The sequence below is a fragment of the Rodentibacter caecimuris genome (assembly GCF_001019715.1).
In the GTDB taxonomy this organism is placed as follows: Bacteria; Pseudomonadota; Gammaproteobacteria; order Enterobacterales; family Pasteurellaceae; genus Rodentibacter; species Rodentibacter caecimuris.
This window is the reverse complement of record NZ_BBXJ01000001.1, coordinates 1,320,922-1,377,338: the sequence shown is the minus strand read 5'-3', so window position 1 is coordinate 1,377,338 and position 56,417 is coordinate 1,320,922. Positions and strand designations below refer to the sequence as shown.

56 protein-coding genes, 1 tRNA gene and 6 pseudogenes are annotated in these 56,417 nt (G+C 39.7%); 32 read left to right on the top strand and 31 right to left on the bottom strand.

What is annotated here, in order from left to right:
- Nucleotides 1-79 precede the first annotated feature (79 nt).
- From rsxA to malQ, 7 genes are all read right to left on the bottom strand, one after another.
- On the bottom strand, nt 80-658 hold the full coding sequence (gene rsxA, locus PNEUHYL_RS06825; RefSeq protein WP_059366451.1) for an electron transport complex subunit RsxA: 579 nt from the start codon (nt 656-658) through the stop codon (nt 80-82).
- 215 nt (nt 659-873) lie between these two features.
- Nucleotides 874-3,021: a YccS family putative transporter gene (yccS, locus tag PNEUHYL_RS06820; protein WP_059366450.1), complete on the bottom strand. Its 2,148-nt coding sequence runs from the start codon at nt 3,019-3,021 to the stop codon at nt 874-876.
- A 65-nt stretch (nt 3,022-3,086) separates the two neighbouring features.
- On the bottom strand, nt 3,087-3,755 hold the full coding sequence (locus PNEUHYL_RS06815) for a curli polymerization inhibitor CsgI-related protein (protein WP_059366448.1): 669 nt from the start codon (nt 3,753-3,755) through the stop codon (nt 3,087-3,089).
- A 275-nt stretch (nt 3,756-4,030) separates the two neighbouring features.
- Nucleotides 4,031-5,695, bottom strand: coding sequence for a PTS transporter subunit IIBC (locus PNEUHYL_RS06810; RefSeq protein ID WP_059366447.1), 1,665 nt, complete (start codon nt 5,693-5,695; stop codon nt 4,031-4,033).
- A gap of 10 nt (nt 5,696-5,705) precedes the next feature.
- Entirely contained in the window at nt 5,706-6,497 is a 792-nt protein-coding gene (locus PNEUHYL_RS06805) for an endonuclease/exonuclease/phosphatase family protein (protein ID WP_059366445.1), read from the bottom strand.
- Between the two features lie 12 nt (nt 6,498-6,509).
- Nucleotides 6,510-8,777 (bottom strand): glycogen/starch/alpha-glucan family phosphorylase, encoded by a 2,268-nt coding sequence (glgP, locus tag PNEUHYL_RS06800; protein WP_059366443.1) that lies wholly within the window; start codon nt 8,775-8,777, stop codon nt 6,510-6,512.
- The gene (gene malQ / locus PNEUHYL_RS06795) at nt 8,770-10,284 is read right to left on the bottom strand and encodes a 4-alpha-glucanotransferase (protein WP_059366442.1); all 1,515 of its coding nucleotides are present in this window, start codon (nt 10,282-10,284) and stop codon (nt 8,770-8,772) included. Before malQ ends, glgP begins: the two co-directional genes overlap by 8 nt.
- A 180-nt stretch (nt 10,285-10,464) precedes the next feature.
- Between malQ and PNEUHYL_RS06790 the strand changes: the two genes are divergently transcribed.
- The gene (locus PNEUHYL_RS06790) at nt 10,465-11,196 is read left to right on the top strand and encodes a GntR family transcriptional regulator (protein ID WP_059366440.1); all 732 of its coding nucleotides are present in this window, start codon (nt 10,465-10,467) and stop codon (nt 11,194-11,196) included.
- A gap of 195 nt (nt 11,197-11,391) precedes the next feature.
- Here PNEUHYL_RS06790 and ytfE read toward each other — a convergent pair whose 3' ends face one another.
- Nucleotides 11,392-12,057 carry an iron-sulfur cluster repair protein YtfE gene (gene ytfE, locus PNEUHYL_RS06785; RefSeq protein WP_059366437.1) on the bottom strand — a complete coding sequence of 222 codons (666 nt, stop codon included), beginning with the start codon at nt 12,055-12,057 and terminating at the stop codon, nt 11,392-11,394.
- A 150-nt stretch (nt 12,058-12,207) separates the two neighbouring features.
- Here ytfE and PNEUHYL_RS06780 point away from each other — a divergent pair, with 150 nt between their 5' ends.
- The 5 genes from PNEUHYL_RS06780 (at nt 12,208) to cspD (ending at nt 14,112) form a co-directional block, all read left to right on the top strand.
- A complete protein-coding gene (locus PNEUHYL_RS06780) occupies nt 12,208-12,477 on the top strand; it encodes an acylphosphatase (RefSeq protein ID WP_059366435.1) in 270 nt (89 codons plus the stop codon).
- A 92-nt stretch (nt 12,478-12,569) separates the two neighbouring features.
- A complete protein-coding gene (locus tag PNEUHYL_RS06775; RefSeq protein ID WP_059366434.1) occupies nt 12,570-12,884 on the top strand; it encodes a YqcC family protein in 315 nt (104 codons plus the stop codon).
- Nucleotides 12,884-13,594 (top strand): tRNA pseudouridine(65) synthase TruC, encoded by a 711-nt coding sequence (gene truC / locus PNEUHYL_RS06770; RefSeq protein WP_059368838.1) that lies wholly within the window; start codon nt 12,884-12,886, stop codon nt 13,592-13,594. The genes PNEUHYL_RS06775 and truC overlap by 1 nt, the downstream gene beginning before the upstream one ends.
- Nucleotides 13,595-13,598: 4 nt before the next feature.
- Nucleotides 13,599-13,757: a YoaH family protein gene (locus PNEUHYL_RS06765; protein ID WP_077582544.1), complete on the top strand. Its 159-nt coding sequence runs from the start codon at nt 13,599-13,601 to the stop codon at nt 13,755-13,757.
- A gap of 145 nt (nt 13,758-13,902) precedes the next feature.
- Nucleotides 13,903-14,112 (top strand): cold shock domain-containing protein CspD, encoded by a 210-nt coding sequence (gene cspD, locus PNEUHYL_RS06760; RefSeq protein WP_018355702.1) that lies wholly within the window; start codon nt 13,903-13,905, stop codon nt 14,110-14,112.
- Nucleotides 14,113-14,195: 83 nt separating this feature from the next.
- Here cspD and matP read toward each other — a convergent pair whose 3' ends face one another.
- Nucleotides 14,196-14,645 carry a macrodomain Ter protein MatP gene (gene matP, locus PNEUHYL_RS06755; protein WP_059366433.1) on the bottom strand — a complete coding sequence of 150 codons (450 nt, stop codon included), beginning with the start codon at nt 14,643-14,645 and terminating at the stop codon, nt 14,196-14,198.
- Nucleotides 14,646-14,773: 128 nt separating this feature from the next.
- On the opposite strand from matP, the gene PNEUHYL_RS06750 reads away from it, so the two are divergent.
- Together PNEUHYL_RS06750 and fabA are read left to right on the top strand one after the other, a co-directional pair.
- Complete coding sequence (locus PNEUHYL_RS06750; RefSeq protein WP_059366432.1) at nt 14,774-16,537, top strand: AAA family ATPase; 1,764 nt, start codon at nt 14,774-14,776, stop codon at nt 16,535-16,537.
- A gap of 182 nt (nt 16,538-16,719) precedes the next feature.
- Nucleotides 16,720-17,253 carry a bifunctional 3-hydroxydecanoyl-ACP dehydratase/trans-2-decenoyl-ACP isomerase gene (gene fabA, locus PNEUHYL_RS06745; protein WP_059366431.1) on the top strand — a complete coding sequence of 178 codons (534 nt, stop codon included), beginning with the start codon at nt 16,720-16,722 and terminating at the stop codon, nt 17,251-17,253.
- Nucleotides 17,254-17,364: 111 nt separating this feature from the next.
- Here the strand turns inward: fabA and ybaK are convergent, their stop codons facing one another.
- The gene (ybaK, locus tag PNEUHYL_RS06740) at nt 17,365-17,844 is read right to left on the bottom strand and encodes a Cys-tRNA(Pro) deacylase (protein ID WP_059366430.1); all 480 of its coding nucleotides are present in this window, start codon (nt 17,842-17,844) and stop codon (nt 17,365-17,367) included.
- A gap of 57 nt (nt 17,845-17,901) precedes the next feature.
- Here ybaK and PNEUHYL_RS06735 point away from each other — a divergent pair, with 57 nt between their 5' ends.
- The 3 genes from PNEUHYL_RS06735 to PNEUHYL_RS06725 are packed head-to-tail and all read left to right on the top strand — an operon-like array spanning nt 17,902 to nt 20,583.
- The gene (locus tag PNEUHYL_RS06735; protein ID WP_059366429.1) at nt 17,902-18,855 is read left to right on the top strand and encodes an oxidoreductase; all 954 of its coding nucleotides are present in this window, start codon (nt 17,902-17,904) and stop codon (nt 18,853-18,855) included.
- 15 nt (nt 18,856-18,870) lie between these two features.
- Nucleotides 18,871-20,166, top strand: a complete 1,296-nt coding sequence (locus tag PNEUHYL_RS06730) for an NCS2 family permease (RefSeq protein WP_059366428.1) — start codon at nt 18,871-18,873, stop codon at nt 20,164-20,166.
- Nucleotides 20,167-20,226: 60 nt separating this feature from the next.
- Complete coding sequence (locus PNEUHYL_RS06725) at nt 20,227-20,583, top strand: DsrE/DsrF/TusD sulfur relay family protein (RefSeq protein ID WP_059366427.1); 357 nt, start codon at nt 20,227-20,229, stop codon at nt 20,581-20,583.
- A 29-nt stretch (nt 20,584-20,612) separates the two neighbouring features.
- Here PNEUHYL_RS06725 and PNEUHYL_RS06720 read toward each other — a convergent pair whose 3' ends face one another.
- Nucleotides 20,613-20,816, bottom strand: coding sequence for a YnbE family lipoprotein (locus tag PNEUHYL_RS06720; protein ID WP_059366426.1), 204 nt, complete (start codon nt 20,814-20,816; stop codon nt 20,613-20,615).
- Nucleotides 20,800-23,535, bottom strand: coding sequence for a YdbH family protein (locus PNEUHYL_RS06715; RefSeq protein ID WP_059366425.1), 2,736 nt, complete (start codon nt 23,533-23,535; stop codon nt 20,800-20,802). Before PNEUHYL_RS06715 ends, PNEUHYL_RS06720 begins: the two co-directional genes overlap by 17 nt.
- Before the next feature lie 134 nt (nt 23,536-23,669).
- Here PNEUHYL_RS06715 and recB point away from each other — a divergent pair, with 134 nt between their 5' ends.
- From recB to PNEUHYL_RS06700, 3 genes are read left to right on the top strand one after another with little or no spacing between them, the layout of a single operon-like run.
- Nucleotides 23,670-27,296, top strand: a complete 3,627-nt coding sequence (gene recB, locus PNEUHYL_RS06710) for an exodeoxyribonuclease V subunit beta (protein ID WP_059366424.1) — start codon at nt 23,670-23,672, stop codon at nt 27,294-27,296.
- Nucleotides 27,296-29,254 carry an exodeoxyribonuclease V subunit alpha gene (gene recD / locus PNEUHYL_RS06705; protein ID WP_059366423.1) on the top strand — a complete coding sequence of 653 codons (1,959 nt, stop codon included), beginning with the start codon at nt 27,296-27,298 and terminating at the stop codon, nt 29,252-29,254. Before recB ends, recD begins: the two co-directional genes overlap by 1 nt.
- A 1-nt stretch (nt 29,255) precedes the next feature.
- Entirely contained in the window at nt 29,256-29,903 is a 648-nt protein-coding gene (locus tag PNEUHYL_RS06700) for a GrxB family glutaredoxin (RefSeq protein ID WP_059366422.1), read from the top strand.
- Between the two features lie 47 nt (nt 29,904-29,950).
- Here PNEUHYL_RS06700 and PNEUHYL_RS06695 read toward each other — a convergent pair whose 3' ends face one another.
- Nucleotides 29,951-30,433 carry a Dps family protein gene (locus PNEUHYL_RS06695; RefSeq protein ID WP_059366421.1) on the bottom strand — a complete coding sequence of 161 codons (483 nt, stop codon included), beginning with the start codon at nt 30,431-30,433 and terminating at the stop codon, nt 29,951-29,953.
- A gap of 292 nt (nt 30,434-30,725) precedes the next feature.
- Between PNEUHYL_RS06695 and cdd the strand changes: the two genes are divergently transcribed.
- Nucleotides 30,726-31,604 carry a cytidine deaminase gene (gene cdd / locus PNEUHYL_RS06690; protein WP_059366420.1) on the top strand — a complete coding sequence of 293 codons (879 nt, stop codon included), beginning with the start codon at nt 30,726-30,728 and terminating at the stop codon, nt 31,602-31,604.
- A 28-nt stretch (nt 31,605-31,632) separates the two neighbouring features.
- On the opposite strand, the gene PNEUHYL_RS06685 is transcribed toward cdd, so the two are convergent.
- From PNEUHYL_RS06685 to purE, 11 genes are all read right to left on the bottom strand, one after another.
- Nucleotides 31,633-32,454 carry an urease accessory protein UreD gene (locus PNEUHYL_RS06685; protein ID WP_059366419.1) on the bottom strand — a complete coding sequence of 274 codons (822 nt, stop codon included), beginning with the start codon at nt 32,452-32,454 and terminating at the stop codon, nt 31,633-31,635.
- A 48-nt stretch (nt 32,455-32,502) separates the two neighbouring features.
- Entirely contained in the window at nt 32,503-33,138 is a 636-nt protein-coding gene (ureG, locus tag PNEUHYL_RS06680; RefSeq protein WP_059366418.1) for an urease accessory protein UreG, read from the bottom strand.
- A gap of 79 nt (nt 33,139-33,217) precedes the next feature.
- Nucleotides 33,218-33,901, bottom strand: a complete 684-nt coding sequence (locus tag PNEUHYL_RS06675) for an urease accessory protein UreF (RefSeq protein WP_110890505.1) — start codon at nt 33,899-33,901, stop codon at nt 33,218-33,220.
- Between the two features lie 26 nt (nt 33,902-33,927).
- Nucleotides 33,928-34,491 carry an urease accessory protein UreE gene (ureE, locus tag PNEUHYL_RS06670; RefSeq protein WP_059366416.1) on the bottom strand — a complete coding sequence of 188 codons (564 nt, stop codon included), beginning with the start codon at nt 34,489-34,491 and terminating at the stop codon, nt 33,928-33,930.
- Between the two features lie 59 nt (nt 34,492-34,550).
- The gene (gene ureC / locus PNEUHYL_RS06665; RefSeq protein ID WP_059366415.1) at nt 34,551-36,269 is read right to left on the bottom strand and encodes an urease subunit alpha; all 1,719 of its coding nucleotides are present in this window, start codon (nt 36,267-36,269) and stop codon (nt 34,551-34,553) included.
- 10 nt (nt 36,270-36,279) lie between these two features.
- Entirely contained in the window at nt 36,280-36,585 is a 306-nt protein-coding gene (gene ureB / locus PNEUHYL_RS06660; protein ID WP_059366414.1) for an urease subunit beta, read from the bottom strand.
- Nucleotides 36,586-36,690: 105 nt separating this feature from the next.
- Nucleotides 36,691-36,993: an urease subunit gamma gene (gene ureA, locus PNEUHYL_RS06655; RefSeq protein WP_059366413.1), complete on the bottom strand. Its 303-nt coding sequence runs from the start codon at nt 36,991-36,993 to the stop codon at nt 36,691-36,693.
- A gap of 18 nt (nt 36,994-37,011) precedes the next feature.
- Entirely contained in the window at nt 37,012-37,911 is a 900-nt protein-coding gene (locus PNEUHYL_RS06650; protein WP_059366412.1) for an urea transporter, read from the bottom strand.
- A gap of 217 nt (nt 37,912-38,128) precedes the next feature.
- Complete coding sequence (locus PNEUHYL_RS06645; RefSeq protein ID WP_059366411.1) at nt 38,129-39,319, bottom strand: amino acid aminotransferase; 1,191 nt, start codon at nt 39,317-39,319, stop codon at nt 38,129-38,131.
- A gap of 139 nt (nt 39,320-39,458) precedes the next feature.
- Nucleotides 39,459-40,547: a 5-(carboxyamino)imidazole ribonucleotide synthase gene (purK, locus tag PNEUHYL_RS06640; protein ID WP_059366410.1), complete on the bottom strand. Its 1,089-nt coding sequence runs from the start codon at nt 40,545-40,547 to the stop codon at nt 39,459-39,461.
- Between the two features lie 69 nt (nt 40,548-40,616).
- Nucleotides 40,617-41,114, bottom strand: coding sequence for a 5-(carboxyamino)imidazole ribonucleotide mutase (purE, locus tag PNEUHYL_RS06635; protein ID WP_059366409.1), 498 nt, complete (start codon nt 41,112-41,114; stop codon nt 40,617-40,619).
- Nucleotides 41,115-41,273: 159 nt separating this feature from the next.
- On the opposite strand from purE, the gene pepN reads away from it, so the two are divergent.
- From pepN to cytX, 3 genes are all read left to right on the top strand, one after another.
- The gene (gene pepN / locus PNEUHYL_RS06630) at nt 41,274-43,883 is read left to right on the top strand and encodes an aminopeptidase N (RefSeq protein WP_059366408.1); all 2,610 of its coding nucleotides are present in this window, start codon (nt 41,274-41,276) and stop codon (nt 43,881-43,883) included.
- A 540-nt stretch (nt 43,884-44,423) separates the two neighbouring features.
- Entirely contained in the window at nt 44,424-45,341 is a 918-nt protein-coding gene (locus PNEUHYL_RS06625; RefSeq protein ID WP_174435482.1) for a LysO family transporter, read from the top strand.
- Between the two features lie 69 nt (nt 45,342-45,410).
- The gene (gene cytX / locus PNEUHYL_RS06620; RefSeq protein WP_059366407.1) at nt 45,411-46,595 is read left to right on the top strand and encodes a putative hydroxymethylpyrimidine transporter CytX; all 1,185 of its coding nucleotides are present in this window, start codon (nt 45,411-45,413) and stop codon (nt 46,593-46,595) included.
- Between the two features lie 163 nt (nt 46,596-46,758).
- Here the strand turns inward: cytX and PNEUHYL_RS06615 are convergent, their stop codons facing one another.
- The 5 genes and pseudogenes from PNEUHYL_RS06615 to PNEUHYL_RS06595 form a co-directional block, all read right to left on the bottom strand.
- Nucleotides 46,759-47,109: a site-specific integrase gene (locus tag PNEUHYL_RS06615; RefSeq protein ID WP_059366406.1), complete on the bottom strand. Its 351-nt coding sequence runs from the start codon at nt 47,107-47,109 to the stop codon at nt 46,759-46,761.
- 247 nt (nt 47,110-47,356) lie between these two features.
- Nucleotides 47,357-47,428, bottom strand: a tRNA-Cys gene (locus PNEUHYL_RS06610).
- Nucleotides 47,429-47,625: 197 nt separating this feature from the next.
- The gene (locus PNEUHYL_RS06605; protein WP_059366405.1) at nt 47,626-48,144 is read right to left on the bottom strand and encodes a hypothetical protein; all 519 of its coding nucleotides are present in this window, start codon (nt 48,142-48,144) and stop codon (nt 47,626-47,628) included.
- 372 nt (nt 48,145-48,516) lie between these two features.
- Nucleotides 48,517-48,816: a DUF4298 domain-containing protein gene (locus PNEUHYL_RS06600; protein ID WP_059366404.1), complete on the bottom strand. Its 300-nt coding sequence runs from the start codon at nt 48,814-48,816 to the stop codon at nt 48,517-48,519.
- A 67-nt stretch (nt 48,817-48,883) separates the two neighbouring features.
- Nucleotides 48,884-49,543: pseudogene (locus PNEUHYL_RS06595) on the bottom strand (LexA family transcriptional regulator).
- Nucleotides 49,544-49,672: 129 nt separating this feature from the next.
- On the opposite strand from PNEUHYL_RS06595, the gene PNEUHYL_RS06590 reads away from it, so the two are divergent.
- The 14 genes and pseudogenes from PNEUHYL_RS06590 to PNEUHYL_RS06525 all read left to right on the top strand — a co-directional run bounded on the left by PNEUHYL_RS06590 (nt 49,673) and on the right by PNEUHYL_RS06525 (nt 55,610).
- On the top strand, nt 49,673-49,879 hold the full coding sequence (locus PNEUHYL_RS06590; protein ID WP_059366403.1) for a helix-turn-helix transcriptional regulator: 207 nt from the start codon (nt 49,673-49,675) through the stop codon (nt 49,877-49,879).
- A gap of 48 nt (nt 49,880-49,927) precedes the next feature.
- A pseudogene (locus PNEUHYL_RS06585) lies at nt 49,928-50,371 on the top strand (YmfL family putative regulatory protein).
- Between the two features lie 50 nt (nt 50,372-50,421).
- Entirely contained in the window at nt 50,422-51,099 is a 678-nt protein-coding gene (locus PNEUHYL_RS06580; RefSeq protein ID WP_059368836.1) for a phage antirepressor KilAC domain-containing protein, read from the top strand.
- Nucleotides 51,096-51,533: a replication protein gene (locus PNEUHYL_RS06575; protein WP_239690334.1), complete on the top strand. Its 438-nt coding sequence runs from the start codon at nt 51,096-51,098 to the stop codon at nt 51,531-51,533. Before PNEUHYL_RS06580 ends, PNEUHYL_RS06575 begins: the two co-directional genes overlap by 4 nt.
- A gap of 22 nt (nt 51,534-51,555) precedes the next feature.
- A complete protein-coding gene (locus PNEUHYL_RS06570; protein ID WP_059366402.1) occupies nt 51,556-51,834 on the top strand; it encodes a hypothetical protein in 279 nt (92 codons plus the stop codon).
- An 89-nt stretch (nt 51,835-51,923) separates the two neighbouring features.
- Nucleotides 51,924-52,466: pseudogene (locus PNEUHYL_RS06565) on the top strand (replication protein P); the annotation flags it as partial.
- The gene (locus PNEUHYL_RS06560; protein WP_239690335.1) at nt 52,463-52,615 is read left to right on the top strand and encodes a hypothetical protein; all 153 of its coding nucleotides are present in this window, start codon (nt 52,463-52,465) and stop codon (nt 52,613-52,615) included. The pseudogene PNEUHYL_RS06565 and the gene PNEUHYL_RS06560, both read left to right, overlap by 4 nt.
- A gap of 57 nt (nt 52,616-52,672) precedes the next feature.
- Complete coding sequence (locus tag PNEUHYL_RS06555; protein ID WP_059366401.1) at nt 52,673-52,861, top strand: hypothetical protein; 189 nt, start codon at nt 52,673-52,675, stop codon at nt 52,859-52,861.
- A gap of 26 nt (nt 52,862-52,887) precedes the next feature.
- Nucleotides 52,888-53,543, top strand: a pseudogene (locus PNEUHYL_RS06550) (IS1595 family transposase).
- 106 nt (nt 53,544-53,649) lie between these two features.
- Nucleotides 53,650-54,146 (top strand): annotated as a pseudogene (locus PNEUHYL_RS06545) (DUF1367 family protein).
- Nucleotides 54,139-54,405 (top strand): annotated as a pseudogene (locus tag PNEUHYL_RS06540) (DUF1364 domain-containing protein); the annotation flags it as partial. The pseudogenes PNEUHYL_RS06545 and PNEUHYL_RS06540, both read left to right, overlap by 8 nt.
- The gene (locus tag PNEUHYL_RS06535) at nt 54,395-54,748 is read left to right on the top strand and encodes a RusA family crossover junction endodeoxyribonuclease (RefSeq protein ID WP_059366399.1); all 354 of its coding nucleotides are present in this window, start codon (nt 54,395-54,397) and stop codon (nt 54,746-54,748) included. The pseudogene PNEUHYL_RS06540 and the gene PNEUHYL_RS06535, both read left to right, overlap by 11 nt.
- A complete protein-coding gene (locus PNEUHYL_RS06530; protein WP_059366398.1) occupies nt 54,745-55,116 on the top strand; it encodes a hypothetical protein in 372 nt (123 codons plus the stop codon). Before PNEUHYL_RS06535 ends, PNEUHYL_RS06530 begins: the two co-directional genes overlap by 4 nt.
- Before the next feature lie 119 nt (nt 55,117-55,235).
- Entirely contained in the window at nt 55,236-55,610 is a 375-nt protein-coding gene (locus PNEUHYL_RS06525) for a DUF2846 domain-containing protein (protein WP_059366397.1), read from the top strand.
- 112 nt (nt 55,611-55,722) lie between these two features.
- On the opposite strand, the gene PNEUHYL_RS06520 is transcribed toward PNEUHYL_RS06525, so the two are convergent.
- Together PNEUHYL_RS06520 and PNEUHYL_RS06515 are read right to left on the bottom strand one after the other, a co-directional pair.
- Complete coding sequence (locus tag PNEUHYL_RS06520) at nt 55,723-56,016, bottom strand: addiction module antidote protein (protein WP_059366396.1); 294 nt, start codon at nt 56,014-56,016, stop codon at nt 55,723-55,725.
- Nucleotides 56,006-56,320 (bottom strand): type II toxin-antitoxin system RelE/ParE family toxin, encoded by a 315-nt coding sequence (locus tag PNEUHYL_RS06515; protein ID WP_059366395.1) that lies wholly within the window; start codon nt 56,318-56,320, stop codon nt 56,006-56,008. The genes PNEUHYL_RS06520 and PNEUHYL_RS06515 overlap by 11 nt, the downstream gene beginning before the upstream one ends.
- Between the last annotated feature and the right edge of the window lie 97 nt (nt 56,321-56,417).

Sequence of the window (56,417 nt, the reverse complement as noted above, 5' to 3'; positions counted from 1 at the left end):
AAAATTTTTGATAGAGCCCGATAAGTAAAATTAACACGGTAACAGCCATTAAAAAGTAGATCATAATTAACGATGAGTGTTACTTAACGAGCCCTGTGAATCCCATAAAGGCAAGTGACATTAAACCCGCCGTGATTAATGCAATGGATGCACCCTGAAATGTATTGGGTACATCTGCCGCCACTAAGCGTTCACGTAATGCGGCAAATAAAACTAATACTAAGGAAAAGCCTAGTGATGCGCCAAAGCCATAGAGGACTGATCCGGTTAAGTTATGGGCAAGATTGACATTGAGTAATGCCACACCTAGAACGGCACAGTTTGTTGTGATCAGCGGTAAAAAAATACCAAGCAGCCGATAAAGTGTCGGGCTGGTTTTATTAATAGCCATTTCGGTAAATTGAACCACAACGGCAATCACCAGAATAAACACAAGGGTTCGTAAAAAAGTTGCATTTAAAGGTAATAAAATATAGTGATCGACCAAATAAGCAGAGAGTGAGGCAACGGTTAAAACGAACATGGTTGCTAAGCCCATGCCGATTGCGGTTTCAATTTTTTTTGATACGCCCATAAAGGGACAAAGCCCAAGAAACTTCACTAGGACGAAGTTGTTAATCAATGCGGTACCAATAATTAATAAAATATAATGTGTCATCACTGCCTGCCTTTTAAATAGGGCGTTATTATCCCTATTTATGGGCGGAAGAACAATAGGAAATTTAGGGTAGAATCCTACCCAAAAATAAGTGTGGTTAATTTTAAAAAGGTATGATTTCAATGCCTTTAAATGATGACATAAGGTGACAATTCGCCTCGTTTTATTGTAATACTCGGTTTTTACCGCAAAGTGCGGTTAAAAAATCCGATTTTTTATTTATCTTCATGGTTTGAGTCATGATTGGATGTTTTATGAAAGTAGCTATAAATTTGCGGCAATAGTTGTGCGATTAGATTTAACTGCTGATATGGGAGTACAAATGCCGTATTTTCAGATACGTGAATCTCTTTCAAACTGGATTCAATATTTTCAAATAATTTAGCAAAAACCTCAGGCGTGAGTTTTTCGATGTTTTCAAGGGCGTAAATAATTTTTTTGGCTGCTGGATAAAAGCCCGATAGAAAACCGGTGGTTTGTTGTAATTCGCGCATTTTATAGCGGTATGAGCCAAGTGCAGAGATATAGCTTAATAAAGAATAATTGATTTTGAGTAAATCAAAGCCTTCTTGCAAATGTGCTTGATATTTCATCGGTTCACTGTTCATATTGGAAATGGTTGTACTCAGTGCGGCGTTGTATTCGTGTGCATTACGGCGGGCAATGCGATATTTAAGATCATCGCTTTTGCTAAATTGTAACTGACTGGTGATATGTAACAAATATTGTGCATCACTTTTGATAGCAAGTCGGCTGACTTTATCAAGTTGTAAGTATTTCCAATCCGGCCATAAATAAGAGACGCCAAACCAAGCAATAGCCGAGCCAAGTAAGGTATCAAGTACACGGGGAATCAGCGCGGTTTCCGTGCTGAAACCCATGATATCAAAGCCTAATAATACTTGTAGAGTAATGAAAAAAGTTGAAAAACTGTAATTATTACTGCGAAAGAAGAAAAATAGTGTACTGGTTAGCACAATTAGGCCGAGTTTTAATTCAAGGGTCGGATTTAAATAAGGTAGTAGTAGCCCCACAATTACACCTAAGATTGTGCCGATAATGCGTTGGCGTAGTCGTGCTTTAGTTGCGGAGTAATTGGGCTGGCAAACAAAAATTGCCGTGAGTAAGATCCAATAACCGAGATTGAATTGGAAAAAATCCACAATGACACAGCAAAGGAAAACGACAATAGATAAGCGCACGGCATGACGGAATAATTGCGATTCAAAGGTAAAGTGTCCGGCAATAGTGGAAAGAATATTCTTTAGCCCCGTTACTTGCACGGTATGAATTTGCGCAAGCGGCTCATTGATGTTGGACTCTTGTTCTAATTGATTCATTTGCCAATTAATATTTTGCAAATTATCCAATAACCCTTGAATATGAATAATCAGATCTTTGTCATCGGGGTATTTTTGACGATACAGCTCAAAAGATTGTAAGGTGCCGAGGAGGGCTTTTTCTACCCGTTGGTTATAATGATAAGGGCGGTTATGACGTAAACTTTGCTTAATTTCTTGACAGGATTGGGCTTGTAATTCCAATAATCGTTGAATACGGAAAATCAGATCCGTATTTTTAAGTTTTTCGGCAATTTGTTGATAATCAAAATGGGTGGAATTGGCTCGCTCATGGATTTCTTGTGCGGCAAAATAATAGCGAATCATTTTTTGTGTGCGGATATGTCGGTGTTGCCCTCGAATACGATAAAAAAGTGCGGTTCGGGCAAGGTTAAACGCATTTATGACGTTGGCATTTTTGAGGGCGAAATTGAGGTGTTTTTTCTCGATTTCATCAATTTCATCGGGATCGAAAAACATTGATTTGGCATCTAAATATTCCCCTAAGGAGCAAAAGGCTTTAGCAACACTTTCTTGTACGGGGCGATTTGGGAAAAAAAGATGAACGATTAGGGTTATCACACTATAAAGTAGCGTACCGAGCAAAATCAGTGTTGTTTTAATAAACCAACTTTCTGTGTCATTGGGATCATGAGTGAGCGTTGTATAGAGCGCGACAACAAGTGCACCGAAAGCAATGGTACTGTAACGTTGTCCAACAGCCCCTATCATAGTAAAAATGAAGGTAAGCGAAGTAATTAATGCAATGTATTGAATCGGTTTGCCGATATTGAGCTGCACTACAAAAGAAGAAATGGCAAAGGCAACTAATGTGTAAAAAATATTTTTTAAACGACCGGTTAAACGGTTATCCAAGTCCACTAATCCACCTGAAATAATTCCCAAAATTAATGGCATGGATTGACTGGAAATATCAAAGAACCAAACACCGAAAGCGGCGAGATTCACGCTAATAAATATTGGAATGGAAGCGATGACTTTTGCGTTTAACCAGTTATTCATTTTGAATCCTTATCAAAATAGAAAAGTGAGCTTGATAGCTCACTCTCCGTTATAAAGTGCGGTCATTATTTATGGGATTTTGCCCAATTTAAGAAACGGGTTTGGGTTTCTTTATCCGCTTGTTGGAACCAATATTGTAATTGTTGTTCCGCGACATTTTCACCTTGAACAACGACTTTACCCTTAGTTGCTTTATCGTTTGTAGCAGGCATCGCCCCCATCATTGGTTGCATACTTGCCGTAGCCAGTGCCGGAACCGCTGCGATTGCACCCGAAGCGTTATAGTTTGCTAGATCACTCACAATATTCGCCGATGGAAACAGACCTTCTTGTTTTAACGTATCTATTTTTGCCGGAATATTCTGACCTGAGGCTGTTTTCACGCTGATAACAGGCGCTCCGTTGAATTTTTCTGCTTCAGCTTTAGTGCGAATGCTAGGAGTGGAAATCACAATATCTTCGGTTGAACCTTGAAAGGTAACAATAATTGGGTTGGATTCAAATAGAGATTGGCTTGAACCGCTACCAACAATTTCGCCCACACGCACGACGACTTGATGGGTGTTGCTATCATTGATGTTGAATGAGTTATTTTTGTTTAGAAGGGATTTACTTGCTTTTTGACCATCAATAGCTAGAAAATCGATATTTGATGAACTGGAAACCACACCGGCAAAACTTGCCGTACTGGCTAATAGTGTTGCGATACTAAAGGCAAACGTGCGTAATTTCATGATTACTCCTTTTATTATGGTGAAAATAAGTTTCGCCGCCTATGCTATGCTAATTTCTATGAAATGGAAATAAAAAAGTGCGGTTAAAAATGAAAAAGTTTTTCGGTATTATGTCGCAGTTGCATAAAACCGACGTTTTAGCGGATTATAAGGGTAATGCTCCAAGGCGCATAAAGTACATCTTCACATTTTGTATAAAGCTAACTTATATCACATCGGAATGATAAAAAAGTGCGGTTAATTTTAACCGCACTTTTTGGTCGCTTGAATATGGCTTAAACTTTCGGAATTTCAGCACCGGAGGCAAGCAGATCTTGAATATCGGATTTCAGCACATCGGCTTTTGGCCCGTAGATGGCTTGAATACCGGTTCCTTTGATAATAATCCCCATCGCGCCGGCTTGTTTCCAACCCGCCTCATTGCCAACTAAATCGGCATTATGCACGGTAATACGTAAGCGTGTCATACAGGCATCAACATCGGCAATATTATTGCGTCCGCCAAGTAAGTTCACAATTTGCACGACTTGTGCGCTTGCGTTGGCGACTTTGGGTTCGTTGGACGTATTTTCATCGGCATTTTTCGCATCATAGTTACCATTGCGTCCCGCCGTTGCTAGGTTGAATTTTTTAATCATAAAATTCGCAATCAGGAACATAGCTAATGCAAAGAGAATAGAAACCCAAATAAAGTTGATGACATCCATGCCAATGCCGGCTTTAATTGCCATTGGTGTACGGGTTAAAAACTCAATATTACCGAATGAATGCATCCGTAAATTCACAATATCCGCCATGGCAAATGCCGCACCTTGAACCAAAGCATACACGATATAAAGCGGCACAGCGGCGAACATAAACATATATTCAATCGGTTCTGTTACACCGGTAAGGAAAACGGCAAGGGCAGAAGAGAGGAAAATCCCTTTATAAATTTTTTTCTTATCTGCATCGACATTGACATACATTGCTAGGGTAATTCCCATCAAGATACCGCTTGAACCAATCATTTGCCCGACTTTAAAACGAGCCGGTGTGACGCTTGAGAGTAGTTCGTTATATTGAGCCAAATTACCCGTATCTTTTAAATTGATTAAGTCGGAGATCCACGCCAGCCACAATGGATCTTGTCCAAAGACTTGCACACCTTTTTGCGCTCCTGTTAAGAACTCATAAGTGCCGCCTAATGATGTATAGTTCATTGGGATAGTGAGCATATGGTGCAAACCGAAAGGCAATAAAAGACGTTCTAATGTACCGTAGATAAAGGGGGCAAGGATTGGGGCGCTATTTTGTGAACTGGCTATCCATTGACCGAAATGATTGATTCCCGATTGTACTAAAGGCCAAAATAAAGCAAGGAGTAATGCAACTAATACGGAACGATAAATCACAACAAAAGGCACGAAGCGTTTGCCGTTAAAGAAGGTGAGCACTTCAGGTAGTTTGCGGAAGTTGTAGTAGCGATTGAATGTTGTTGCCCCTACAAAGCCGGCGATGATACCCACAAAGACTCCCATATTCAATGCCGGTTGTCCGAGTATATTGACGAAGTAGTTTGCGACGGGAATTTCACCGGCAAGTAGGGTGCCGACATGCGCGTTGGGATCTGTCAGCATTTCAATTTTTACACCGAAAATATGTCCGGTAACAAGGTTGATTAAGATAAAGGCTAATCCTGCTGCAAACGCTCCGCCTGCACGCTCATTTGCCCAACTGCCGCCAATGGCTAGGGCAAATAAGAGATGTAGATTACCGATGATCCCCCAACCAATTTGGGCAATGATATTACCAATGCGGGAGACCCATTCGGCATCACTCAACAAAGGCAATGAGTTACCAATACTCACCATTAATCCGGCAGCCGGCATAACGGCAATTACCACCATAAGGCATTTGCCGAATTTTTGCCAAAATTCAAAACTTAGCAATTTTTTCATTTGTTTTCTCCTAAAGAATGACATCCACTTCCAAGCCAAAATGATCGGAAATCACAGGTTTATTTTTACCATTAAAAATAACCTGACTAGATAAAACCCTTTTTGCTTGATTTAAAAAAATATAATCCAAACGTTTTTCTTCGCTATGGCTATGCCAACCATCAATGGCTTTTGCCACAGTGATCCCCGAATCTTTTTGTTCCGCTATTTCATAGCTATCAAGCAAACCTAATGCTTTGATTTGTTGATAGGCTTGAGGGTTGGTGATGGCATCGGTATTGAAGTCACCCATTAGGATTTTTAGATTATTACTCTGACTGCGCGTCATGATGGTGCGAATATTGTCGAGCTGATCTTCGTCTTTTGAATCCGGCAAATTGATGTGGCAGGAGTAGCAGTCTATGAGCTGCTCTTGATACTCCACGGTTAAACCCAGAATTTTGCGTGAGAGAATGGAATCAAGGCGTTGATGGCGGCTGCAATAAAAAGGATCAACGTCATAAACGGGTAGTCGGGTTAAGAATGCGACACCTTCATCATATTTATCATAGCCAATGTGTGAATTACTCCAAAACAGCGAATATTTTTGCTCGGCTTGTTGGTTAATTTGGCGTAATAGTATTACGCCATAATTATCCCGTTTTAAGGCTTGGCTAATCGGTGGCGCTGTCATCAGTTGATTGACTTCTTGTAACGCAATGATGTCATAGCCTTTTTCTACGATAGTTTGAGCAAGAATGGCTATTTTCTCCGCTTGGTTATCTTCTAACCAAGCGTGTACATTTAGGGTAAGTAGTTTCATTGCCCCCCCCCTTTAATCCTCACAGTGCCAGATATCGGCGTTGTATTGTGCAATAGTTCGATCTGACGAGAAGAAGCCCGCTTTTGCGATATTTTGAACGACTTTTTTATTCCAACTATCTTGATCTTCATAATCCGCCAAAATTTGCTCTTTAGCTTTTACGTAAGCGTTGAAGTCAATTAAGGTCATAAACCAGTCTTTATTCAATAATTCGTTATAGAGGCGTTTTAAACGCACCGGATTACCGAGTTTCACCAAGGTCGGATTGATAATAAAATCTACCGCGCGTTTAATATACTTATCATTGGTATAGTAATCTTTTGAAACATAGCCTGCGGTTTCATAAAGTTTAATGATACTTTGTGAATCTTTACCAAAGGTATAAATGTTTTCTGCTCCCGCAAGTTCTGCGATCTCAACATTCGCGCCGTCCATAGTACCCAGTGTTAATGCGCCGTTAAGCATAAATTTCATATTACCGGTGCCAGAGGCTTCTTTTGAGGCAAGGGAGATTTGCTCTGAAATATCCGTCGCCGGAATTAATTTTTCAGCCACACTCACATTATAGTTTTCTACTAAATAAACATTTAAATATTTGTTTACTTCCGGATCATGATTGATGAGTTCGGATAAACAAAGAATTAAGTGAATAATATCTTGTGCAATGATATAAGCAGGAGCTGCTTTACCGCCAAAAATAACGGTAATTTTGCGTTGGGGTAATTTCCCTGCTTTGATCTCAAGATATTTATGAATCACATAAAGTGCATTCATCTGTTGGCGTTTGTATTCATGGAAACGTTTAATTTGCGTATCAATAATTGAATTTTCGTCTAATTCAATGTTTTTATTTTCTTTAAGATAGGTTTTTAACGCTAACTTATTTTTAAATTTAATTTCGGCGAGTTTTTGATGAACTTGCTTATCATCGGTAAAAGTAAGTAATTTTTCTAACTGTGTTGCATCTTGTAGATAGCTATCCCCAATAAGCTGTTTTAGATAAGCTGCCAGCTCTTGGTTGGAAAATTCTAACCAACGACGGAAAGTGATACCGTTTGTTTTATTATTAAATTTTTCAGGATAGATCGTATAAAAGGCTTTGAGTTCCGCATTTTTCAAAATGTCAGTATGTAATGCCGCAACACCATTGACCGAGTTTGAAAAATGGATATCCATATTAGCCATATGTACACGATGCTGTTTATCAATAATTTGTACCGCCGGATCCTTATGTTCAGCACGCACCAATTTGTCTAATTTTTTGATAATGACGACTAAATGTGGAACGACTTCTTCTAAATAATCAAGAGGCCATTTTTCTAAGGCTTCAGCAAGGATCGTGTGGTTGGTATAACCCACCATACTACGGACGATTTTTACCGCGTCTAAAAATTCAAGACGATGTTTTTCGGTGAGTAGGCGAATGAGCTCCGGAATCACCATTGAAGGGTGGGTATCATTAATTTGCACATAAGCATAGTTCGCAAGATCCCGTATGTTACTTCCACGCTCAATTGCTTCATCAATTAATAATTGTGCCGCATTGGATACCATAAAATATTGTTGATAAATGCGTAGCAATTCTCCATTTTTATCAGAATCATCCGGATAAAGAAATAAGGTTAAATTTTCTTTAATGTTCGTTTTATCGAACTCAATCCCATCTTTGATTAAGTGATAATTCACTGATTTTATATCAAATAAATTGAGATAATTTTTAGTTGATTTTTTATAACCCAGAATATCAATACGATCTAATTTTGAGGTCAACGTAAAAGATTTAAACGGCACTTCATAGCTAACGTTGGTTGGGCGCAACCAAGAATTTTTTTCGATCCAATAATTTGGTTCGGTTTTTTGTTCATTTTGTTTAAAAACTTGTTTAAATAACCCGCAGTGATAATTTAACCCCACACCTTCTGCATTTAAACCAAGTGTTGCCATGGAGTCAATAAAACAAGAGGCTAAACGACCTAAGCCGCCATTTCCTAAAGAGGGTTCGGGTTCAATATCTTCAATATGGCTTAATGATTTTCCGGCACGAGCCAATTCATCTTTAACGTCTTGATACACCCCAAGGTTGATGAGGTTGTTAGATAATAATTTGCCAATCAAAAATTCAGCAGAAATATAATAAACTTTCCGCTTTCCTACATTTTTTGGTTTATCCGCCGAAAGCGTTTTTACATAGTTTAATAATTGTACATAAATAGCCTGATCGTTTAATTTTTCAAGAGGCTTCTTTTCATTGGCTTGCACAAAATCACTAAATTTAATCATTGTTTTTTTCCTTATTCGCTCTTTGATATAACGTGGTTATTTTCGTTAAGAAATCTTTTTTATCTTGAGTTAAATCGCTTTTTTGCATCCGCCATTGCCAGTTTCCGCCAATGGTAGAGGGAATATTCATTCTTGAGCAGGTTGGCAAATCTAAAATATCTTGCATAGTGGCAATCGCCGTATTACTTACTGTTGCAAATAATTGACGGACAACCGCCTGACAAATAGATTCATCTGCACTGCGATGAGTATAATCATTCACATATTGTTGTTGATCCGAGGTTAAACTGTCATACCAGCCGTTTAGCACGTCGTTATCGTGCGTACCTGTGTAGGCAATACAATGAGGTATGCAGTAATGCGGGCTGTCAAAACTTTCTCCCGTAATATCTTCAAAACCGAATTGTAAAATTTTCATACCGGGATAACCGCAATCGGCTAATAATTTTTTCGCTTTATCATCAATATTACCAAGATCTTCAGCGATAATCGGTAAGTCGCCCAATTGTTGTTTTACGGCTTCGAATAGTTCATAACCCGGCCCCGGTTGCCAGCTACCGTACTTCGCAATTTCTGCCTTACCGTCAACTTGCCAATAATCTGAAAAGCCTTTGAAATGGTCGATACGCAACACATCATAGATTTTAAAACTTTCTTCAATGCGATAAATCCACCAAGCATAGCCTTGTTTTTTATGTTCGTCCCAATCATAAAGCGGATTACCCCAGAGTTGTCCTGTTGCACTGAACTGATCTGCAGGAACCCCCGCCACAAAAAGTGGATGACGTTCAGCATCTAATTGAAAAAGTTCCGGTTTTGTCCATACTTCCACACTATCGGCAGAGACATAAATCGGCATATCACCGATAATTTTAATACCTTTTTGGTTGGCGTAATCTTTCAATGCTTGCCACTGTTGGAAGAAAAAATATTGTGTCACTTTAAAATATTGAATCTGTGGAGCAAGCATTGTGCGGTATTTTTTTAACGCCTCAGGTTTTCGAGCAATAACTTGTTTGTCATCCCATTCTTGCAACGCACGATTGCCAAAATACTCTTTAATTGCCATAAATTCCGCGTAATCCGATAACCAAGTGCGGTTGTTTTTTTCAAAGTTTTTAAATTCAGGCTGTAACTTATCATTTGCAACGAAGTTTTTTACCGCAGTTTCTAAAATAGGGCGTCTTGCACAAGCTATACGCTCATAATCAATTTGCGTCGGATCATCGCCAAAATTAACGGAATGGTAGTCTTTTTCTGTTAAAAGCCCCATTTGTGTTAATAAATCAAGGTCAATTAAATGAGGATTGCCGGCAATGGCGGAAAAAGATTGATAGGGGGAATCGCCGTAACTTGTTGTGGTTAATGGCAGGATTTGCCAGTAAGTCTGTTTGGTTTCAAGCAAAAAATCGACAAAATCATAGGCGGATTGCCCGAAACTGCCGATACCAAATGAATTAGGTAAGGAGGTGATGTGCATTAAAATGCCACTTGAACGAGTAAGCATAGTTTTTCCTTATGGAAGCTAGAGTGCTGCCAATTTTAGCTAAAATTTTGTGTTACGCAACATCTTTTACGTAAAAGTAAAATCATTAACGTAAAAGTGTGACATGGATCATGATTTATACGCATAAATTTAAGTGATTTATGCTATCCTATCCGCTAAACAGGAAACGTGGAATAAAGAATGAGCAAATATAAAAAAGTCTATGATGATATAAAAAGTAAAATTAACAAAGGGGATTTAACGAAAAACCAAGAACTACCCAGTGAAAATGAGTTAATGCAAAGCTATGGTTTTTCTAAAGATACTATTCGCAAAGCCCTTTCATTACTGGAAATTGACGGCTATATTCAAAAGCAACAGGGAAGGAATTCTATCGTTTTGGAACAGGATCCATTAAAACCTCAGATGCTTTCTGAAATTAAAACGCTGAGAGAATTGAATTACTCTTCAACCCATCAAGTGAAAACAACGTTAACGAGCTTGTATATTGTGCAAGGAGAAGAGAAACTAATGCGTATCTTTAACGTAAATGATCAAATTGATTTTTACCGTATAGGTCGCATACGTGAAATTGATGGGGAAAATGTGGAATATGAACTTTCTTATTTTGATCGCCGTATCGTGCCTTTTATTAACCGTGACATTGTGGAACAATCTATCTATCACTATTTAGAAAGCGAATTAGGTTTGAAAATTAGCCACTCGCAACGGAAAATTGCTTTTCGTTATGCTAATGAAGAAGAAAAAACGACCTTGGATCTTGGTGAATATGAGATGGTTGTTAATGTCACCAGTACGACTTATTTGGCGGATGGTCGCCCGTTTCAATATGGGAGTATTAGCTATCGTCCTGATAAAATTATTTTTGCCAGCACAGCGAAACGGAATACAAAACATTCATCATCAGAATAATATGATTGAGCAAATCGTTTTATTTGTATCTTACCGATTTTGGGGAAACGATACATTTAGCCGGTTATGGAATCAAATGACTTTTTGCCATAAGAAAATTCCTATTAAATTAAAATTTCAATAGGAATTTTATCGTTTTTAATCGGCTAAATCTTTGTACAACAGCCACATAATACCGATAGTTTTGATCGTATTTTATTTTTCATTTAGTACTCGCGGGAACAAAATATTATTCTCTAAATGAATGTGGTGCATTAAATCGTCAATAAAGGCATTAATGCCGTTATAAAGCGCATGCCAACTAAAGCAGGCGTCTTCCGGTGCTGTAAGGTGATTTGTGAGCAGTTTCAAAATCTCTAGGTCCTGCCCGGCTTCGTCATGTTCCATTTCCATTACAGGAATTGGCATGGCAGCCATGGCGTAGTTGCCAAGTTTAATCATTGGGAAAAGAATGTTTTCTTCTTTCATAATATGCTGGCTTAATTCTGCATGGATTTTTTCTAATTGTGCAGCCGTACCAAGCGGGCAATCTTCGCGATCACTATGTACACTTTCTACTTTTTTCGCCAATGTAATTAACTCGGGCAGTTGTTCGCGATGGTGATTATGAAAGCGTTCAATAATATGTTCGATTAATTCATTGTAAGAGGTATTTGACCAATCTTTTTCCGTATTTTCTTGCTGTTGTAACTTTGCTAAACGCATTTCTATCTCAGCGAGATTAAGATTTTTTTGTTGTACGGCAACGTCTAAAAGGGCAGAACCGCCACAACAGAAATCAAGATCATATTCACGGAAAATTTTTGTTGCACCCGGAATTGAAACGGCTAATTCACTAAGGGTTTGTTGAGCAAAAGACATAATAAGCACTCCATTTAAGCTAAATAAATCCGATAAAAATAGTATGGTATTTTTAAAGAATTGGAAAGCTTAGAATTTCATTTCTTGATAAAATGATGACCAAAATCAAGAAAGATACTTAATAAGAGTTAGATTGGGAGAAGTGATAATATGACAAAACAATTTTTTATTTATGGACGTGTACAAGGTGTCGGATTTCGTTATTTTACTTGGAAAGAAGCAAAAAAATTAGGAATTAAAGGTTTTGTACGAAATCGTGATGATGGTTCGGTGGAAGCCATTGCACAGGGGAGTGAAGAACAGTTGGAAAGTTTCGAACAATGGTTAAGGTTAGGGCCTGTGACGGCAAACGTTGAGCGAGTGATAGTGAATGCACATAAAGAAATCTCAGATGAAGATTTTTCAGTGATTCGCGATTAAAAATGACCGCACTTTTTTGCCTAACAACGTGATTTTACGTAGAATACACCACTTTTTAAGCGACAGATTCCATTATTCATTATAAGGACGATATGCGTAATCAAACCAAACTTCATCTTGAACAGCTACAACAAATCATGCAAAGCTTGAATTTGTGGCAATCCGTGCCACCGGCACAGGAAGCTTTTTTGAGCGAAGAGCCTTTTTCACTTGATACGATGGCGCCCGAAGAATGGCTACAATGGGTGTTTATTCCACGTATGTATGCGTTGTTGGAAAGTGTAGCACCACTACCGAGTCAAATTGCTATTTCACCTTACATTGAGGAAGCATTAAAAGAATTCGATGGGCTTGCGTTATTACTTGCCCCTTTATTGGAATTGGAAAAATTATTGCAGAATCAATGATCCTAGAGATTTTATATCAAGATGAATGGCTGGTTGCGGTAAATAAACCGGCCGGGATGTTGGTACACCGTAGCTGGTTAGATCCCCATGAAACGCAATTTGTTATGCAAACATTACGCGATCAAATCGGACGTCACGTATTTCCTATTCATCGTTTGGATCGTCCGACATCCGGTGTGTTGCTGTTTGCCTTAAATAGTGAAATTGCAAATTTGATGTGTCAGCAATTTGAGCAAAAAAAGGTGAAAAAATCCTATTTAGCGGTGTTGCGTGGTTATTTAGAGGGGGCGAATAGAATTGATTATCCGTTGAAAATTCAACTTGATAAAATCGCCGATAAGTTTGCAAAAGAAGACAAAGTTGCACAAGAGGCGGTAACGGATTATGAATGCCTAAAAACTATAGAAATGCCTTATCCGGCAGGGCGTTATAAGACTTCACGCTATTCCTTGGTTCGCTTAATTCCGCATACTGGAAGGAAGCATCAGTTACGTCGACACTGTAAGCATATTTTTCATCCTATCTTAGGCGATACTCAATATGGCGATTTACATCAAAATCGGGCGTTGACGGAAAATACGGGGTGTAAACGTTTGTTGTTACATTCGGAAACATTATATTTTATTCATCCTATTTCGCAGGTTAAAGTCACAATTCATGCACCATTGGATGAGCAATGGCAAAATTTAATAACAAAATTTGGTTGGTAGGTTTATGTTAGATATTCAATTAACACACGAAGAACAACAAAGCGCAGTTGAAAAAATTCAAGAATTAATGGCAAAAGGAATAAATAGTGGTGAAGCGATTCAAATTGTAGCGAGAGAATTGCGTGAATTACATGAAAAATCAGCGAAACATACTGAAAAATAAAAATATTTTGTGATCTCCATAACATTTTTTAATATTGCTTGTTGCATAAAAAATCAAAATATTTAAAGATAGCGGCCAATTCGGGTGATAAGGCACACGTCTTATTTGTTTTATGATTGTATAGGCGAAGCCTAAGAGGTCAATAATGGAAATTGGTATTGTTAAGTGGTTTAATAACGCAAAAGGATTTGGTTTTATTTCCGCAGAAGGCGTGGAAGCTGATATTTTTGCACATTATTCTGTGATTGAAATGGACGGATACCGTTCATTAAAAGCAGGGCAAAAAGTGCAATTTGAAGTGATTCACGGCGATAAAGGATCTCATGCCACAAAGATTATTCCAATTGTGGAATAAAAACAGGAGCGCGAATTAAACTGCGCTCTTAAACTTCTCTATTTAGTTTAATTCAAAAGACAAGGTTTACCGCCCTGTCTTTTTTATTGGTTTAATAAATTTTTAAGGCTGCTTTTCATTGCTGACATTTGGCTTTCATATAGGGCTTTACTTTCACGTTCATCAATCATATAAGTGATTGTTTCCGAAAGGGTCATATTCATTTTGCGTGAATATTTTGAAAGACGTAACCAAACCGCATATTCCAAATCAATGGATTTCTTTTTTGTAGATTGTTTTTCCGCATTGAAAAAACGTTTTCGTCTTGCCCGAATTGCCTGATCCAATTTAATCGGTAGTGCCGTAGAAAGATGTTGTTTGATCCAATTTTCAATCTTTTCAGGATAATTCTGGCTTTCTACTAATTCTGCCACAACCGATTCTTGTCGGCTTTTTTCTTCGTAGCGCGTGATATTTTCACCTTCACGATATTTTCTAATCAAGTAAATCCATTTCCAGTTGGCTTCTTGATTTTCTAATTTTTGATATTTCATAATATGTAATATTTAGTGACGTGGTAACTCACTTAATATACGTGTTTTAAATTAATTTTTCCAGCTGATTTTTACAATATACGCAAATGTGCGATAATGCGACCAATTTTACTAATGAGAAATTGCCAGTGAGTTCATCTTTCTTTCAAGAACAATCCCTTAATTGGGAATCTCTACAACCCCTGTTAGCCTATACCGAACACCCCTCTCAACCCCTTGATTTTTGGGCTTTACAACCAAATACCAAAAACGCCCTTTCTTTGTTTTTGCGTAATCCAAATCGCTCCCTTATGGTATTAAAAGCTGATGATCAGGTAGATTATGCCTCTTTGCTTATTCCATTAATACGACAAATGTTACCTAAAGAGCGGTCGATTTTTGGGGTAAATTATATAGTGGAGCAAGGGGATTCCTTCTCATTTCCTCGTATTGAAGTTGAGCCTGCTCAATCGTTGGAAGATAATTTTGCCGCTTCAGGTGAAGTGCTAAGTGCATTGCATTGTGATCCGTTCCGGCTCTTTGGTAGTGTCAGACTGCATTCTAGCTCGCAAGATATTCAACTTCATCCGGGCTTAATTCACCGTGCAAATGGAGGCGTACTGATTTTGAGTGCGTCAACATTATTGGCACAATTTGATTTATGGCAACGTTTAAAACATATTTTACAAACCAAGCGTTTCGATTGGTATTCTGCGCATCCTTTTAAAACACTACCTTGTGAAATTCCAAGTTATCCGCTTGAGACCAAAGTAATTGTGTTAGGCAATCGTACGGAACTCGCCACATTAGGGGAGTTGGAAGAAAATTTATACAATTTTGCGGATTATGCCGAAATTGAAAGTTATCTTTCGGTAACTGATGTTGATGAACAAAAAAATTGGGTCGGCTATGCTCATGGTGTCGCTGAGGAAAATCAGCTAGCTTTGGATTTTTCAGCATTAAATAAATTGTATCAATTCCTTGTAAGGGAAAGTGAGAATCGGTTTTTAATTAATGCTTCGCCTGCTATCTTGAAGAATGTATTACTTAATACAGCGACACTAGCACAAAAAAACTCACTAAGTGCGGTTGATTTTGAAGCATTTTTTCAACAGCAAAGGGTACAACACAGCTTTTTAAAAGAGCAAACCTATGCCGATATTCTCAATGAACAGGTTTATGTCGAAACAGAGGGGGAGATTGTCGGGCAGATTAATGGTTTATCTGTGATTGAATATCCCGGTACACCGGTGGTATTTGGCGAGCCGTCACGGATTAGTTGTGTCGTGCAATTTGGCGAAGGGGAAGTGGTCGATGTCGAACGTAAAAATGAACTTGCCGGAAATTTACACGGTAAAGGAATGATGATTGCACAGGCCTGTCTGTCGAATATTTTAGAATTGCCTTCTCAGCTACCGTTTTCCGCCTCTCTTGTTTTTGAACAATCCTATGGTGAAATTGATGGCGACAGCGCATCGTTGGCAATTTTTTGTGTGCTTGTCAGTGCCTTGGCTGAATTGCCTTTGCCGCAACATATTGCGATAACCGGTTCGATTGATCAGTTTGGACTGGTTCATGCGGTAGGTGGGGTAAACGACAAAATTGAGGGATTTTTCACGATTTGTCAACGCCGAGGACTCTGCGGAAAGCAAGGGGTTATTATTCCGGCTACAACCATTCAGCAACTGAGTCTTTCCGATGAAGTAGTAAGTGCGGTCAAAAATGGCGAGTTTTTTATTTTTCCGGTCGAAGATATTTATCAAACCTGTGAATTGATCTTCCAACGTGATTTATTGGAAGAGGAAAATAAAATTTACGAAGATCGTAAAACCCCGATTTCCCGCCTTATCCGGCAGCGAATTGATTTTCGTACGGAACCGCCGAAAAAAGGTTTATTTAATTTTTTTCGGTGATTATAAATTGAGAGCGAACAAATGTTCGCTCTTATTTTTTATATCATGTCTATGATTCCTTCATTACAAAACTGATCGGACAAGTTCAGCTAACAAGTGTTATCTGTTTACAGTCTTTCTTATTCCTTTTAGAATGCTTAGTATCAAGGTTTGTTGAAACAAAATAAATTGAAGGAAGAAAAATGCAAAACAGTTGTACACTAAATAAAAAAGAAAGTTATAGCTACGAAGATTTACTTGCATCCGGTCGTGGTGAATTATTTGGTGATGAAGGGCCGCAACTTCCCGCCCCAACGATGTTAATGATGGATCGTATTGTGAAAATGGAACAAGAGGGCGGTTCTTTTGGAAAAGGCTATATTGAGGCTGAATTAGATATTCATCCGGATTTACCTTTTTTTAGCTGCCATTTTATTGGCGATCCGGTAATGCCGGGGTGCTTAGGCTTAGATGCTATGTGGCAATTAGTCGGTTTTTTTCTAGGTTGGATCGGCGGTAAGGGAAAAGGGCGTGCGCTCGGTGTTGGAGAAGTCAAATTCACCGGTCAGATTTTACCCACAGCAAAAAAAGTGATTTATCGTATTAATATAAAGCGGGTGATTAACCGTAAATTAGTCATGGGAATGGCTGATGGGGAAGTCGAAGTCGATGGACGCATTATTTATACCGCTACGGATCTGAAAGTCGGGTTGTTTCAAGATACCTCTACTTTTTAATAGTCAGAAATCGATAAAAATATCGGTTATAGCAATTTAAAGCGATAGAATACGCTTAATTGATTTTGGGGGACAAGCTAATAGCTTGTCCTTTTTCATTATTCCCAATTCTTATTCTTCATCAATAATATCCACAAACTTAGCATTCAATAAATTGGCTAAATCTCTAGGGGCAAGTTCCACACTTAATCCTCGTTTTCCTCCGGAAACATAAATGGTCTCAAATTTAAGTGCGGTTGAATTTATAACTGTTTTTAAACGTTTCTTTTGTGCGATGGGGCTAATTCCCCCTAACAAATATCCACTGCTTTTTTGCGCAGCGTCTTTGTCTGCCATTTCGAGTTTTTTGACGTCAATTGCTTTGGCGGCTTTTTTTAAATTCAGCATATCGGATGTAGGTAACACAAAACAGGCTAGCTTTTTTTGATCGCCGTTCTCGGCTACAAGTAAGGTTTTGAAAGAACGATGGGGATCTATACCTAATTTTTCCGCCGCTTCTTCGCCGAAATGGGTATTATTGGGATCGTGCTCGTAAGTATGAAGAATAAAAGGAATTTTTTGTTTTTTAAGTAAATCGATTGCCGGTGTCATTTTATTTTTAGCCCTTTTTTTGTAGAATGGGGCGCTTATTTTATAGCGGAGAAAAAAATGGATGCAAGCCTAAATATTGCCATTGCGGCAGAATTTGAATTATGTGAGAAAATTGCTGAAGCTCTTGAAGAAAGTAAACTAACGATAGGTCGCATATCAATTGTAGAAATTTCCCCTTTTGATGAAGAACAAAGTGTGCGTTTTAATAATAAAAGCGTTGTACAGCGTTCTGTGCAAGAAATGGATTGGTCTGAGGTTGATTACCTCTTTTTTTCCGGTGATGTTGAACAATTAGCCGCTATTGCGATTGCTGCTGAAAGCGGTTGCGTAATCATAGATATGAAAGGCGTGTGTGCCGCACTTTCCAATGTACCTGTTGTCGTACCGACAATTAATGAGGGTGATTTAGTTGAATTAAGACAACGTAATATTGTGAGTTTGCCGGATCCTCAAGTTAGCCAACTTGCTTTAGCGATGTCTCCGGTATTGCAGACAACCAATATTACTCAAATTTTTGCGACTTCTTTGCTTCCTGCTTCTTATCAGAACGGTGAAACCGTCAGTAAATTAGCAGGACAAACAGCACGTTTGTTGAATGGTATCCCGTTAGATGACGATGAAAAGCGGTTAGCATTTGATGTCTATCCACAAAAAACAATGACGTTGTCAGAGCAATTTCAAAAGATTTTTCCTCAATGCCATTCTGTGCTATTTCATGCTGTGCAAGTACCGGTATTTTATGGCATGGCACAAAAAGTAACCGCACTTTGGGATTATGCGGCGGATTTCCAACCGCAAGATAATGAACTTTTACAATACCATGACACAAGTATTAGTCCGGTAATAAATGGGGAAATAGAAAGCGGGGAAACACAGGTAAAATTACATATTCATCCGTTAAGTGCGGTTGAAAACGGCATTGAATTTTGGACGGTAGCCGATGATCAACGTTTTAATCTTGCTTATCTTGCCGTCAAATTACTCGAAGCTATTTATCATCAAGGTTATTAATTTTAAGGAACAATTATGTTAGAACGAGTTTTTAAGTTGCGTGAAAAAGGTTCAACCACAAAAACTGAAATTATTGCGGGTATCACCACCTTTTTTACTATGGTTTATATTGTATTTGTTAACCCCTCAATACTGGGTGATGCAGGAATGGATAAACAAGTTGTCTTTGTTACCACTTGTTTAATTGCCGGTATTGGGACAATGGCAATGGGGTTATTTAGCAATTTGCCGATCGCACTTGCACCGGCAATGGGGTTGAATGCCTTTTTCGCTTATGTGGTTGTTGGGAAGTTGGGCTATTCTTGGGAAATCGGAATGGGAACCATTTTTTGGGGTTCTGTCGGTTTATTCGTCCTAACGCTTTTACAAATTCGTTATTGGTTAATGGCATCCATTCCGTTAAGTATTCGCGTAGGAATTGGAGCAGGGATTGGTTTTTTCATTGCATTAATTGGTTTTAAAAATATGGGGCTTGTGGTGGCTAATCCGGCTACCTTAGTGGCTCTTGGTGATTTGCATGATCCTAAAGTGTTACTCGGCGTACTTGGTTTTTTCATTATCGTTGTATTGGCTGCCCGTAATATTTTTTCCGGCGTATTGATTTCTATTGCGGTCGTCACGGGGCTTGCACTTTGGTTAGATGAATCGGTAATGTTTCACGGTGTGATTTCAATGCCGCCGGCATTAGATACCGTCGTAGGTAAAGTAGATATTACCGGTGCGTTAGATACTGCATTGCTAGGTATTATTTTCTCATTTTTATTGGTAAACCTATTTGATTCTTCTGGTACATTATTAGGGGTAACTGACAAAGCAGGCATTAGCGATGAAAAAGGACGTTTCCCAAAAATGAAACAAGCCCTATTAGTTGATAGTGTCAGTGCGGTAGGTGGTTCTTATATCGGCACTTCTGCAATTAGTACCTATATTGAAAGCGGTGCGGGTGTGTCGGTTGGGGGGCGCACGGGATTAACCGCTGTGACCGTCGGCGTATTATTCTTACTCACCATTTTCTTTTCACCGCTTGCTGGTGTTGTGCCTGCCTATGCAACCGCAGGGGCGTTGGTTTATGTCGGTATCTTGATGGCATCCAGCCTAATTCGTGTGCAATGGGATGATTTAACCGAAGCCGCTCCGGCATTTGTTACCGCAGCCATGATGCCTTTTACTTACTCTATTACGGAGGGTATTGCATTTGGTTTCATCAGCTACTGTATTATGAAAACCTGCACAGGTCGTATCAAGGAGATTAATGCACCGGTTTGGGTGGTTTCACTTTTATTTGTTGCGAAATTTGTTTGGGTGGGATAATTTTATGGGCGAGCGAAAGTTCGCCCTTTTTATATTTGAAGGAGAACTACGAGAGTGATTATGCAGAATATCCTTTTTATTATTCATTCTTCGCCTTATGGCGATGAACATTTTTTTAGTGCATTACGCCTTGCTTTACAGTTACAAGAACAGCATAAAAGTGCGGTCAATTTGAAACTGTTTTTAATGTCGGATGCGGTGAGTGGCGGGCTTGCAAAACAAAACCCGGCGGAAGGGTATCATTTACAGCAAATGTTGGAAATTTTAACCGCACAAGGGGCAGTCGTAAAACTTTGTAAAACCTGTACCAATGCGAGGGGGATCACCGATTTACCCTTGGCGGAGGGCATAGAAATCGGTACATTGGCAGAGCTTGCCGATTGGACGATGGAAGCGGATAAAGTATTAAATTTTTAAGAAATAAGATGGCTTACAGAGGTAAGCCATTATTTTTTATCGCTTTCCGCCATTACAGCTTTGGTTTTTTCATCCATTGTGACATTAATATTATGATCCACCACCACATTCATATTAATTGTGATGCCTTCTTTTGGGGTATCAAGCTGAATAGTCGGGGTGCAACCCGTCAGTAAGCTAAAAGCTACACAGATAAATAAAAAGTGCAGTCGATTTTTAACGTGTTTTTTCATGTTCTAAATCTTGATAAAGCCGATATTGTAAATTTTGTTCAAATTGCGCACCGTAGTCTATCATATTCCATAATTCGAACATATTTTCTTGGTGATGATAGTTTAATGTAATCGGTGCATGGTTTGGATTATTGAGGTTGAAACCTTTAATGCTGGCACGTAAATTCATTTGCCCGTTCGGGGTAAGATGAATATTTGCATAGGCGTTTTGAAGCTCCATTTCTTTTAATAAATTAACCAGAATACTTTCGGTCAAGCCGCCTTTTTTCAATCCGTTAGCTACCTCATCATTCAGTTTAATTCGCATTTTGTCGGCTTGTTGTAATGTGCCGTCACAAATTAAACAGGCTGAATGATTGAGCCAAAAAGGCAAGGTCGCATTCACACGTCCTTCCAAATGAATTTGATTATACTGTGCCATTGTCATGACCTGATTGAGATCAATATTACGGAAGGTTAACGTTGCAATTTGATGTTGCGGAAAATTGAGTTTGTCTATGGTTAATTCACCGTCAAATAAACCGATTTTTACATCACTCAATGTAAGTGGTTTGGCGTGAGAATTCGGATAAGTACCGAATAAATTAAATGTTGCGTCATTCAGCCATAATGCCCCTTTGCGCATATTGCGAACAGAAACTTTAATCGGATTATTTGCTGAATTTTGTAAAACATTATTCTGATAATTAACCGGAAAACGAATGTCCAGATCTTTAATTTCACCATCAGGAAAGGAAAGACCGACGTGATAAAGTCGTACGTCCCCTTTCATCGTAATTCCTTGATGATCGATATTGAAATTGCTCGCGCCTTTAATATGCCCATTATGAATTAACCAGCCCCATTGTTGCGGAAAAAGCGATTGGAATATATTTGCTGATTGTTTTTTCCAACTGATATTGCCTGTTAGCCTTTGATTTTCATAACGGGCGAACAGATCAATAGGGCCTAGCGTACCCGCCTTTAGATCGCCGGCAATATTGAAACGTTCGATACTTTCCCCATCAATACCGACGCCAAAAACAGGTTGAGTGAAACCGCCGCCGTAATCAAAGTGAATCCGGTCGCTTTTGACTTGTAATAAACCACGAATATGGGATTTCTCGTAATCCCAATACAAACGATCTTTTAGTTCTAGCGAGAGCGGCGCCATTGTTATGCCATTTGTCCGAATTTTATCGGAATAGGCGGTAAGCTGATTTAATTCAATATGATCGCCGTTCCAAAAGCCGATACCTTGTAGTTTTATCGGTGTGTTTAAGGTATTCCAATAAGCGCTACCGTTAATTATCCAATCCCAGCGGTTATTCGCATCCTGTTCGGCATCGTGTAATTTTTGTTGTGGATCGCGTAATTCAAAGATGGTTTTGATCCCTGCAATAAATTCGTCCGCTTCGCCGTCCAATTTTAAATCGATAGCGGAAAATTGCGGTGTGAAACCTTTTAAGCTTGCTTGTAATTGACCGTTTAAGCCGTATTTACCAATTTGTATTTGATCTAATGGCAAGCGAACATGAATATTGGTATCTTGTTGTTGATTATCCATTTTAAAAATAGAACCTTCGTTAAAACGCAGTAATGGATCAGCAAATGAACCGCCCAGATGATAAGTTAAATTTGTTTGTGCCACCGTATTGTTATAGCGTAAATCGCCTCGCGTTTTTAAATTAAAATGAATCTGATCTTGGTTTTCGCCACCGCCAATTTCGCCATTTTCGCCGGAAATCACAATCTCGCCTTTTCCATACTCACCAAAAGTTTGTACGATAATATTGGTATCAATACCAAAGGGAAGCCAACCTTTTGACGGCGTACGTAGAGACAAGCCTAAAAAGCCTTTGATCGGCTGATAACCGTCAAATGTCCAATAAAAAGTTCCCCACGAAATGTCTAGTCCGTTCTGTGTAAAAATAAACGGCACATCCAACAATGGTGATTTACGCGTGAGATCTTGTGCTTTAATCACGCCCTTTTCTCCCTGCCAAGCAAGGTTTGCTTCCCCGTGATTAACAGAAAAATTGGGATTTTGCCATGTAAAGGTGATTTCACCTTTTGGCTGCATTTGCAGAATTTCATCATTTAATTGAAGGTTAAAATGAGATTGATAATGTTGTTTCTCTTCCGGTTGATAATCGGTTTTACCTTGCCAAATGAAATGGTTATCCTGTGGGGAAAGGGTTGATTGATGTTGTAATATTAATCCTTTCTGATTTCGGGCGGAAAAATTGAGTTGAAATTGATCGTGGCGACGCTTGACCGTTGCTGAAATATCGGCATTGAGAAGATCATGAAAAAGAGGCGGAACAAGCTCATCGGCATTTAAGAGTTGAAACTGTTTAACATTGATCTCAAAGATTGGCATGGTCGCAAAAAGTGCGGTCAATTTTACCGGTGTTTTGTTGTTGCGACTTGGCATATTTTGAATGCAAGCGTTATCGACAGATGCCTTTTCAACGATTAAATGTGGTGAAAACCAATTATTAAGTTGAATCTTGTGAAGATTAGCCAGCGTACATGTTCCGACCTTGATTCGCAAAGCAGGGAGTTTCAAACCTCCACTATTTAGCGCCCAATCATCGGATAATTGCACGGAATAGTCAGGCGCAAGGAAATAATTTATCGTCCGTTCAAGTTGTTTTGAAGAGATCCACCACGGCAAAGAAATTATCCCGATTAAAAATATCAATACCAATAAGGCACAACAACGACCCTTACGCATATTTTTTCAATTATCCTCTTTTTTATCGCGACGTATTGTAACGAAATAATCACGATTAAAAAATCAATTTATACATAGCCAAACTAATAATTACTCCCTAAAATAATGCCATTTAGTTCCATATTTTCGACCCAATGACAAAATCAACGCCTCTTGACCCCGTCACTTTACCCTTAAACCAAATCAATTTAATCGAAGCCTCAGCCGGTACGGGAAAAACCTATACCATCGGTTCTTTATACCTCAGACTTTTGCTGCAAGCGGGAGAACAGAATTTCTCACGCCCGTTGAATGTGGAAGAAATTTTGGTGGTAACTTTTACGGAAATGGCGACAGAAGAGCTGAAGCAAAAAATCCGTGAACGCATTACGGATGCCATTCAAAAATTGTCTGCTTATGCAGAAACAAAAACGGAAAGTGCGTTTAAAAATGACGAATTTCTGACCGCACTTTCTCGACATATCAATGACCTTACACTTGCCATTCAGCGTTTAAAATTAGCGGAACAAAATATGGATCTTGCCGCTATTTTCACCATTCATGGCTTCTGTCGCCGAATGCTGATGCAATACGCTTTTCATTCCGGCGTTCATTTTAATTTGGAATTGGTGAAAGATCAGTCGGATTTATTGAAACAATTTGCCAATGAATTTTGGCGTGAACATTTTTACCCGCAGCCCTTTGAAATTGCCAATTTTATTGCGCAAGAATTCATATCACCGGATAGCGTATTAGCGGTGCTTAAAAATGATATCGGAAAAGATTTCGATGCGGAATTGGAAAATGCCGATCTGCTAACCTTGTCTCTTGAAAGGCTTTTTAAGAAAGTGGCGGAGCAACGTCATATCCTTGATAAATTAAAACAAACATGGCAAGAAAATGAGCCGGAAATTAAGGATTTCATTGCACAAGAACTTCAAAATAAGCGATTAAACGGCAATAAATATAGGTCTAACAATTTACCCGGTTATTATGCACGGGTAGCGGCTTGGGCAAAGAATAGAACGGATCATTCATTAAGCGAAGATATTATAAAATATTTTACGCAATCTGCGCTGAATGCCAACGCGGCAAAGGAAAAACAGCCTAATAGTTTCCCCATTTTAGAAAAATTGGATCGTTTGGCTGAAGAATTTCAACAAACTATTTCCCCCGAATTATTGTACAAACTTATTCTTTACCATTATCGTCAAGGTATTCAGCAGAAACTGCTTGCATATCAACTTAACCATCAAGAAAAATCCTTTGATGATTTATTGCGATTGCTTTGTGAAGCCCTACAACAAGCACAAGGCGATCAATTGGCGGAAATGATCCGTTTTCAATATCCTTTTGCCATGATTGATGAATTTCAGGATACGGATGCACAACAATACGCGATTTTCTCAACGATTTATCGTGAAAAACCGACTAAAAATAGCGGTTTCATTATGATTGGTGATCCTAAACAGGCGATATATCGTTTCCGTGGTGCGGATATTTTTACTTATCTGAAAGCCGCCGCTCAGGCAGATGAACGTTTCAGCTTAATGAAAAATTACCGCTCTGAACAACGGGTGGTGGAAGGCGTAAACAGATTATTCGATTTTCCTAACTCGCCGTTTATTTATCACAATATTGAATTTACCCCGGTTAATGCAAGAACGGATCATCGTCAATTTTATTTAAATGGCGAACAAGAGCCGGCTTATCGCTTTTATTTAAATGAGGGTGAAAAAACGGATAAAACGGCACTTGCCCGCACCTGTGCCGTTTCTATTCAACATTGGATAAAAAGTGCGGTTGAAAATCAGGCTGTTTTTAAAGGGCAAGGCGACCTACAGGATAGCAAAATTTTACAAGCAGCGGATATCGCCGTATTGGTGCGTGATAAAAATGAAGCCGCACTGGTTAAAACAGAATTGCAGCAGTTGGGTATTGCTTCCGTTTATTTATCCGATCAAAACAGCGTTTTTGACAGCAGGGTCGCCAAAGAATTGGTGCTTGTTTTGAAAGCCTGTTTGAATGTAACGGAACGTTCTATTTTAAATGCTATCGCTACCACGCTTTTTGGTTTAAGTGCCACAGAAATTCATCAAATTCATCATAACGAACAAGATTGGCAACGTTGGGCGGACGGTTTTGCGCAGTACCGACAAACTTGGCAGCAGCAAGGGGTATTGCCAATGCTGCATAGACTTTTACTTGAACAAAAAATTGCCGAGCGTTTGCTCGGGCTGGCGAGCGGCGAGCGTGATTTAACGGATTTTTTACATCTTAGCGAAATTTTACAGCAGGCTTCGACGTTAAATGATAGTGAGGCGGCTTTATTGAGTTGGTTTGAAAAACAAATTCAAGAAGCAATCCGGCAAGAAGCGCAAATTCGTTTGGAAAGCGAGCGTCAGCTGGTGAAAATTGTAACGATTCATAAATCCAAAGGGTTGGAATATGATTTGGTATGGTTACCGTTTTTAGCCGTGCCGAGCCGTGATCCGACAAAATCCGCGAAAAAAGAGATCAATCTCTATTACTCAAAAGAGCGGGAGGGGATGTTGTGGGATATGGAAAATCAGCATTCGACCTTGATTAATCAAGAAACCTTTGCGGAAGAACTGCGTTTGCTCTACGTGGCATTAACTCGGGCAAAATATCAAATGGCGTTCGCTTTACCGACACAATTTGAGAAAAAATGGAATCCGTTACTTTATGTGCTAACCCAAGGGGAAATCGGCGAGAATCCGGTGTTGTCGCAAAGCTATCTCACCGCACCGTTGCTCGAAACATTCGTCAGTCAAATGTCTGGTGGCGTATTGATTGAATCGGCAGAAAAATTAAATAAATTGCCGCCTTTGGTTTTATCTCATCACGAAGACGGGCTTTCGGTTGCGGAATTTTACGGTGAAATCGAACAAAATTGGCGGGTAACGAGTTTTACCGGAATTGAACAGGCACATCGTTGGAAAGATTATCTTAATGAAAGTGCGGTGAAAAATTCCTCTGTTTTTGATGAAACAAAAGATTACGATACACAACTCATATCGGAAAATTCTGCTGAAATATCAACCGCACTTTCTGATGAAAAAAGACAAATTGTTTCTGAGCTTCCACGTGGTACGCACGTTGGTACATTGCTCCATCGGTATTTAGAAAAAAATGAATTTAATGCGCTGAGTAATGTGGCTACAATAGAAAAACTCTGCCAAGAATTACAATTAGACGAATCCTATACTCCTTCTTTACAGCAATGGTTTGAAGACATCGTGCAAACGCCGTTGTCCGAATCCGTTAATTTGACACTAAATGCGTTAGACAAGAGCGATTACATTAAAGAAATGGCGTTTTATTTGGCTATTCGTGATCGTTTTGATGTCGCCGCCTTTAATCGGGCATTAAAAAGACACCATCATTTATCGAGTGAGGCGCTACAGTTTGAGGATATTCAAGGCATGGTACGGGGCACAATTGATTTAGTGTTTCGCTATCAGGATAAGTATTATTTGCTGGATTATAAATCCAATTTTCTTGGCGATAAACCACGTGATTATGCCTCGGACAACTTAGAAAAAACGATGTTACATCACCATTATGATTGGCAATATTTACTCTATACATTGGCATTGCACCGTTATTTAAAAACAGCGGATCGCAACTATGATTATGCGCGTCATTTTGGCGGTGTATTTTATCTTTTCCTACGAGGTATGAACGGAGAAACCCAATCCGGCATATTTTTCGATCGTCCCGAGATGCAACTCATTTCTGAATTAGAGGAGATCTTTTGATGTTGAGCCTATTACGAATGCTGAATGAGCAGGGGATTATCAGTTTAGCCGATTACTATTTTGCCAAATTGATCGGGGATAAACAGCCGGCTAATCAGCCTGAAACCGTTAAGAATTTGGCGGTGTTACTTGCCGCACTTTGTAGTTGGCACTATGCGCAAGGAAATACCTGCATTGAATTAGATAAAACATTGGAACGAAATTTGTTCGGCTTGGCATATCGTGTGACCGAAAAAAATTATTTGGCGGAAATTCAGCAAAAAATTAATTATTTGCCCGTAGAACAGTGGCAGGCAGCACTACAGGGGCACATTGCTTTTAGCCAAACTCCACACAGTCAGGCTGCCCCTATGGTGTTTCAATTTAACGCTTTATATTTTTATCGTATTTGGCACGATGAATATCGTGTGGCTCGATATATTAAAAATACATTGAAAAATAACCGCACTTTAGCGTTTTCCTATGATGACATCCGCCAAAAATTGGCGGTTTATTTCCCATCTAAAGTAGAGGAAAGCGAAAAAATTGGCGCGGTTGATTGGCAAAAAGTTGCGGTCGCGACTGCAATTAAAAGCACCTTTAGTGTGATTACCGGGGGCCCCGGCACGGGAAAAACAACAACGGTTGCCCGTTTATTACTGGTATTGCAAGAGTTATATCAGTATCAATTACACATTAAATTAGTCGCACCGACAGGAAAAGCCGCTTCCCGTTTAGAAGAATCCATTCATCATGCTTTACAGCGTTTGCAAGAGTCTATGGCGTTATCCGAGCGCTTATTGCAGTCTATTCCACAAAAAGCCGGCACCTTACATAGTCTGCTTGGAATCAATGCTTTTAACGAGAATACCCGTCATAATGAACATAATCCGTTACAATTGGATGTATTGGTGGTGGATGAAACGTCAATGATTGATTTGCCATTAATGGCAAAATTAGTTAATGCGTTAAAACCGGAAACCCGTTTGATTTTATTAGGGGATCAAGCGCAACTTGCTTCTGTGGAAGCGGGTGCCGTATTGGGGGAATTGGCACAGTGGGCAAACCAACCTTATAGCGATGAACAAGCCGATTATTTGCACCAAACGACGGGTTATAATGTGCCGAGTGCCGCAATAATCAATCCTATGCGTGATTGTTTATGTCATCTTACTTTTAGTCGTCGTTTTGATAAACATTCCGGCATTGGCAAACTTGCCGAACAGATTAAGCAGGGGAAAGGGGAAGAAAGTCTGGCATTATTCTCGGAATATCCGCAGGAATTGCATTTTAATGGTTTTGATGTCGAACAAGATGATCCTGTCTTTGTGCATCAAGTGGTGCAAAGTGCGGTAGAAAATTATGGTATTTATTTAACTGCATTACGTGAGTTACAGAGACAGAATAAAGATTTTAATAGTCAGGACGAAAACGGCAAAACCTATGCGGAGATCATTCAATCCCTTTTTAATTCAAGCCGATTTTTGACCGCACTTCGTAGCAGTGCATTGGGGGTAGAAAATCTAAATAAAGAAATCGCGTTAGCCCTCCGTCGTGCAAATCTTATTTGGTTTCACAATGAGCAAGATTGGTATATTGGCAAGCCAATTATGATTACCGAAAACGATCACAATATACGCTTGTATAACGGCGATATTGGATTGTGTTTGGCAAAGGGTAAGGTATGGTTTGGTGATCGTGAAGTATTAACCAGCCGTATTCCTGCCCATGAACCGGCATTTATGATGACGATCCATAAATCGCAAGGTTCGGAATTTGATCACACGCTGATGGTATTACCGATAGAGCCTAATCCTGTACTTTCCCGCGAATTGGTGTTTACTGCTGTAACCCGAGCCAAGAAATCACTCAGGGTTTTTGCCGATGAAAAAATTTGGAAAATGGCCGTGCGCCAAACGGTAAAACGGCAGAGTGGATTAGGTAAACTATTAGAAAATTTCATTCAAACAGGAGACTAATATGAAATTATATGCTTATGATCATTGCCCGTTTTGTGTGCGTGCAAGAATGATTTTCGGCTTGAAAAATATCCCTTTTGAATTGGTTATTTTAGCCAATGATGATGAAACGACGCCGATCGGGTTAGTGGGTAAAAAAGTAGTACCGATTTTAATTAAAGAGGACGGAACGGCAATGCCGGAAAGTTTGGATATTGTCCGTTATGTGGATGAGAATATCGGTGAAAAAATGCTTTCCGAACCACTTCGTCCTGAAATTGATGCTTGGACGAAAACCGTCGGTAGTTATTACAACCATTTGCTAAGCCCACGCTTTGTGAAAATGGGCTTACCGGAATTTAAAACTCAAAGTGCGGTGGATTATTTTACTAAAAAGAAAACCGAATCAATCGGGGATTTTCAACAGAATTTAGATGAAACGGCAAACTATCTTGTTCGCTTACATCAGGATCTCGACAATCTTGTGCCACTGATGAAATCCGCTTCTGCATTGAATGGGGCGCTTTCCTTGGAAGATATTATCGTTTTCCCAATGTTGCGTAATTTAACTTGTGTCCGTGGTATTCAATTTCCGGCGGAAGTGACGGCATATTTGGAGAAAATGTCCGAACTAAGTGGCGTAGACTTGTATTTTGATAAAGCAATTTAATAAACTAAAAAACCTGCCAAGCGGCAGGTTTTTTCATCATTTCTCAATTATGCGTGGCAAGTTTGGCAAGCCGCTTGGAACATCCAGACAAGTTTTTCTTGTTCTTTGATGTAGTCGCTCATTTGAGAGGCAGTACCTTCATCATCCGCATCGCCTGCAAGGGCTAAAATTTCGCGTTGTTGCTCAAGTAATACTTTTAAGCCGGATAAGGTTCCGGATAAACATTCTTGTGCACCGCTTACGGCAATGTCTTCTTGAATGCGGGATACTTTTAAGTATTGGCTATAAGCATTATTTGGGGTGTAGCCTAGGGTTAAGATACGTTCTGCCACTTCATCTACTTTAGTGACTAAATCTGTGTAAATTTCTTCAAATTTTGCATGTAACTCAAAGAAGTTTACGCCTTTAATATTCCAGTGATAACCACGAATGTTGGTATAGAAAACTTGATAGGTTGCCAGTAGGTCATTTAATTTACTTGCTAATTCTGCCGATTTTGCTGTATCTAGTCCGATTGATGTTTTTGACATAATGATTTCCCCTTATGTTGTTAATGAATTTTTTAGAAGCCGAAACTGTTTCGTTTCAAGTGTCGTCATTATACATAATAAAAGTAGGGAATAAAGCCACTTTTATTAGATAGAATTAATAGATTATTTGTATCAAAACCAATATTTTGAAAGGTTTAACGATTAATTAACAAATGTCCGCCGTGCTTAGCTTCTGATCTTTTTAACAAATCTTGTAAATAAGCGATTGATTAGTCTGATTTTGATCTACAATAAGTGCGGTTAAATTTTAAAATGTTTTTAAGGAGAGAATGTGCAGGAATTAATTAAAAATGTATTGCCATTAGATATTGCTCTCAATCAAGCAATTATCAAAAAACTTGAAGAAGGGCAGTGGGTAGGTTTTTTAAATCATCAACAAGTCGCACGGCTTTGTCGGGATTTTGATTATAACCCTTTGGAATTGGCAATATATTTACTTCCCGTCGTGGCTTGTTATAGTCATGCGGACATTTCCCGTTTTAATGTTGGTGCAGTGGCAATAGGCGAACAGGGCGATTTTTACTTTGGTGCGAATCAGGAGTTTGCCGATACGGCGATTCAGCAAACTATTCATGCGGAACAAAGTGCCATTAGCCATGCGTGGTTGCGTGGTGAAACAAGGATTACCGATGTGGTTGTTAATTACACGCCCTGCGGTCATTGCCGACAATTTATGAATGAGCTGCACGGTGCAGAACGTTTAAATATTCACCTACCCCATAGTTTACATAATCCTTTACAGAATTATTTGCCGGATTCTTTTGGGCCAAAAGATTTAAATATTGCGACACATCTATTAGCAAAAGAAGATCATCATTTGGCTGCTAATTCTTCCGATGAATTGATTAATCAAGCGATTTTAGCCGCGAATCAATCCCATTGCCCTTATTCCGAAAGCCCCCATGGCATTGCGATTTTATTTAAAAATGGTGAGACAATTCACGGGCAATATGCAGAAAATGCGGCGTTTAATCCAAGTTTGCCTGCATTACAAACCGCCTTGAATTTTGCTTATCTCAATAATAAAAAGCTCGGGGATATTCAGCGTATCGTAATGGCTGAACGGGTGGTAAATTTTAGCCATAAAAACATGGCTGAACAGCTTTTACGGACGTTAAATTTACCTGAATTGGAATATGTGGGCGTATAACAAAATAGGGTAGAACAATCTACCCGTTTTATTGGCTTTTCGTTTGAAAACGTTGAGCGATTTCTTGAAAAAGCGTTTGTATTTGTTCGGCACGGTGTCCGAGAACACGAAGCATCATTCCTCCCTCGTTCAAGAGTGAGGCGCCAACTAACATATTTTTTACTTCAGCAATTTGAGTGTGGATAGATTGTAAAACCGCTTTCAATTCAACCGCACTTTTGCCTAGGTTTAGATAGATTAATGAGCCTTGATGAGAATAATTTTCCATTTGGCTTAATGCGGTGAGATTCATTGCGGAGGGCTGCCATTGAATACAATCTGATACCAACGGTCGTTTTTTTCCGTCATTTTGCAATGTATAAATTTTCAAATGGGATGAAAACCGTCTAAAAGCAAAACGTTCATCATTCAACACACGCCCAACAGCGATAATCTCACCATAAATAAGCTCCGCCTTTTCACACATTTCAATTAAGGTTTTCTGTTTAAAAGCAGAATCTTTATGCAACACTAAGGGATGAGGCAAATAGAATAAGCGGCTTCCCTCTGCCAAATGAATTTGTGTGAGTTGCTCGGCACAGTCGCCTGCATTCATTGATTGAACACGGGTAAACGCCTGAGTATTGAGCGAAAGTGCGGTTGATTTTGCCAAAGAAATTTGAATATTCAGCCTATCACCCGCCAACACACCGGGGGAAGACGACATTTGCATGGCATTCAACCCCTGCCGCCAACTACCCGAATAGTGGGGTAAAACCATCACCTTAAAGGGTGGTGTGGCAAAATATTCGGCAAGTTGGGTTTTCCCGTTTGGAGAAAGTTTGGTGGAAAGTTTGAGTTTACTGTTCATTATTTTTCAAACCGATCATTCCCTCTTTGCTAAAAAGAGGGATCGTTTTTATCTTATCAATCCCGTAGGTTCTTCTACATTTTTCAATAATGCATATTTTTCGATCCAGCCGATCACCCCATCGAGATTTTCTTTTTTCATCAGATTGGTGAAAATAAATGGCTGACCGTTACGCATACGGCGGGCGTCTCGTTCCATCACGCTTAAATCCGCCCCGACGAACGGCGCAAGATCGGTTTTGTTGATAACCAGTAAATCCGAGCGGGTAATACCCGGCCCGCCTTTACGTGGAATTTTTTCACCTTGTGCCACGTCGATCACGAAAATGGTGACATCTGCCAAGTCTGGGCTAAAGGTTGCAGAAAGATTATCCCCACCTGATTCAATGAACACGATTTCCACATCAGGGAAACGGGCTACCATTTCATCAACCGCCTCTAAGTTCATTGAGGCGTCTTCTCGGATTGCCGTATGAGGGCAGCCACCGGTTTCCACGCCCATAATACGTTCAGGGGGAAGCAGACTGTTTTTGGTTAAAAACTCCGCATCTTCTTGAGTGTAAATATCATTGGTGATTACCGCAACACTGTATTTGCCGGCAATTTCACGAGTGAGTTTTTCAATTAGCGCCGTTTTACCTGCCCCGACTGGGCCGGCTACGCCGATTTTAATGTAATTACGCATTGGTTTTCCTTAGCAAAAATAGTTTAGAAATGACCGCACTTTTGACTTCCGTCGTTTACGGAGAAATGAATAAATTTATTTATGACATATATAATCGAGTATAAAGCTGTTCATGTTGCATTGCCCGAATATCATTGGCGAGAGTGGCAGAACCAAGCCAGTCAAGATTAGGATTTAAACTTAGTTCTACCGCTTGTTGCAGCGGTTGACGCAAGCCGAACAAAATATCTTGTCCGTCCATTTGACTTAACGGAATCAGTTTTACACCGTTGGTGATCACACCGACTGCTGCGTTGTAATAAAAGGCATAGAGCGTATCGGCTTTGGTGAGACCCATTGTTTGGGCGATCATAGCGAATACGATAGGGAAGTAGCCTTGTACGCATTTTTCGCTGATCGCTTGCTGATATGCCATGAGAACTGGATGATTTTCATAGCGAATGAAAATTTTGAGCAACCGCACACCGAGTTTAAAGCTGCCTTCACGGCTTTCACGAGCCACCTTGGTGGCGGAAAGTTCCCAATCCAGTTCGCATAAGCGGTCGAAATCGTGGCTTTCCATTGCATTGAAGGAAAGAGAAAGATACGCCCCGTCATTGTAAATCCAGTTTTGTAACAGCTGGGTTTGAACATAGTCTTCAAGCGTAGCTTTGCTTTCCACAATACGTTGTTGGACGAAAGTTTCCAAACCGTTGGAATGGTTAAATCCGCCAATAGGTAGGGTTGGATCAACCAAGTGTAGCAATGCGCCTAGATCAGCCAAACTACGGTTTTTAGCTAAATTACGGTTTAATGTTGATGCCAATTTCCGTCTCCGTGGTGATGGTAAGTACCCTGTGAATGAGCGTGAGCATGGCTGTGCGAATGACCGTGTCCTTGTGCGGAATTGGCGCGCAACGCTTGGCTTAAACGGCGTTCTGCTTTTTGCGGATTAAATCCCGCAGCTTGTAGCCAATCAAACATCGGTTTGTCATAAGATAAGGTGACTTCATCACCGTCTAAAAACAGCGGTGAATGTTTGTTACCGATTTCATAGCAGGCTCGCGCCATTTCAGGTAAGGTTTTTGGTGAAAGTACGATGACTTCACTTGGCAAAATATCGATCACGATTGCCAGTTCATCGCTAATAAACACCACATCATTATGTTTCAACCGTTGCCCTTCTTTGAGCAAACGAAACGCCACTTCACGTCCTGTGTCAGTGGTTTTTCGTAAAATATTGCGTTCGCTTTCATACCATTGTAACGGCACACGCTCAATGGCTTGAGTGGTGATTTTACCTTCTTGTTGAAGGTCGGATAAATTGCCCAAGATGTTTTCCATAATGGGGAGAATGGAGTTGATAATTTTCATATTTTTTCGATAAAACTCAACATTCTCTTTTCTACAAATCGGTAGAAGAGAGAGAATAACTAGAACATAAAATACCGCTGAGCCAATGGCACTTTCTCGGCGGGTTCACAAGTGATAAGTTCGCCGTTCACTCGAACTTCGTAACGTTCCGGATCGACAGTAATTTCAGGTGTGGCATCATTATGAACCAAGTCTTTTTTGCCAATATTACGGCAGCCTTTTACCGCAATGAGCTCTTTTTCGATACCGAAATTTTCTTTAATATTCGCATCAACACCGGCTTGTGACACGAAGTACACAGCGGTTTGGGCGGTAGCTTTGCCTTGGCTGCCATACATCGGGCGGTAGAATACCGGTTGTGGTGTAGGGATTGAGGCATTCGGATCGCCCATTTTGGCATAGCTAATCAAGCCTTTTTTGATAACGGTTTCAGGTTTTACACCGAAAAACATCGGTTTCCATAACACAATATCGGCAATTTTGCCGACTTCTAATGAGCCAACGTGATCCGCAATACCGTGAGCAATAGCCGGGTTGATAGTGTATTTGGCGATGTAGCGTTTAATGCGGAAGTTATCGTTGCCTTCCGAACCAAGTTCGCCACGTTGTGCTTTCATTTTGTCTGCGGTTTGCCAAGTACGGGTGACCACTTCACCGACACGTCCCATTGCTTGCGAGTCGGAACTCATAATTGAGAATACGCCGATATCGTGCAGAATATCTTCTGCGGCAATGGTTTCAGGACGGATACGACTGTCTGCGAACGCGACATCTTCCGGTACGCACTTATCTAAATGATGACAAACCATCAACATATCCAAATGCTCGTCAATGGTGTTTACCGTGAACGGACGGGTCGGGTTGGTGGAAGCGGGGAGTACATTCGGATACATTGCCGCTTTAATGATGTCGGGAGCGTGTCCGCCGCCAGCACCTTCAGTGTGGAAAGTGTGGATCACTCGTCCGTCAATGGCTTTCATCGTATCTTCTAAGAAGCCGCTCTCATTGAGGGTATCGGTGTGGATCGCTACTTGTACGTCCATTTCGTCTGCGACTTTCAGTGCCGCATTGATGACTGCCGGTGTTGCCCCCCAGTCTTCATGAATTTTCAAACCTAATGCGCCGGCACGAATTTGCTCTCTTAACGGTTCAAGGGTTGAACAGTTGCCTTTACCGAAAAAGCCGACATTGACAGGCAATGCTTCCGCTGCTTGAAACATTCTTTGCAGATTCCACGCTCCCGGTGTACAGGTGGTGGCGTGCGTACCGTCTGCCGGGCCTGTACCACCGCCAATTAATGTTGTTGTACCGTTTTCGAGGGCGTGTTGGGCTTGTTGCGGGCAGATAAAGTGAATGTGGGTATCAATTCCCCCTGCTGTCGCAATTAAATTAGCGCCATTATGGACTTCTGTACTGACACCGATAATCATATTTGGGGTAACGCCGTCCATTGTATCGGGATTACCGGCTTGACCTATGCCAACGATTCGCCCGTCACGAATACCAATATCTGCTTTGATAATGCCAAGTTTCGCATCAATAATCATCACATTAGTGATGACAAGATCAAGGACATTGGGATTATCACGCGTTGCCGTACCGGATTGTGCCATACCGTCGCGGACACTTTTTCCACCGCCAAACTTACATTCATCACCTTGAGTGAGTAAATCTTGTTCAATGGTTGCCCATAAATCCGTATCGCCTAAACGCACGCTATCGCCCACCGTCGGGCCATAAGTTGCGACATATTGGGCTCTTGGAATTGTTAATGTCATTATTTCCCCCCTACAATTTGCCGTCGATTTTATTATGGAAACCGTAAATCACTTTGTTTCCGCCAAATTCTACTAACTCCACGGTTTTGACCTCACCCGGCTCAAAACGCACAGCATTGCCTGAGGGGACGTTTAAACGCATACCACGGGTTAAAGTGCGGTCAAATTCAAGGGCATTATTGGTTTCAAAAAAGTGGTAATGCGATCCAACTTGAATTGGACGGTCGCCTTTATTAACGACATCGATTTTTACGGTTTTCCGCCCAATATTCGCGTGAATATCACCGTTTGCTAATTTATATTCGCCTGGGATCATTGTGTTATTCCTTTATTTTGTTTCGTTTACAAAGGGAGAAAAGAGCGGTTATTTTTCATTGATTTTTGCCACTTCACTACAATTCTTCCTTCAGTCGTATAACCTTTATCTGATCGGATTGTGCACGGTAACGAGTTTTGTACCATCGGGAAAGGTTGCTTCAATTTGCACTTCATGTACCATTTCGGGGATGCCTTCCATCACATCATCGACAGTTAAAAGTGTTGCACCGTACTGCATTACTTCCGCCACCGTCATGCCGTCACGTGCCGCTTCTTGTAGATGGCTGGCAATATAAGCGATAGATTCAGGATAGTTTAATTTTACGCCACGGGCTTTGCGTTTTGCCGCAAGCTCACCTGCAAGAAAAAGCATTAATTTTTCTTGTTCTCTTGATGTTAAATGCATAGTTATCTTCTCTCTTTATTATGGATTAAATAAATTACTGAGTTTTTCCGAACTCACCTTGCTGTGATCGACTTTGCCCTTAATCCATAGAATAAGCCAAGCCGTAACAATAAAGCCGATAGTATAAGGGGCTAAACCGGTTTTTTCCACGCCAAATTGGATACAAATTGCAAGCGTAATGCCGAAAATCACGTAAACCAGATCTCGGAATCGATTGCCAGAAAAGGCACAGGCAAGCAGAATTGCAGAGAAACTATAAATGCCGTTTGCCAGTTGATTTGGTTCGATGTCAAACAGAAAACCTGCCAAGGTTGGGCTGATGATCGTTGCGCTCATTCCCCATATCGCCACATTAGGCGAGCTGATGGCGATAGCGATAAATAACAGAATACCGGTGATGAGGCTTCCGCCAAAATTGACTTCCGCCCAAGCATAAAAGGGTTGTTTGATGGATTCTAATGTTGCGGTGTGATCCACCAGTTCCGGCGTGGTTTGCCATAAACCGAATAAGCCGATTTGTGAGATACCCCAGCAAAAAATCCAACAGGTGAATACGAAAGGAAAAGTGTAGGCTACCCAATTTCTTTTGGTAAATTCTCGCATAACCAAGGTTGCGACAACGGCACTGATCACCCCTAACAGAAAAACTGGGAGTGAAACACCTTTTAACCCAAAAGTGAACATAGTACACATAAAGGCAAGGCTGGCATTGAAACCATATAAACCTTGTTGGATTTCTTCTTTAGGATAATTGAGTTTAATCGCGGTTAATGTGCCGATGATTGCACCGAGTAAACAACCGATGCCGAGAGCCCAATGGCTGAAAAACATGGCAATGCAGATGATAAGACCTGATAAGCCGTTTTTTTGTAAAAAAATTTGTCCAATTCCAACAAGGACAATTTTTATAAATTGCATAAAAAATACCCTCCCCGATAAAATAAAATCCTTGTATTTTAAAGGGATTGTTTAAGATTTAAAGTATTAATCTCTGTTCTTTTCAATAATTTGAATGTTAAATTGAATAACATTTAAAGTATTTGATTATATTTTAAATGTTATTTGATTGTTACGTGCCTAAGATGATAGATATAAAGGCGCATATTAAGATACGCCTTTTGTGATGGGAGAAGGATTAAAGCACCTTCACAATACTTTCACATAAATAACGGATATTATCTTCTGTAATACCTGCCACGTTAATGCGACCTGAACGCACCGCATAAATGGCAAATTCGTCTTTCAAACGATCGACTTGTTCTGCGGTTAAACCGCTGAAAGAGAACATGCCGTTTTGTTCAATAATAAAACTAAAATCTTGTTGGGCACCAAATTCTTTTAATAATTGCACGAATAAATGGCGCATTTTTTTGATTCGTTTGCGCATTTCGGTGAGTTCATCATCCCAAGATTGGCGAAGTATCGGATTGCTTAGCACTTGTACTACCGTTGCCGCGCCATGAGAGGCCGGGTTAGAGTAGAGGGTGCGGATAATGGATTTTACTTGAGTCAAGGCGGTTGAAGCAATGTCTGAATTTTCAGCCACTAACGTAAATGCCCCGACACGTTCATTATATAAACCGAAATTTTTTGAGAAAGAGCTGGCTACGAGCAATTCTTTGTGATTTGCAGCAAAGGTGCGTAAACCAAGGGCATCTTCATCTAAGCCGTTTGCTAAGCCTTGATAAGCAAAATCAAATAATGGTAACCAACCGTTTTTTGCAGAAAGATCGGCAAGTTGTTTCCATTGTTCCGGTGTCGGATCGATACCGGTCGGGTTATGGCAGCAACCGTGCAGAAGCACTACATCGCCTTCGTTTGCATTGCTTAAATCGGCGATTAAATTATCCCAATCTAGCGTTTTGTTTTCCGCATCATAATAGCGATATTCACGAATTGTCATTCCTACCGCATTGAAAATCGCATTGTGGTTCGGCCAAGTAGGTGTGCTGATCCAAACATTTTGCGCTTTGGTTTGGCGTTTAATAAATTCCGCTGCAATACGTAACGCCCCGGTTCCGCCAAGACTTTGTACGGTTCTGGCACGTTGTTGTTTAATAATATTGCTGTCTGCACCAAATAAAAGTTCTTGGGTTAATCGGTTGTATTCCGCTATACCGTCAATGGTGAGGTAATTTTTGGTATCTTCTTTATCAAGTAAGCGTTTTTCGGCTTCTTTTACGGCACGCATAATTGGTGTTGCGCCTTGTGCATCTTTATATACCCCAATGCCAAGATTGATTTTATTTGCACGGGTTTCGGATTTGAATGCTTCACCTAAGCCAAGGATTGGATCGGCAGGGGCGGCTTTGATATTTTCAAACATAGCGTTTTCCTTTTTTAATGGATTTAGGTCTGTTGCTTTATACTGCAAGCTTTTGTGTTTAGCAAGTAAAAACACAATAAAAATTAACCGCACTTTTTTGTTTTGTTAATTGCATCAAAAAGTGCGGTCAAAAATGAATTTATTTTAATTGTGCGACTGTCCAGTCCAAACCGGATTGGTAATCTTCCGGTAAAGTATGTCGAAGTTTTTCCAGTTGTTGAATAATAATGGATTTATTCGGGTGAGAAAGATTAATATGCCCGACTTTCCGCCCTGCACGCACTTCTTTGCCATACCAGTGGAGTTGGGCAAATTCTGTCTCCAGCCATTGTGGGTTATGATCTGTGCCAATTAAATTCACCATGACACTAGGCGCAAAGGTTTCTAAGTTTGGTGTGGGTAAATCCAGTAAAGCACGCAAATGTAATTCAAACTGGCTAATCGTGCAGCCAAGCTGTGTCCAATGACCGCTATTGTGTACGCGTGGGGCAAGTTCATTAATCAGAAGTTTATCGCCAACGACAAAACATTCCATCGCCATTACGCCCACATAATTGAGCTTGTCCATAATTTTACCTAACATCATTTCAGCTTGAGTTTGCTGGCGGGCGTGTTGAGGGAAGGTGGTGTCCATCACGCTATAACGTAAAATGCCATTTTGTTGAAGATTGTGTGTCACAGGGTAAAAGTGTTTTTCACCATTTTTGAAACGTGCGCCGACAAGGGACACCTCATAATCAAAAGGAATAAATTTTTCCGCAATCACTTCACCGAATAAATCATCGGTAATTTCAGTGTTGTTTTCATTGGTGATAATCCATTGTCCGCGTCCGTCATAACCGCCGGTACGGCGTTTTACCACAACTTTTTCACCTACGCTTTGGAACACACTTTGCCATTGGGCTTTATTTTCCAATAGACACCAAGGTGAAGTGGAAAGCCCAAGTTCATCTAGTAGTGATTTTTGGGTAAAGCGATCCGCCAACAAGCCAAAGATGCGTTGATTAACAAAATGGGGGTGGTTGCCAAGCAATTCTGTGAGAGGTGTTTTTTCCCAACGCTCGATTTCAGCTGTGATAACCGCATTTTTCGGTAAGTCAAAAATAGGGGCGTTGAAAGCTAAAGGTTCGACTTGAATATCTAAAGGGGCGCCGGCATAGCGGAGCATTCTGCCTAATTGACCGTTACCAAGTACATAAACCGTGGGGTAGAGTGAAGACTTTTGCATTTTATTTCTCGTTAAAAATAATCGAAAAAACAACCGCACTTTTTTAAGTGCGGTCAAATTTTTTGTGTTTTATACGCGTGGATCAGGATTATCCAATACCGCGTTTGTTTGTTTTTCACGGAAAGCCTGTAAACGGGAAAGTAAGTCATGATCCCAAGCCGCCAGAATTTGTGCTGCAAGCAAAGCAGCATTTGCTGCGCCTGCCGGCCCGATGGCTAAAGTGCCGACCGGAATTCCCTTTGGCATTTGCACGATAGAATGAAGGCTATCCACACCACTTAACATGGAACTTTTCACCGGCACGCCAAGTACGGGAACCAAGGTTTTCGCCGCAATCATACCGGGTAAATGTGCTGCCCCGCCTGCGCCGGCAATAATCACTTTATAGCCGTTTTGCTGTGCATTTTCGGCAAAACTAAAAAGTTTATCAGGGGTACGGTGGGCTGAAACGATTTCAACGTGGTAAGGTACATTGAGTTCATCTAGAATTTGCGTGCTTTCTTGCATGGTTGTCCAATCGCTTTTGGAACCCATTACAATCGCAATTTGTGCTTGTGTTGCGGACATTTTTTGCTCTCAATTAAAACTAAAAACGGTGCGTAGAATAGCATAATTTAACAAGGCTAAGCAAACGTTTGCTCGGTTGTGGTGAGAGAAAATTCCATTGCAACTTTTGCCGTAAAATCATATCCTAGTGGGCGATTTTTTCTTAAAAAAGAGCCGATTATGTTAGCCAAAGCAAAATATCGAAAAGATTATAAAAAACCGGATTTTACTATTACGGACATTTATTTGGATTTTCAATTAGATCCGAATCACACTGTAGTTACTGCAACCACAAAATTCCAACGACTAAACGACGACGCAAGAAGTTTGCGTTTAGACGGTCATAGTTTCCAATTTTCCTCTATTAAATTTAACGGTACATCTTTCACCGATTATCAGCAGGATGGCGAAGGGTTAACCTTGAATTTGAGCAATAAAAGTTCGGCTGAATTTGAGCTGGAAATTGTCACCATTCTTGTACCGGCAGAAAATACCTCGCTACAAGGTTTGTATCAATCGGGCGAGGGGATTTGCACACAATGTGAAGCGGAAGGTTTCCGCCAAATTACTTATATGTTGGATCGTCCTGATGTGCTAGCGCGTTACACCACAAAAATTACGGCAGATAAAACGAAATATCCTTACTTACTTTCCAATGGCAATCGTATTGCTGAAGGCGAGTTAGATAATGGTTGTCACTGGGTTGAATGGCATGATCCTTTCCCGAAACCAAGCTATTTATTTGCCTTAGTGGCTGGTGATTTTGATCTGTTGGAAGATAAATTTACCACAAAAAGCGGACGGGAAGTGGCATTAGAACTTTATGTGGATCGCGGTAATCTTGATCGTGCCGGTTGGGCGATGGAAAGTCTGAAAAAATCGATGAAATGGGATGAAGATCGCTTTAATCTTGAGTACGATTTGGATATTTATATGATTGTTGCGGTGGATTTCTTCAATATGGGGGCGATGGAAAATAAAGGATTGAATATTTTCAATTCTAAATTTGTGTTAGCAAATCCGCAAACTGCAACGGATGAAGATTATCTAGCCATTGAAAGCGTGATTGCCCACGAGTATTTCCATAACTGGACGGGGAATCGTGTGACCTGTCGTGATTGGTTCCAATTAAGCTTAAAAGAAGGATTAACCGTATTCCGTGATCAAGAGTTTTCTTCCGATACCGGCTCTCGCGCGGTAAATCGTATCAATAATGTGAAATTTTTACGTACCACGCAATTTGCTGAAGATGCCAGCCCTATGGCACATCCGATTCGTCCGGAAAAAGTCATTGAAATGAATAACTTTTATACGGTTACTGTGTATGAAAAAGGCGCAGAAGTGATCCGTATGTTGCATACCTTATTGGGCGAGGAGGGATTCCAAAAAGGTATGACATTATATATTGCGAAAAATGACGGCAAAGCCGCGACCTGTGAAGATTTTGTCTCTGCAATGGAGCGTGCGAACGGGCTTGATTTAACTCAATTCCGCCGTTGGTATAGTCAATCAGGCACTCCGGAATTGTTAGTTAGCGATGCTTATGACGAACAAACCCATACTTATCGTTTAACCGTCTCTCAATCTACTCCTCCAACAGCAGATCAAATGGAAAAAGTGAATCTGCATATTCCACTTAAAATGGCACTGTATGCCCAAGACGGTACAAAACAAATGCTCCAGTATGATGGCACACCACTAAGCAGGGTATTAAATATTACTGAAAAAGATCAAGTGTTTGAATTTCACGGCATTTATGGTCGCCCTGTTCCGGCATTGTTGGAAGATTTTTCTGCACCGGTGAAGTTAGATTACGATTACACCACGGAACAACTTCTTACTTTATTAAAATTTGCCGAAAATGCCTTTGTGCGTTGGGATGCGGCACAAATGTTATTTACGAACGAGTTACGACGTAACGTGACTCACTTCCAACAAGGAGAAGATTTTGAGATTTCGCCTCAAATTTTGACCGCACTTTTACAAGTGTTGGAAAATTATGCAGACGATATTGAATTGGCAACCTTAATCCTCACCTTACCACGGGATATTGAATTTGCCGAAAGTTTTAAAACTATTGATCCCGATGGCATTGTGGCAGCCCGTGAATTTATGTTGCGTACCATTGCCGAACATCTAAAAGAACAATTACTTAAACGCTACAATCATATTCGCTTGGCGGGGTATCATATTACCCAACAAGATATTGCCTTACGTGCAATGCGTAACCTTTGTTTAAATTATTTGGCTTATACATCGCTTGGCAATAGTCTCGTCCATAAGCATTACAATGCGGCGAATAATATGACTGACACCCTCGCGGCACTTACAGCGGCAACCAAAGCCTGCCTTCCGTGCCGTGATACATTGCTCGCTGATTTTGAGCAAAAATGGCAACACGACGGCTTGGTGATGGATAAATGGTTTGCTTTGCAAGCCACAAGACCGGATGAAAATGTGTTAGAAATTGTGAATCATCTTATGGATCACCCAAGTTTTAATTTCAACAATCCAAATCGTCTTCGTGCTTTAGTGGGGAGTTTTGTCAACCAAAATCTCAAGGCTTTCCACGAAATTAGCGGTTCCGGTTATCGTTTCTTAACGGATGTGTTAATTAAACTCAATGATAGCAACCCACAAGTTGCCGCTCGGCTAATCGAACCGTTGATTCGTTTTGCCCGTTATGATACTCAGCGTCAAATGCTAATGAAACGCGCGTTGGAACGCTTAAGCACTGTCGAAAATCTTTCCAAAGATTTATTTGAGAAGATTGAGAAAGCGTTGAGATAAAGTACGGTTGGTTTTCTAAAATATTGGGGCGTATAAATTACGCCCCATTTTTCATTCTTCTAAATTTCCAACTTAGGCAAACTGTTCACAATCCGATTGGTTTCAAGGCTCACGGTGATGACCCGTAGTAGCAACTCCATTGGATAGCGTGAGTTTTTCCTTATTCCTATTGCTCAGTCGCTTGCGTTATTGACGATTCCGCTGTTTTTGTCATTCTCTTTCTTACTGGTTTCTGTGTTGAGAATTTTGTCGCCAAATTTATTTTTCCAGATAAAAATCCTCGCTAATATTACAGAACTTCGCTCATTGATTATTGTTAAACAGCTTTTAAACAGCACATTTTTATACATCGGCACTTTTTCATAAAAGCGGTGTAATTCGGAAAGCTCTCTTTCTGCCTGTCAAATACCCAAAAATCCACCGCACTTTTCACACAAGGAATACGTGTATTGTCAATGAGTTTCAAAAATTGATTGCTTGGCTTGACCCTATTAATAAAAAAGGTATGCTAGGCGAAGTTTATTGCAAAGGAAAATAATCATGCAGGACATGATCAATGGATTGTTAATCGTTTTAGTGCCTATGCTATTAGGCTATTTATTGAAAGTAAAAAATAAAAAGTATATCGCCGGAATTAATCAAATAGTAATATTTCTGTTGTACATTATCTTATTTTTAATGGGATATTTACTTGGTCAGCTTGATGATCTTGAAACAAAATTACCCATCATTGGTAAAACAGCAGCGATACTTTCAATGAGTATTTTAACTTCAAATATGATTGGGTTAATGATTTATGATCGTTTTAATCCGGCACCTGTACTCAAATCCCAAGGAAAGATCATCTCTCGTTGGCATTCGTTAGTTGATTCTTTTAAACTCTCCGGCTCGGTCGTTTTAGGTATCTTATGTGGTTGGTTATTTAACACTTATCTTGTTTTACCAACGGGCATTAATCTTTATGTTCTGATCGCATTAATCTTTTTTGTCGGTATTCAGCTGCGCAATAATGGCATCACGTTAAAAGAAGTATTGTTTAATAAACGTGGTTTTCAAACCGGTATTGTGTTTACCATTACTTCTTTATTAGGTGGGATCATCGCGGCGTTGGTTTTAACGATACCTATTACTCAGGGTTTAGCATTTGCTTCAGGAATGGGATGGTATTCTTTATCAAGCGTGGTTCTGACAAATGCGTGGGGGCCGATGCAGGGGAGTATTGCATTTTTCAATGATTTATCTCGGGAAATTATTAGTTTGTTTATCGTACCGCTTTTTATGCAACATTTTCGCTCAACCGCTATTGGTATCACCGGTGCGACCGCATTAGATTGTACTTTGCCCATTATCCAAAAATCGGGCGGAATAGAAGTCACACCCATTGCTATTTCTTTTGGATTTGTAACCAATATCCTCCCCCCGCTTTTGTTGGTATTCTTCTCAAGCATTCCTATTTAATCTAATCTTTTTGAATTTTTTATATTATAAATTTTAATCAACAATACTTAACCTAAAAGGAAGAAAAAAATGCAACACAAACATTCAAACCTTACTGCAAGTCTTGTGTGGTTTACTGCAGCTATTTCTATGGCTGAAATTTTAACCGGAACTTGGTTTGCGCCCCTTGGTTGGAAACAAGGGCTTCTTGCTATTCTACTCGGGCATATTATTGGCGGTGCAATGTTCTTTTGTGCTGGCTTAATCGGTGCCAAAACACAAAAAAGTGCAATGCAAACCGTACAGATTTCTTTCGGTCAAAAAGGTTCGATACTTTTCTCCGTGCTCAATGCGATGCAGCTTATCGGTTGGACTGCCGTAATGATTTATATGGGGGCAGAAGTGATTTCTATTTTGAATCAACAGGAAGCTCAAAATGCACTTTTCCCCTTATTTACCGTTGGATTAGGTGTACTCATCATAGTCTGGTTATTAATGGGATTTACTAATCTTGGAGTGATAAAAAGTCTTTCTTTGGTGACGATGTTTTTATTAATGCTTTGGTTAACATTACAAATCATTAGCCGTGATTTTATCCCGCTCTTGGAAGAGCAACATCATATTAAGTTTGGTACTGCGGTAGAGATTGCCGCGATTATGCCGTTATCTTGGATTCCGGTTGTTTCCGATCATACAAAACACACAAAAACACCGTTAAAAACAACCGCACTTTCTACTCTCGCCTATACCGTTACAAGCTGTTGGATGTATTCTATTGGATTAGGGGCTGCGCTTGTAAGCGGAAAATCAGAAATCGCTCAAATTTTGGCATTATCCGGTGTCAGTATCGTTGGTGTGCTGATTGTTGTCACATCAACCATGATTAATACAGCATTACCGGCCCATTCCACGGGAATGAGCTTGAATAATATTTACGCGAAATTGAGTGTGAAATGGGTTTCAATTCTCACGGTGGTTATCGGTATTATTCTTGCAACAATGTTGCCGGTCACACAATATGAGCATTTTCTCTTTTTTATCGGCTCGGTGTTCGCTCCTATGATAGGGGTATTGATTGCTGATTTCTTTGTGTTTAAACAACGCGAACCTCAGAAAAATATTGATGTTATAGGCTTGGCTATTTGGTTTATCGGCTTTGTTATTTATCGTGTTTTAATGTGGCAAGAATGGGAAACCGAATTAGGAGTAACTTTTCCTGTTATTGCTTTCACCTTTGGCTTAACCACCGTGGTGCGAAAATTGACAAAAAAATAGAAAAGATAAGGGGGAAATGATGAATTTCCCCCTCTTTTTTTACAGGAATTATTTTTTCCAAATAATCACCGTAATTTAAACGCTCAGAAAAATTTTTAACTATCAAATAGTTGTATTGATATTTTTTTAGAAACGTTCCGAAATTTTGGAGGGTGTTCCGAAACTATGACTTAGTAGGTTGAACGATTTTATCTTTTCGGATGTAACGTTTGGTCATTTGAGGGGAGGCATGACCGAGTTGCTTTTGGGCCGATTCGGTATTGGAAGAAAGGAAAGTATCTGTTCCGGCTTTGGCCCGTAGATCGCGAAATTGGACGGCTAGAATGTCATCAGCAAATTCGGGGTAGGCTACCCCGCCTATGCCTGCTACGAGATAGTTTAGTAAACGATAGGCTTTTTCTCGGTTTTGTTCATTTGATTTCTGTATTTCTGCAATGCTTTGTTTGGCTTGATTTTCCAAATACTCAAGCATTTCATCATCAGTATCTAAAAAATAATCATCGGGTAAATTCATTTTTTCTCCTTGAGTTACTGTTTTTTGGTCATTTTAGAGTAGTTTTGGGGTATAAGAAAGCCCTCGCACGAGGGCAAATGGAGTGAGACTGGGTCTATATGTCATTAAAAACCGCTCTCGGTGCAGATTCAAGAAGATTGGGCGAATTGCTTTGCACAGGGTTTTAAGAGCTGTTTTTGATGATTGCCTTTCTTTTAGGTTGTAAGGCTCAACCGATCCCCATTTTTTATCTTGTGGTGCAAGTTAGCGGGTAATAAATAGAATCGAACCATTGACACCCGGATTGCGTCCGGCGCTCTCCCAACTGAGCTAATTACCCCCAGTCTTAACGTGACCTACTCGGATTGGCTCAATCACCGAGGTTACTTTAATCAATAGATTTCTATTAAAGCTTGCCTGATTATTTCACCAAAAAATATTTACCTCACTAACTCCCGACAACCCATTTGTCGGCGTTCTTTGGCTCTGACTTGACCGAATTTGATTTTGCCTTTTACGCAGTTGTAGTTGGCAATATCAATTAGTTTTTTGTCTCTGCCGGCAAGATGTTTTTGCTAAGTCAGCACCTTTCTTCCAGATTTCAGGAGCAATGTAATAATTATTTATTGTATTATAACTTTCAACAGCAATTGTTCCACTAGCTGAACCGGCTGTTGCTGCTTTATACATTCCATAGAGTGTAAAGCAAGAAACAACAGCTAATATGATTGCTCCTGTCGTTTTCATCGCTTTATCTCCAAATTTATCGTGAATTTTTCTTAAAAAGGCATCATATTCAGCTTGTGAATTGAAGAATAATTTTATAAAAGTTTCTTCTAATAAGCTACCTTCTTCTATTGACTTTACATAAAGTTCTATATTGGAAATTTCTGTATCAAATACTACATTTAACGTTGGCTTTGTACTTTTGACAACCACATTTAAACCTCGTAATGACTTTATAACATCATTAACATGTAGAGGCTTTGTTGTTGAGTAATATAAATTTTGTGGAAAAGTAATAGATAACTCTTGTTCGTTTGGTTCAATTTTCATCGTTTCCCATCCTATTTTAGATAAATCTCTGTTTGAGGAAGGCTAGGTTAATAATTAACTCTTTATTCTATTCAGACAGTACTCGTGTCTTGCATTACAACCCCTGCCTATGCTCTATTGCTACGCCTATAAGTCAAAAATACCCATCGGAATTTTTTTATTAATTGAAATGTCAAAAATACCTTGAGAAAAGGTTGCAGTTACAACAGGTGTTTCCATCTATAAAAACTTGATTTTGTTATTAAAATGGTACACTTGTTTCTAAATTAAGACTAAAGCACAAACAACACATTCCAAACCACTTTCTCCAACAGTTTGTCCTGTCTCAGTTCAAAATCCAGCTTCTGTGCTATGCATAATCAATATTTTTCTCTATTTATTTCGTAAGATATTGATTGCGATGTTGGCTACTTCACCTGCCAGCTCCTTCTGCTCCCACAATGTATTCCAAATTGCATCTTCCGATAGGACGCTGTAATTGCCTTTGGTGTCGAAGGTATATTTTTCGGAGTTATCGTGTAACTCTATCCATTCTGGCTGTTGGTAAAAAGTTTCAAGCTCTTTGGCTAATTTAGTGGCTTCCTGCCAATCTTTTAGGCTCTCTGCCAGTTTTTTCTGTAATTCGAGTAGTAGCCCGTAATTATCTTGGGCTTGTTGAATTTTCTGTTGCATTTTTACTCCTAATTTATATTGATTCTTGCCTGTAATAAAATCAACTTCTGGCTTTGGTTTACTCTCATTACAAGCCTTGTCGATGCTCAACGGCTACACCTATAATGCGTATCTCTTGGTTGAGAGAGCTTAATGTTGGGAATACATCGTTAAGCGGCACTAATTCAAAGTGTGGAGAACCCTATTCATCAAAAATACCAAGTTCTTTATATTTCTTAAATGTTGCTTCACCATCACCATTAACAGCCGCAACAAATTTGCCCAGTGTCGGAGCAAGGTCCGGATCGATTAACACTAAATCCCCTTCGTGAAAGCGAGTTTCCATTGACTGTCCGGATATTTGCAAAAAGAAAGCATTTTCGGAAGCAAGTGTGTTGGTTGATAAAAATTCAAAGCCCTCATCAATGTTTTGGAGATAATCAATTCCGGTCCATAAGCCGGCTTGTACTTTGCTAAGCAGTGGATATTCGCGAGATCTTACAATTTTTATTGGTTCAACATTGGTATCAAAAGCCAAAACTTGTGGATCTACATTTAGGACTTTTCCTAAGATTTTTATATCATCAAGATTCGGTGTTCGATTACCTTTCTCATAGTTAGCTATTCTTGGCTGCCCCCAATTTGAATTTGTTTTATCTAGCTGATTGCTACGTTCAGCTAATTCCTTTTGACTTATACCAAGTTGCTCCCTGTAAGCCTTGATTCTTTCGCCTAATGTTGTTGCCATTTTCCCCCTAATTTTATCTTTAATCTATTTTAATACGTTCCGTTATATTTTCATAATTTCAAATTGCAATTACCAAACATTCTTTTTGTGATTTTATTTGTATGGAATTTATTACAAATGGAAATATATATGAACAATATTGCAAAAATCCGCAATCAAATTGGTGTAACTCAAACTCAATTGGCGAGCAGTATTGGCTGGAGTCAACCAAGAATTGCAAATTACGAAACCGGAACCCGTAAGCCATCATTGGCTGTAGCGAGACAAATCATTGTTGCACTAAACATTTTGGGTGCGAATGTCTCTCTTGACGATGTTTTCCCTGTCAAAAACTAATCTACCCGATTTCCCCCAAATGAAAACCATAAAAAACCACAGGAAATTATGGCGATGAAGAAAATGATTATTGAGATGATCGAGAAAGTACCGGGCGGTAAAAGTGCGGTCGCAGGCTTTCTTGGTTTTTCAGAAAGCGAGCTAAACAATCGGCTCTATCAGACGAAAGGGCAGCGATTTAAGACGGAAGAGTTAATCGCTATTCAGCAAGAGTACGGCTTAACGGATTTTACCGATTAGATTTGCAGACTGTCCGGTGGTCGTTTTGTACCGAATGTGAGCGCAGATGAGTTAGACAATGCGGAATTATCTTTCTTGCAGATTCAAGAATTATCTGCACGCGGGTTACTTTACAAAATCTTAGAGCAGGCATTGCAAGACGGTGAAATAACGTCACATGAGGAAGACAAAATTCGTCAAGCCTTGAGCAAGCATTTATCGGCGACACAGCTTTCGATTGAGAGTGTGATTGTATTAAACAAACGGCAATAAAAAACCACGGCTGCAACCGTGGCAATTTTCTATCTATGGAGATGTATTTAGTGGGTAAATTATTACCAATAATTAACGAAAATGCAAGCACTTTGACAATGAGCAGTCGAGAGATTGCGGAATTGTGTGAAAAAGAACATCGACATGTTACTCGTGATATTGAAATGATGTTTGAGCAACTTGAAATTAACTCTGAGGGGTATGCCCATTTTTGGACATACTCCCAAAATGGGCAAACTTACCGAGAATTTCTTTTACCTTACGATTTAACCCTTACGCTCATTGCCGGTTATAACGTCAAATTACGCAAACGTATTATTGATCGCTGGCAAGAACTCGAAAATCAACAAAAACCGGCTATAAATATCCCACAATCATTTTCTGAGGCATTACTTTTAGCGGCTGAATTACAAGCTGAGAAAGAACGTAATGCACCTAAAGTGGCTTTTGTAGATCATTATGTCGAAGTGGGAACAAGTAAATCCTTACGCGAAACCGCTAAGATTTTGAAGATGCCGGAAAGAGCATTAATCAATCGCTTGATTGATGACAGATTGCTTTATCGTCAATCCGGTAATTTGTTGCCGTATCAATCTGCTCATTCAAAAGAATTGTTCACCGTCAAAACCGGCACGGCAGAACACGGTCACAATTTCACACAAACACGAGTGACAAGCAAAGGTATTGAATTCATTGCGTCACGTTACGCTTCGAAGTTGATGTTATGAGTCGATTTATTCCCAATTCTTTTCAAATTCCAAATTCTTTTGTTGATGAATACTTAGATTCACTCTCCGGCAAGGCTATTAAGTGTTATTTGCTCATTGCACGGAAAACGACTGGTTGGAGAAAAGATTCCGATCGTATTTCTACCTCTCAATTTATGGCTCAATGCGGTATTAAAGATCGAAAAACGGCTTATGCAGCAATAGAAGAATTAGAATCGGTGAATCTGGTTAATATTGAGCGTAAACAAGGTGAAATTAACGAGTTTTCACTCAACTTTTTCATTGATGAAAATAACGATTTTAAACCAGTACCAAAAATTGGCACTCTACAAAAAACAATATACAAAATATCCCCCCCAAGGGGAATCGGCTACGCCTGCGATTGGAAAAATCAACGCAGAAAATATTCCTTTGCCGGGTTATGTCGATCGTGAGACATGGATCGCTTATTGCCGAATGCGTAAAGCCAAGCGGGCGGAAATTAAAACCCAAGATACGATTAATCGATATTTACGAGACTTGGAAAAACTCAGTGGGGGTGATCCTGATTTGGCGAGGGCAATTTTAGATCAATCTATCGCCAACACCTACACCGGGTTATTTGCGCTGAAGTCCTCGCCTAATCGAACGGTAAACTCAAGTGCAAGCAATGATCCTTTTGCCGATAGCGGCACATGGAGCGTGGGAAGAAAATTAAACATCGCTCCAAGTTTAATTCCGGAGTATTTACGATGAACGCAATTATACCAACTCAGAAAAGTGCGGTCGAAAAATCCGATGTTTCCGGTAATGCAACGAAATTAATTGACCGGATGTTTGCCTGATTGAAATCGCTTTTCCCAGCTGGGAAACAGGCATTTGACAGCATGGAAACTTACAACGAAACCAAGCAAGTATGGCTTGAAGAATTGCTCAAAGCGGATGTGATGACCCCATTGGCATTAAAACGTGGATTAGATCGAGCAGCGGGTTCTGAAAGTCCGTTTTTCCCTAGTGTTGGACAATTTATTGCTTGGTGTAGTGAAGACTATCACGCACTGGGTTTGCCGAACGAAACGGAATTATATCAACGTTATAAATCACTCTTGGGTTATGCCCGATTCAATCAAGCAGAATTTGACTACCGCTCAAACGTTGAGTTTTGGCTATTGAAAAATATCTACGAGAAATGCCGGAAAAAATCGGAAGAGGACACGCTGAAATACATCCCTAAGTTACTTGACAATGCAGCGAAAAAAGTGCGGTCGAATTTTGTTTTTGAGGACATTCCGAAAATGATTCCAGAGAAACCGAGTTTTTACGACAAAGCCCGCGCAGACCAAGCGAGAGAAAGAGCAATGGCCATAATTCGAGGAGCAATGCAATGACCGACACTAAATACCAATGTCCTAAATGCGGTGGGGAAATTGAGGATTGCAGTGCCGGTGATGAATGGGGTTGGTTTGAGACGAACCTTTTCGCTGTGCCGGGCATTACACGGGACGATTCCCGAATGTCAGTCGGGATTGCAGTTTAAACCGCACGAAGTCTTGCGGTTGGTTTAAGTTGGAAGAGTTGAAAAAGGTCGGTGGGTATGAATAAAAAACTATTACGTCAATTTGTAAAAAGTCAATTTCCAACACTTGATTTTAATCAAGTTTGTGCGACTGGAAGAATTAAGATTCAGATAAATCTCCCTTTTATTTTGAAAGGCTTAGATTATAGAAAATTAACTAAAGCCAGACGAATTAAAGGGATTGCAAAAATTAAGGGGCTGACGTAGATTAACAGTTATGTTAGTCTATAAAAATGAAGATAACCCATTGTAAATTAAAGAAATCTATACAAAAAAGGTTACTTGAATTTTTTGTGCTAGAAGTGACCGCTCGTTCAGCAGCAGATCTCCTCGGTATTCAGCCTAATTCGGCAATTCTGTTTTACCATAAAATTCGCCAAGTCATCGACTACCATTTATCCCTTGAAGTCGATGAGATTTTTGAGGGAAAAATTGAGCTGGATGAGAGCTATTTTGGTGGTCATCGTAAAGGAAAAAGAGGACGAGGCGCCAGCAGGAAAGGTCGCTGTATTTGGCATTTTAAAACGACAGGGAAAGGTCTTCACTGTCGTTGTTGAAAATACCAAGAGCGAAACGTTACTTCACTGTTATTAAAAGGAAAATTAAGCCCGATAGCTGGGTTTATACGGATACTTATCGTAGCGATGATGCTCTTGATGTGAGTGAATTTCACCACGAGCGAATTAATCATTCAGAGATATTTGCCGAGCGAGAAAATCCCATTAATGGGATTGAAAATTTTTGGAGTCAAGCCAAGCGAGTACTTCGAAAATATAATGGAATAAACCGAAAAAACTTTCCCTTATTCTTGAAGGAATGTGAATTTCGGTTTAACGTTGGGACACCTAAAATGCAGCTTAAAACCTTGCGAAAATGGTGTGAAATTTAGGGCTAATCTACTTCAGCCCCAAAATTTATCCAAGAAGACGTAAAAATGAATTTGTGGTTCTATTTATTTTTTCAGAGAGATTTTTTAATGAGGGTTGGGAAGTTTAATGGCTAGATTTCAGATGACGAAGTTACCGGGGGGAACTTTTGTGCCGGCAACGGAAACGGAAGCCTTGCAGAAGTTCCGCAACGGCGAGCAATACGAAATCGAAATTAAGCAAGTTCGCAATCCGGCATTTCATCGTAAGGTTTTCGCCTTTTTTAATTTCTGTTTTGAGCATTGGGCCGCAGATAAAACCGAATGGAAATACTTTGACGAACGCAAGCAGTTTGACACTTTCCGCAAGAATCTGACAGTGATTGCCGGCTATAAAGATGTGACTTACAAATTGGACGGCAGCCTACGGGTAGAAGCTCAAAGTTTGAGTTATGGCAATATGGAGCAAGATGAATTTGAAAAATGTTACTCAGCATTAATCAATGAATCAATGCCGCGCTCAAAGAGATTTTTGGTAATACCACAGATGAGAATGTGATTAACCAGTTATATGCGTTTTTTAGGGGAAATAATGGCAAATCTATGAAAAGAAGCGAAAGAGCGTGAGTGCCAAGTGAGACTTGCAGGCATTTGCAATTTTAATCCGAAAACGACGGTATTGGCGCATATCAGAATGGCGGGGATTACTGGTGTAGGGCAGAAAGCAACCGATATATTGGGTGCTTGGGCTTGTAGTTCTTGTCACGATGAAATTGATCGCCGTACCCGCTGCTGTGATTTAGACGAAGTAAAACAGGCTCATGCAGATGGAGTATTTCGGACGATTGCAAACTTAGTCAATGAAGGGAAAGTAAATGGTAGATGAAGTCGTCTTAGAGCTCCCATACCTGCCGACAGTAAATCACTACTGGAAGCATACCCGCAATGGCATTCATTACGTGACAAAGCAGGGAAAGGCTTATCAAAGTGCGGTCGGTTTTTTACCTAAAAATACCAAAAAATTTACCGGAAAAGTGTCGTTAAATGTTGCGATTTACCTGCCGGATAAACACAAACGGGATATTGATAATATTTTTAAAGCATTATTTGATTCGCTGACTTATGCCGGCGTTATCGCTGATGATAGTTTGATTGATAAACTGACTGCGGAAAAGCACAATCCGATAAAAAGCGGAAAAATTGTAGTTACCATAAGGGGATTGGAATGAGAGGTTATACTTTTACTAACATTGAAGCTTTATCTATAAGCTATGGAAGATGGTGTCGAGCCAACCCGAATATCTCATATCCCTCTATGCAACCTTTTTTGCGTGAGGCAACTCCTGAAGATCGTTATCCTGTTATACCATTAAGCGATGAAATGGGAATGCTCATACACGATAAATTACTTGTTATGTGTAAAGTTTCACCATTACTATTTGAAGTATTTATGCGGAAGTATGTATCAAAACAAGAGGTAAAGAGGATATTATTTGAGTTAGATATTAAAGAAGATTTTTATAAAAAGCATCTTTTTGCAGCTAAACAGTCATTGTTACTAATGCTATCCGAAAATAAATGTATTTTTCTTGCTTAAAAATCACTCAAGCAATCAACCGCTTGGCTCTTTTTTCCTATGTTGTGATCTAGATCGCGGAAAAAGTGAAATCAACTTTATAAAATGCAGTTTATTTTTACTTGTATAGAGATCTTGAAATGAAAAAATTAATTTTAAGTATTTTAGTAGGAATTTTATTGACCGGGTGTTCAACTACACCAATTACTGAAAACACTGGTAAGCAGGTTCCTAAAGAAAGAGTTTATGATTTGACATTAACTACCCCGGCAAAAAACACAGCTAAAGTTGTTATTCTTCGTGACTCTGGGTTTACTGGGTCAGGATGTAGTCACGATATTTTTGTAGATAAAACTAAGGCTGTTTCCTTAAAACAAGGGGAATATGCTAATTTGTATGTATCTTATGGTGAACATGTTTTAAGGTTAAAATCAGGAGCTGGATTATGTCCTAATATTGAAGATACTGATTCATTCACAGCAAAAGAAAATCAGACTTTAAAATATAGAAGCTAAATAGACTCAAATATGACACTTAGGTTCGTTAGGATTGAATAAGGATTGAGTATTTTATTCATTATTATTTTAGGGAACAATTACAAGCCTGTTACCAAAACAGGCTTTTTATTTATGCACTCATCGTTTTAGGCGTGACAGACACATTTAAGCCTAGTGCATTGATGATTTTCATAATGGTATCAAAGCGTGGTTTCTCGCTTGATAAAGTTTTATAAAGGCTTTCTCGCCCAATCCCTGTTTTTTCGGCTAATTCTGTCATCCCTTTTGCACGGGCAACAGTATTGAGTGCTTGAATAAATTCTTCGGTTGAACCGTCTTCAAGAACTGTTGCTAAATAAGCCGCCATCATTTTTTCATTTTTTAAATAACGCGCGGCATCAAATTCTTGAATTTTAATGGTCATTTTTAAGCTCCTGTTTGAGTTCTGTCCATATCGCTTTGGCTTGTAAAATATCTTTATCTTGCGTTGATTTATCACCGCCACAAAGTAAAAGATAAGTAATTTCTCCTTTGCGTGCATAATACAGCCGATAGCCTTTTCCTTTTGTGATGCGCATTTCAAATACTCCATTGCCTACGGATTTATGATCGCCGAAATTGCCTAGCTTGGCACGTTCGATACGGGCAACAATATTAACTATCGCCAGTTCATCGGTTAGATTTTCTAACCAGTTGGAAAATATATCGGTTTCTTCAATGATATACATAATCGCCTCTTTTATTTAGGTGTATTGTATAGTTTTGGATACAGAAAGGCAAGCCGAATTTATTTTGAGAGAATTTGACAGAACAAAAATTAAAGAG

What these genes read in the sequence shown, in the direction of transcription:
- rsxA (WP_059366451.1), bottom strand. Translation starts at nt 658, where the DNA reads ATGACACATTATATTTTATTAATTATTGGTACCGCATTGATTAACAAC.
- yccS (WP_059366450.1), bottom strand. Translation starts at nt 3,021, where the DNA reads ATGAATAACTGGTTAAACGCAAAAGTCATCGCTTCCATTCCAATATTT.
- PNEUHYL_RS06815 (WP_059366448.1), bottom strand. Translation starts at nt 3,755, where the DNA reads ATGAAATTACGCACGTTTGCCTTTAGTATCGCAACACTATTAGCCAGT.
- PNEUHYL_RS06810 (WP_059366447.1), bottom strand. Translation starts at nt 5,695, where the DNA reads ATGAAAAAATTGCTAAGTTTTGAATTTTGGCAAAAATTCGGCAAATGC.
- PNEUHYL_RS06805 (WP_059366445.1), bottom strand. Translation starts at nt 6,497, where the DNA reads ATGAAACTACTTACCCTAAATGTACACGCTTGGTTAGAAGATAACCAA.
- glgP (WP_059366443.1), bottom strand. Translation starts at nt 8,777, where the DNA reads ATGATTAAATTTAGTGATTTTGTGCAAGCCAATGAAAAGAAGCCTCTT.
- malQ (WP_059366442.1), bottom strand. Translation starts at nt 10,284, where the DNA reads ATGCTTACTCGTTCAAGTGGCATTTTAATGCACATCACCTCCTTACCT.
- PNEUHYL_RS06790 (WP_059366440.1), top strand. Translation starts at nt 10,465, where the DNA reads ATGAGCAAATATAAAAAAGTCTATGATGATATAAAAAGTAAAATTAAC.
- ytfE (WP_059366437.1), bottom strand. Translation starts at nt 12,057, where the DNA reads ATGTCTTTTGCTCAACAAACCCTTAGTGAATTAGCCGTTTCAATTCCG.
- PNEUHYL_RS06780 (WP_059366435.1), top strand. Translation starts at nt 12,208, where the DNA reads ATGACAAAACAATTTTTTATTTATGGACGTGTACAAGGTGTCGGATTT.
- PNEUHYL_RS06775 (WP_059366434.1), top strand. Translation starts at nt 12,570, where the DNA reads ATGCGTAATCAAACCAAACTTCATCTTGAACAGCTACAACAAATCATG.
- PNEUHYL_RS06765 (WP_077582544.1), top strand. Translation starts at nt 13,599, where the DNA reads ATGTTAGATATTCAATTAACACACGAAGAACAACAAAGCGCAGTTGAA.
- cspD (WP_018355702.1), top strand. Translation starts at nt 13,903, where the DNA reads ATGGAAATTGGTATTGTTAAGTGGTTTAATAACGCAAAAGGATTTGGT.
- matP (WP_059366433.1), bottom strand. Translation starts at nt 14,645, where the DNA reads ATGAAATATCAAAAATTAGAAAATCAAGAAGCCAACTGGAAATGGATT.
- fabA (WP_059366431.1), top strand. Translation starts at nt 16,720, where the DNA reads ATGCAAAACAGTTGTACACTAAATAAAAAAGAAAGTTATAGCTACGAA.
- ybaK (WP_059366430.1), bottom strand. Translation starts at nt 17,844, where the DNA reads ATGACACCGGCAATCGATTTACTTAAAAAACAAAAAATTCCTTTTATT.
- PNEUHYL_RS06735 (WP_059366429.1), top strand. Translation starts at nt 17,902, where the DNA reads ATGGATGCAAGCCTAAATATTGCCATTGCGGCAGAATTTGAATTATGT.
- PNEUHYL_RS06730 (WP_059366428.1), top strand. Translation starts at nt 18,871, where the DNA reads ATGTTAGAACGAGTTTTTAAGTTGCGTGAAAAAGGTTCAACCACAAAA.
- PNEUHYL_RS06725 (WP_059366427.1), top strand. Translation starts at nt 20,227, where the DNA reads ATGCAGAATATCCTTTTTATTATTCATTCTTCGCCTTATGGCGATGAA.
- PNEUHYL_RS06720 (WP_059366426.1), bottom strand. Translation starts at nt 20,816, where the DNA reads ATGAAAAAACACGTTAAAAATCGACTGCACTTTTTATTTATCTGTGTA.
- PNEUHYL_RS06715 (WP_059366425.1), bottom strand. Translation starts at nt 23,535, where the DNA reads ATGCGTAAGGGTCGTTGTTGTGCCTTATTGGTATTGATATTTTTAATC.
- recB (WP_059366424.1), top strand. Translation starts at nt 23,670, where the DNA reads ATGACAAAATCAACGCCTCTTGACCCCGTCACTTTACCCTTAAACCAA.
- recD (WP_059366423.1), top strand. Translation starts at nt 27,296, where the DNA reads ATGTTGAGCCTATTACGAATGCTGAATGAGCAGGGGATTATCAGTTTA.
- PNEUHYL_RS06700 (WP_059366422.1), top strand. Translation starts at nt 29,256, where the DNA reads ATGAAATTATATGCTTATGATCATTGCCCGTTTTGTGTGCGTGCAAGA.
- PNEUHYL_RS06695 (WP_059366421.1), bottom strand. Translation starts at nt 30,433, where the DNA reads ATGTCAAAAACATCAATCGGACTAGATACAGCAAAATCGGCAGAATTA.
- PNEUHYL_RS06685 (WP_059366419.1), bottom strand. Translation starts at nt 32,454, where the DNA reads ATGAACAGTAAACTCAAACTTTCCACCAAACTTTCTCCAAACGGGAAA.
- ureG (WP_059366418.1), bottom strand. Translation starts at nt 33,138, where the DNA reads ATGCGTAATTACATTAAAATCGGCGTAGCCGGCCCAGTCGGGGCAGGT.
- ureE (WP_059366416.1), bottom strand. Translation starts at nt 34,491, where the DNA reads ATGAAAATTATCAACTCCATTCTCCCCATTATGGAAAACATCTTGGGC.
- ureC (WP_059366415.1), bottom strand. Translation starts at nt 36,269, where the DNA reads ATGACATTAACAATTCCAAGAGCCCAATATGTCGCAACTTATGGCCCG.
- ureB (WP_059366414.1), bottom strand. Translation starts at nt 36,585, where the DNA reads ATGATCCCAGGCGAATATAAATTAGCAAACGGTGATATTCACGCGAAT.
- ureA (WP_059366413.1), bottom strand. Translation starts at nt 36,993, where the DNA reads ATGCATTTAACATCAAGAGAACAAGAAAAATTAATGCTTTTTCTTGCA.
- PNEUHYL_RS06650 (WP_059366412.1), bottom strand. Translation starts at nt 37,911, where the DNA reads ATGCAATTTATAAAAATTGTCCTTGTTGGAATTGGACAAATTTTTTTA.
- PNEUHYL_RS06645 (WP_059366411.1), bottom strand. Translation starts at nt 39,319, where the DNA reads ATGTTTGAAAATATCAAAGCCGCCCCTGCCGATCCAATCCTTGGCTTA.
- purK (WP_059366410.1), bottom strand. Translation starts at nt 40,547, where the DNA reads ATGCAAAAGTCTTCACTCTACCCCACGGTTTATGTACTTGGTAACGGT.
- purE (WP_059366409.1), bottom strand. Translation starts at nt 41,114, where the DNA reads ATGTCCGCAACACAAGCACAAATTGCGATTGTAATGGGTTCCAAAAGC.
- pepN (WP_059366408.1), top strand. Translation starts at nt 41,274, where the DNA reads ATGTTAGCCAAAGCAAAATATCGAAAAGATTATAAAAAACCGGATTTT.
- PNEUHYL_RS06625 (WP_174435482.1), top strand. Translation starts at nt 44,424, where the DNA reads ATGCAGGACATGATCAATGGATTGTTAATCGTTTTAGTGCCTATGCTA.
- cytX (WP_059366407.1), top strand. Translation starts at nt 45,411, where the DNA reads ATGCAACACAAACATTCAAACCTTACTGCAAGTCTTGTGTGGTTTACT.
- PNEUHYL_RS06615 (WP_059366406.1), bottom strand. Translation starts at nt 47,109, where the DNA reads ATGAATTTACCCGATGATTATTTTTTAGATACTGATGATGAAATGCTT.
- PNEUHYL_RS06605 (WP_059366405.1), bottom strand. Translation starts at nt 48,144, where the DNA reads ATGAAAATTGAACCAAACGAACAAGAGTTATCTATTACTTTTCCACAA.
- PNEUHYL_RS06600 (WP_059366404.1), bottom strand. Translation starts at nt 48,816, where the DNA reads ATGCAACAGAAAATTCAACAAGCCCAAGATAATTACGGGCTACTACTC.
- PNEUHYL_RS06590 (WP_059366403.1), top strand. Translation starts at nt 49,673, where the DNA reads ATGAACAATATTGCAAAAATCCGCAATCAAATTGGTGTAACTCAAACT.
- PNEUHYL_RS06575 (WP_239690334.1), top strand. Translation starts at nt 51,096, where the DNA reads ATGAGTCGATTTATTCCCAATTCTTTTCAAATTCCAAATTCTTTTGTT.
- PNEUHYL_RS06570 (WP_059366402.1), top strand. Translation starts at nt 51,556, where the DNA reads ATGCGTAAAGCCAAGCGGGCGGAAATTAAAACCCAAGATACGATTAAT.
- PNEUHYL_RS06560 (WP_239690335.1), top strand. Translation starts at nt 52,463, where the DNA reads ATGACCGACACTAAATACCAATGTCCTAAATGCGGTGGGGAAATTGAG.
- PNEUHYL_RS06555 (WP_059366401.1), top strand. Translation starts at nt 52,673, where the DNA reads ATGAATAAAAAACTATTACGTCAATTTGTAAAAAGTCAATTTCCAACA.
- PNEUHYL_RS06535 (WP_059366399.1), top strand. Translation starts at nt 54,395, where the DNA reads ATGGTAGATGAAGTCGTCTTAGAGCTCCCATACCTGCCGACAGTAAAT.
- PNEUHYL_RS06530 (WP_059366398.1), top strand. Translation starts at nt 54,745, where the DNA reads ATGAGAGGTTATACTTTTACTAACATTGAAGCTTTATCTATAAGCTAT.
- PNEUHYL_RS06525 (WP_059366397.1), top strand. Translation starts at nt 55,236, where the DNA reads ATGAAAAAATTAATTTTAAGTATTTTAGTAGGAATTTTATTGACCGGG.
- PNEUHYL_RS06520 (WP_059366396.1), bottom strand. Translation starts at nt 56,016, where the DNA reads ATGACCATTAAAATTCAAGAATTTGATGCCGCGCGTTATTTAAAAAAT.
- PNEUHYL_RS06515 (WP_059366395.1), bottom strand. Translation starts at nt 56,320, where the DNA reads ATGTATATCATTGAAGAAACCGATATATTTTCCAACTGGTTAGAAAAT.